A 57671-nucleotide genomic window follows, 5' to 3' on the forward strand; every position below is an offset into this window, starting at 1 on the left:
CGAGCCGCTCCTGAAGGGCATTCCCTTCAAGGACGGCACTCCGGTGATTGAAAGCACACCGGCTCCTCAAGCGCTGGCCGCCTGATCATGCCGCCTGACCCGCGTACACCACTCTTGACGATTGCTCCTCTCCGACACGGGGCGCCTCTTATGAAGAAAACGACAGTCAAACAGGCGATCAACGGAGAGCCCATCGCCGGCTTCCGCACGCCGGCACTGCCATCACATGTCGACGACCGAGGCTCCGTTCACCTTCCCGTCGATGATGTCCTTTCCCTGCTGCCGGGCGGCACGCCTTGCCACACCAAAATCGGAGAATGCTTGTGACTGGTCCAGCCGGAAAACGCGGCTCGCCGCAGAACCTGCGATCGCGGCCGGACGACATATCCGAACTGCGATGTCATACCCTTCAGCGAAACGGGAATGTCCGTCAAAACGATTGAACGTGCGGGGGAATACGAGAGGATGAAGTTCGTACCCCTTGTAGAGAAGAATCGGGTGTGTCGACATGTCAGTCACTCCACAGGGGAAAGCCCACTATACCCTGAAACAGGGAGCGCAGGACGGTGCAGATGTTTTCAGAATTGAATTGACCCGTGGTACCGGTGCGCGTATGGTGAATCATGAAGTCCGCAAAGCGGATCTTCGCCCACGCTGTCATCCATCTTCTTTCTGATGGCCCGATGAGGATCATCGACCTCCCCTCTCCACCACTGTATGTGGCGGACTCCATGAGAACTTCACGGCAACCAGGCTTGCTTGCCGCGCGATGAAACCGATGACGGATATTGACCTCATTGGACGAGCAACGGACGTCGTCCCGACGATGTGCTGAACACAACGTAAACGGTCAGCAATGCGCTTTTGATTTCAGGTGGTTCGGATAGAGCGATCTAACAACGGTACATCGAATGCTGGCCGACGTAGCGCCCCCCCGATGGAGGCGTGACGTTCACTGCCGGCGCAAAGCCACCCGAACCATTGTCTAGCCGAGTGGCACCCTTCCCGGCGGGAAGGTCCGCATGGGCGATTTCGACTCGTTGATATGGTTCGTCGGGCGCTTCGGGCGTACCCCGGCCAGCCCCACACAACGATCAAAAACCGGCTGCGTGCTGCGGCCAAAAAAGGAGTGATCTAATGAGCACCATTCGCCATTATCGAGGTCTCGATATTTCCCTGCTCGTGTATCCCCACCGCGCGACCCAGGCAGGATTTGGCCACAACTACGACGAAGGATTCGATGCGTCGATCCGTATCAGCGAACCTGATTCCGGACTGGCCATTGCCCGGAGCAGGCTGTTCCGCGTGCCCGGCAAGCGTCCTTTCGTGAATACCGGCGACGCAAGGCGTGCGTCCCTCGTCTACGCCGAAATGTTGATTGACGGTCGCGCGTCCGACCGGCCGATCTGGGACGCCGCCTGAACGGTCCGGCCACGTCAGGCCAGTTGCGAACTACAGTACGGCCATTCCCCGCTTGCCTCGGCGCCATCGCGATTCAACCCTCATAAGAGGACTGACCGACCGCCGATGCGCCCGCCGGGTACCGACCGCGGTCAAATCTGAACTCGCTTCCACCCGCAGGTCGCCTTGCATCTCGCTGGAGCAATTCCTCGTTCCGTCCTACGCCGAGGCATCACCCTCAAGGGGCAGCGAAGGCAATCCCGCGACGTATGCAACGGTGAAGCTGGTTTCACGTTCTGCTGACGCAACGGCTATCGTTGCGTGATGTGCCGTGATAATGCAGCGGCAGATGTAAAGACCAGGGCCAATGCCCGCAGTGCTCCGGCTCCGGTCAGGTTAATTCGCCCTCGTGAGGGGAGGGTAAACAGCGTGGGGAGCGCTTTCTCGGGGGTCGGGTTTCCTTCGTTGCAGACGACAGTGGTCACGTGTTCCTCCCGGTCATCGGCTTCGACGCCCCCTATAGGCGCGCGCGTTGCTGCCTATTGCGCGTCACGGTTGATGCGTTCTCCTGAGCGACGCGGCTGTGTCGCTCCAGGACACGCGCTTGCCCATATCTGATTCCCGCATATGCCGACGTTCGTGACTTCTGCGCGATGGAGCCTGCGCAGATTGCCCGCCAATCCTGCGCCTCGCCAACGCCGGCTTCTCGTCGTGGACGATGAGCGTGCGGGCGGCGAGGCGGCAGCGGCGTCGCTCGCGACGGCGGGATATGTACGCGCATTTCGCTGCTGATGGAGCAACCGCGCTACAGATGGCTGCGACGTGGAGGCCCGAGATCGCCGTGCTGGATATCAACATGCCGATCATGGATGGGTACGAGCTTGCGCAACGTCTGACGCAGGATGAGCTGACCCAGCACACCCTTCTCGTTGCTTTCGCCGCTCTCGACGAACCGGTCGCCCGTTCCTCCGGCATTGCGTCGAGGTTTGACGTCTATTGCCAGAAAGGCGGTTGTCCCGGCGTTCTACTGACACTGCTCCGGTCATTAGCTCAATAGGGGCCGTGCATCCCGGCTACTGGTCGGAAGACGAAGCGGGGCCTTTATCCCCGCCGGACGGCCGATTACGGGGGCGGAGCCGACGGCTCAATGTTCACGTAAGGGCCTTGACGAGCGGCAGGAAATGGCCGGCTGGCGCTCGCCGACAGAGCGCGACGATCGCCGTGGATGCGGCAGAACGCGACGCTCATTTCAGCCGTGCAGGGCACGCAAGAGGCATGAGCCACCTCGCAGGCGACCTACCGATTTCTCGAAAGTAAACGCCCTGTTAGTCAAGGTCGTAAGTTCCTGGCCGCCCAAGCATGATGCATGCGTCGCGCGAGAAATCGCGGGCCCTCAAAGCCGGGCGGATAGCCGTGATTATCCTTAAATAAGGTCGCGTTACTCTCGATGGTGGGGAACAGGGTTCCAGGGAGCAACGCGTCGTGATCTTGTTGTCAACGACGGCGTGAGGAGGCGCGCTCGGCGCGACGCTCGGACGTTTCTGCGTCGTCACGGGCGCCGATCGAATTTGGAATTGGGCCCGCTGGCAACCGCTTCCAGCCTTCCGGACGTCATTTTTAGAACGTCTTGGTTTGCCGCCGGACACTTCCGAATTTTTCTGGCGGAGAGGTTGGGGATTTCCCGGGGGTGTCCAGCTTGCACGCTGCGCGGATCGATTCAGTGCTTTGGAAGAGCGAAGCGCATCTTCTTGAAACGGCGGCCGCATGGGACGCGCGAGAGTCGACTTAAGTGTATGTTTTAAATAGGAAATTCGACGTTCTGCGCACGGCGTGCGGCGATGACCAGTTCCAGCTTAAGTGAACGAAGTTCCAAATTGAGTGCATCTCGGCGCCACACCCGTCCCCCGTTCTTGAATTTGTCACCACCCGTCCATATAATTAGCACTCACCGCACGAGAGTGCTAACAACATCTCCGGCCTGGCTCTGCCAGGCCGGGTTTCTTGAGTGTCCTTCAAGTCTCGAAGAGAGGAGTTTGTATGAACCTTCGTCCTTTGCATGATCGCGTGATCGTCAAGCGTCTGGATCAGGAAACCAAGACCGCCTCGGGTATCGTGATTCCCGAAGCAGCTGCTGAAAAGCCGGATCAAGGCGAGATTCTGGCGATCGGCCCGGGCAAGCGCGATGACAAGGGCGCCCAGATCGCGCTCGACGTGAAGGTCGGCGATCGCGTCCTGTTCGGCAAGTACGCTGGCCAGACCGTCAAGGTGGACGGCCAGGAACTGCTCGTGATGCGCGAAGAAGACATCATGGCCGTGGTCAACAAGTAAGCCTGCACGGTCCATATTCACCAAAGAGATTCAAGGAGTTACAAGATGGCAGCTAAAGACGTCGTGTTCGGCGATTCCGCCCGTTCGAAGATGGTCGAAGGCGTGAACATTCTCGCCAATGCAGTGAAGGTCACGCTGGGTCCGAAGGGCCGCAACGTGGTGCTCGAGCGCAGCTTCGGCGGCCCGACGGTCACCAAGGACGGTGTGTCGGTCGCGAAGGAAATCGAGCTGAAGGACAAGCTGCAGAACATGGGCGCCCAGATGGTCAAGGAAGTGGCTTCCAAGACCAGCGACAACGCAGGTGACGGCACGACGACCGCTACCGTGCTAGCTCAGTCCATCGTTCGCGAAGGCATGAAGTACGTCGCATCGGGCATGAACCCGATGGACCTGAAGCGCGGCATCGACAAGGCCGTCGCGGCAGCTGTCGAAGAGCTGCGCAAGATCAGCAAGCCCTGCACGACCAGCAAGGAAATCGCTCAGGTCGGCGCGATCTCGGCTAACAGCGACACGTCGATCGGCGACCGCATCGCGGAAGCCATGGACAAGGTCGGCAAGGAAGGCGTGATCACGGTGGAAGACGGCAAGTCGCTCGCCGACGAGCTGGAAGTCGTGGAAGGTATGCAGTTCGACCGCGGCTACCTGTCGCCGTACTTCATCAACAACCCGGACAAGCAGGTCGCCGTCCTGGAAAGCCCGTTCGTGCTGCTGCACGACAAGAAGGTCTCGAACATCCGTGACCTGCTGCCGGTGCTGGAACAGGTTGCCAAGGCTGGCCGTCCGCTGCTGATCATCGCTGAAGACATCGAAGGCGAAGCGCTCGCAACGCTCGTGGTCAACAACATCCGCGGCATCCTGAAGACGGTGGCTGTCAAGGCTCCGGGCTTCGGCGACCGTCGCAAGGCGATGCTGGAAGACATCGCGATCCTGACCGGCGGCCAGGTGATCGCGGAAGAAACGGGTCTGTCGCTCGAGAAGGCAACGCTGGCCGAGCTGGGTCAGGCAAAGCGCATCGAAGTGGGCAAGGAAAACACGACGATCATCGACGGCGCTGGCGAAGCCCGCAACATCGAAGCGCGCGTCAAGCAGATCCGCACGCAGATCGAGGAAGCCACCTCGGACTACGACCGCGAGAAGCTGCAAGAGCGCGTCGCGAAGCTGGCTGGCGGCGTGGCCGTGATCAAGGTGGGTGCCGCGACCGAAGTCGAAATGAAGGAAAAGAAGGCACGCGTGGAAGACGCGCTGCACGCAACCCGCGCTGCCGTTGAAGAAGGCATCGTCCCCGGCGGCGGCGTTGCGCTGATCCGTGCACGTGCTGCGATCACCGCCCTGAAGGGTGTGAACCCCGACCAGGAAGCGGGCATCAAGATCGTGCTGCGCGCCATGGAAGAGCCGCTGCGTCAGATCGTCACGAACGGCGGCGAAGAAGCGAGCGTGGTGGTGGCAGCCGTGGCGCAAGGCCAGGGCAACTACGGCTACAACGCAGCGACCGGCGAGTACGGCGACCTGGTTGAAGCCGGCGTGGTCGATCCGACCAAGGTGACGCGCACCGCGCTGCAGAACGCCGCATCGGTTGCCGGCCTCCTGCTGACGACGGACGCAGCTGTTGCCGAACTGCCGAAGGAAGACGCTCCGATGGCCGGTGGCGGCATGCCCGGCGGCATGGGCGGCATGGGCATGGACATGTAATAACGGCGCAAGCCCGCATTACATGGAAGTGCCGGGGAGCCTCGGCTCCCCGCGGTCTCAAGACGAAACCCGCTTCGGCGGGTTTCGTCGTTTCTGACGCCTGCCAGCGTATCCGTTTGAGAAATATTCTGTAATGGTCATATTTTTGGAGCGGCGACGGAAAACGTCTGCGCAAACGTTAAAGTACGGATGTAATACAACCGTAGGGTCTGCCGTGAATACGAACGATGATGGCTTGACAGCAGCCGCACCCCGGCCGGTCGTCTGGATGACAGGTCTGCCAGGCGCCGGGAAGACGACGATTGCACAGGCGTTGTTCGAGACGCTGCAGAACCTCAACGCGAAGGCTATCGTGCTCGACGGCGATACGCTGCGCGCAGGCATCTGCTCGGACCTCGGCTTTTCGGAAGCCGATCGCATCGAAAACATTCGCCGCATCGCGCATCTCGCGAAGCTCTTCCAGCGGGAAGGCTACGTCGTGATCGTGGCCACGATTTCGCCATTCGCCCAGCAGCGCGCGCTGGCGCGCTCCATCGTCGGTGACGGTTTCATCGAAACGTTCATCTCCGCACCGCCACAGCTTTGCGCCGAACGAGATCCGAAGGGGATGTACGCTCAGGCGCGCGAGGGCCGGATCCAGCAGTTCACCGGGGTGTCGTCGCCTTACGAGCCGCCGGTCGAGCCGGAACTCGTGATCGACACATCGGCGTGCCGCGTCGAAGGCGCGGTCGCCACGATCGTTCTTCGGCTGGGTAAGGGGGTGCGGGGTCGCCGCGAAGCAAAACGGGCCGCGTGCGACGCCTGATTTTCTCCCGCGGCGCAAAAGCGCCGACTGCGACTGCAGCAGTCAGTCAGCACTCGCTCAAAACCGCTCCGAACGCCGCAAAACCGGTCTCAATGATGATGCCTGGCTTCGCCTGACGAGCCCGAGCCGGCCGCGTCGCCGGCCTTGGGCGTCTCTTCGTCGTCATTGCTGCGCGCCCAGAAGAAGCGATCGGGCAGATACGCACCCATTCCCGGCCGGAACGCACTGCGCGTGCTCTGATAGAGATACTCCTGAGCCTCGCGCACGGCTTCGGGCGGTTCCTGGCCGTTCGCAAGCAGCGCGGCGACGGCCGCGCCCAACGTGTCCGTGAGCCCCATGATGCGCTGCGGACCGCGGTCCCAGGTGTCCTGGCGCAACTGCCCGTCTTCGCTGAAGAGCGTATTGACGAGCCGGTGCGAGCCCGTTTCCATCGAGAGAATGTACTCGCAGCCTTGCGAGAGCAGATGCGAGATCGCCGCGTCGAGACTCGGTGCCTCTGCGTCGCCGTCCGGCTGTGCGAGCGCGAGCAGCGTGGCGCTGTCCGCGATCAGCAGCGTAGTCTGCGGCGCAAGCAGGTCGGCAATGGCTTCGCGCAGTTCGTCCGCGGCGAGCACGTGTTCGTCGTCAAGCGTGAAGTCAGGCGCGAGGATGAGCGGAACGTCGTCGTAGTCGGCAACCACTTCCGCGATCGCGCTCACCACTTCGGCACGAGCCGCCGCGCCCACCTTGAATGCGGCGATCGGCATGTCTTCGAGCAGCATCCTCGCCTGGGTTGCGACCGTGTCCGGATCGAGCCCGGTCACCTCGTCACAACTGGCCGAGTCGCGCACCGTGTAGCCGGTCAACACTGTGACGCCGTGGCAACCCATGCTGGCGAGTGTCATCAGGTCCGCCTGGACGCCGGAGCCGCCAGTGGGATCGGAAAGGCCGAAGGTGAGGACGATCGGAGGGGTGTCGCTGGACATGAACGTAGGAGGGAAATGATTGGGGAGGGCGCAAGGTTCGCACGCCATGCGGGCGGGGCTTGCGAATGGCTCAATTATGCGTCCTGCGGCCGCATTGCGGCTGGGTTTTTGCCTCGTTGCACGAATGATCGGTGCCACCCGCGCTTGTGGGCAACCGCGCCGGTCTCGCCCGGCACGGTGAAAAAAGGTACCATCATGGCTCCCGTTTTTCCGGTTATTTTTGGACTTTTCGACGCGGCATAAGAATGGAATATAGAAGCTGGATGTGCCTGATCTGCGGCTGGATCTACGACGAAGAAGCCGGATTGCCAGAAGAAGGTATTGCACCGGGCACGCGCTGGGAGGATGTCCCGATCAATTGGACCTGTCCCGAGTGCGGCGCGCGCAAGGAAGACTTCGAGATGGTTCAGATCTGATCCGGGCCACGCCTGCGGCCCGATATCGCGCGCGCCGTCGGCGTGACGCGTGGGCCTGGGCGCCGGACCCGGCACCGGCACGCAACGCGTTTGCCGCATCGCAAAGGGAGTTCGTCATCGTACCTGCGCGAGCCGATCCGTACCGGGCCACGCATGCCCGATCTGCGACGTGCCGGCCACGGGCAGGGGCGCGTCTGCATGCGCTTGCGTGTAGTGGCAGGCACACGCCATCGTTTCGCTGCACTGCGTACGAATTCGTATCCGCGCGCGTTCCCGCCACCTTCTCATGACCTTCCAGCCGACCCTTCCCGCCACCTTCGACGCCTTGCCCAATCCGCGCGGTGGCGCCGTGCGTGCCGCTGAAACGGCGCTTGCCGACGCGCAGCGCGCCCTGGAGGCGGGAGGCGATTGCGCCGGCCCGCTCTTGCGCGCGGCGTATGCCTTGCGCGAAGCGGGCTGGCTGTCGGCTCACCGCTTCGTCGACACGCTGCTGCTCGTTTCGCCTCTGGCGCTGGCTGCGAACTCTGATGCCGCGAATCTCGACGAAGGCGGCGCGCACCGCGTCGCGTCGGCGGCGCTCGGTGATTTTCGTGCGGCGCTCGCGCGTCACAACCTGCGCGAACTGTCGTGTTCGCCGGCGCTCTACGGTCGTCTGCATGCGATGTGCCAGGTGCTCGCGCCGCATACGCCCGGTTTCACCATCTCGTTCGAGGACTACGCGCTTGTTGCCCGGCCCGTGCCGCCCTCGACGATGCGGCCGCAGCCGGCGCAACGCATTGCCCACATGCGGGCCCGTTACGAGGCTGCGCTGCTGCCCGCGTTAAAGACGCAGACGGCGGGCAGCCGTGCCGCGGCCGCGTGGGCGGATGCGGCGTTCAACGAGATGGACGCGTGCCTCGCCGAACTCGCCGGCCCCGATCCCTACGACTTCTGGCGTCTTGCCTCGGCGTGCGGGCGGGCCTTGCGTGCGAGCCGTCACGCGACGGGTGAAGCGGACGCGCGACGTTTCTATGCGCGCTGCAATCTCGCGCTGGCCGACCAGGCGCGCGGCGTGCAGCTTGCCCCGCGCTCGCTGGTAAGGTCCACGCTCGCACTGCTGTGGCGCGACTACGCGCTCTTCGGCGCTGCAGCTGAGGACGCCGACCACGTCGAACTGCTGCACGACTATGGCCTTACGGTGGACTGGCACGTGGCGGCAACCCAGGCGTCCGAAGCGCTGTGGGAAGAAGGGGCGTCCCAGCAGGCGGGTAGCGTGGCGGCACCGCGCGACGACAACCGGGAACTGGGGGTGCTCACCATCACTGGCCAGGCGTATGAAGATTTTCTGCAGACGGCCGATGCGTCGATGACGGCGCTCAACGAGTACGCCCGCACCGCGAGCCGTCCGGAGAAGGCCGATCCCGGCGCGGCACTCCAGGCGGGCGATGCGGCGTACCGCGTCGGCGCGGCGGCCTGTGCGCTCGGGCTCGGTCACGTCGCGCTCATGGCCGATGCGCTAGGTCTCGCCTGGCGGCGCACGGCGTATGCGGGCGTGGCCACGCCGGCGGTGCGCTCGCATGTGGTGGTCGAAGCGCCGGACGTCCGCGCTCTCGAACAAGGCTGCGAAGCCTTGCGTGCCATGCTGCTCAAGACCGCTGCAGGCGTCGCGCCGCCAGACAGCAGCAGTGCGCTCGCTGCTCTCGCCCGTGCGATCGAGCAGGGCGGCGGCTGAACGCATGGAATGCGCGCATCGTCCATGCGGCAAGCATCGAGCACGCATGCGACGGGCACACGCGGCGAAAGCAGACGCTGAAACGGCCTTTGCAGCCCTGCGCGGCACAAGCCTCGCGAAGGGCTGTGCCTTGCACATTGAAAGCACACGCGCGTGATACAGTGAGCGTTAGATATTCCGTAAAAAAGGATCATGCAGGCAGCGGAAAGTATCGCGGCCCCGGCCATCGCGTGAGGCCGCGCAAGGCCGCAGACTGCGGCCCGGCTGCCGCCATCCCGCATCGTCTTTGCTAAAATTCGAACCATGTCCAAGAGTAACGATCGCATCAATCTGACCAACCAGTTCCTGATCGCCATGCCCAACATGGCCGATCCCACGTTTTCAGGAACGGTGGTCTACCTTTGCGATCACAGCGAGCGCGGTGCGCTCGGCCTCGTCATCAATCGTCCCACTGACATCGACCTGCAAGCGCTCTTCTCGCGCATCGATCTCAAGCTCGAGATCGAGCCGCTGCTGCATGTGCCCGTCTACTTCGGCGGCCCCGTGCAGACCGAGCGCGGCTTCGTGTTGCACGAGCCGCTGGAGGGCAAGAACTACACGTCGACCATGCTGGTGCCGGGCGGTGGGTTGGAGATGACCACGTCCAAAGACGTGCTCGAGGCGGTCGCAAACGGCAAAGGTCCCGAGCGTTTTCTGCTCACGCTGGGTCATGCAGGCTGGGGCGCCGGCCAGCTCGAAGAGGAAATCTCGAAGAACGGCTGGCTCACGGTCGAGGCGGATCCGAAGATCGTCTTCGACGTGCCCGCCGAAGAGCGCTTCGAAGCAGCACTCGCGCTGCTCGGCATTTCTTCGACGATGCTTTCGGGCGAGGCGGGTCACGCATGAGCGTGGCGAGCGGCCGTGAGGCAACGCTGCTGGCGTTCGACTACGGCGAGAAGCGCATCGGCGTCGCGCTCGGCAACTCTCTTACGCGCAGTGCCAGGCCGCTCACGGTGGTTCCCAACCGCAACCGCGATTACCGCTTCGAGGCCATCGGCAAGCTGATCGCCGAGTGGAAGCCGGACGTCCTCGTGGTTGGTTTGCCCTCGCATCCGGACGGCACGCCGCACGCCATGACACAGCAGGCGAAGCGCTTCGGCAATCAGCTCAACGGTCGCTTCAATCTGCCTGTCGTGTGGGTGGACGAGCGATATACGTCGGTAGACGCCGAAGCGCAGATTCGCGAGCGCGGCGGCGACACCGGGCAGCTCGATGCCGAAGCGGCCTCCATCATCCTCCAGCAGTATCTGGACGAACTTTCCGATCATCCGCTATGAGTTCCATTGACGCCGAGGCGCTCTACCGCAGCGTCCTCGAACAGATTCGTGCCGCGTATGGCGATCAACTGGGCCGTGCCGACGGCGCCGTGCTGGCCGGCATCTACAGCGGCGGCGCGTGGCTTGCCGAGCGCCTCGCGCGCGACCTCGGCGTGGCCGAATGGGGCGTCGTGAACGTGGCACTGCATCGCGACGACTACGCCAAGAAGGGACTGCACACGCAGGCGAGCCCCACGTCGCTGCCGTTCGAAGTGGACGATCGCCGCATCGTGCTCGTCGACGACGTGCTGTACACCGGCCGCACCGTGCGCGCGGCCATCAACGAGTTGTACGACTACGGCCGGCCTGCGGCCATCGAACTCGCCGTGCTGGCCGATCGCGGTGGCCGTGAACTGCCCGTGGCCGCACGTTTCGTGGGCGGTGTGGTGGACGTGCCCGCCGACGCCACGCTCGTGCTCGCACATGGCGACGACGGCCGCTTCACGTTCCACACCGAACCGCGGCAGGCTTGAAGGCAACATGCGCATGCCGCCGTCGGCGTTCGCGCGCTTCATGATGCTCCGCGTGACGCACATCATGAACCGGGCGATCTGACGCCGCCCAGCGTGTACGTTTGCGCGCCGCGCGGGCAGGCATCTCGAAATACCCGTTTGAATCAGGCACATCATCCATGAACACCTCCACCGCGGCACCCGGAAATCCTGCGGACCCCAGCGGCTCGGACGCTGCCGGCGACCGTTTTCGCTACGGCTTCCTGAAGGGCAACCCGCAACTCACGAAGAACGGCGAACTCAAGCATCTGCTGACCATCGAAGGGCTGCCGCGCGCCATCGTCACGCATATTCTCGACACGGCCGCGCAGTTCGTGAGCGTGACCGACCGCGAGGTCAAGAAGGTGCCGCTGTTGCGCGGGAAGTCCGTGTTCAACCTGTTCTTCGAGAACTCCACGCGCACGCGCACCACGTTCGAGATCGCGGCCAAGCGCCTCTCCGCAGACGTCATCAATCTCAACATCAACGCGTCGTCCACGAGCAAGGGCGAGTCGCTGCTCGACACCATCAACAACCTCTCCGCGATGCACGCGGACATGTTCGTGGTGCGCCACGCATCGAGCGGCGCGCCGTACCTGATCGCCGAGCACTGCGCGCCGCACGTGCACGTGATCAACGCCGGCGACGGCCGGCACGCGCACCCCACGCAGGGCCTGCTCGACATGTACACGATTCGCCACTACAAGCGCGATTTCACGCAACTGCGCGTGGCGATCGTGGGCGACATCCTGCACTCGCGCGTGGCACGCTCGGACATCCACGCGCTCACCACGCTCGGCGTGCCGGAAGTGCGCGCCATCGGTCCGCGCACGCTGTTGCCGGGCAATCTGGAGCAGATGGGCGTGCGCGTGTTCCACAACCTCGACGAGGGGCTGAAGGACGTCGACGTCATCATCATGCTGCGGCTGCAGAACGAGCGCATGAGCGGGGCGCTGCTGCCTTCCGCGCAGGAGTACTTCAAGAGCTGGGGCCTCACGCCGGAGCGCCTTGCGCTGGCGCGGCCCGACGCCATCGTCATGCACCCCGGCCCGATGAATCGCGGCGTGGAAATCGATTCGCAGGTGGCCGACGGCCCGCAGTCGGTGATCCTCAACCAGGTGACGTTCGGCATCGCCGTGCGCATGGCGGTGATGGGCATCGTCGCGGGCAACAACGACTGAACTCCACACACGCATTTCGAGGCGACACCGCCACGATACAGCCAGGGCACGCATAACAAAGGCAGCGCATGAAGATTCATATTCAGGGCGGCACGGTCATCGATCCGGCAGCCGGCACCGAACAGCAGCAGGACGTATTCATCGCGGCGGGCAAGGTCGTCGCGCTCGGCAACGCGCCCGCCGACTTCCACGCGGCGAAGACCATCGACGCACGCGGCCTCGTGGTGGCCCCGGGTCTCGTCGATCTCTCGGCGCGTCTGCGCGAGCCCGGCTACGAGCACAAGGCCACGCTCGAATCGGAAATGGCGGCTGCGCTCGCAGGCGGCGTGACGAGCCTCGTGTGTCCGCCCGACACCGACCCGGTGCTCGACGAACCGGGCCTCGTGGAGATGCTCAAGTTCCGCGCGCGCAACCTCAACCAGGCGCACGTGTATCCGCTGGGTGCGCTCACAGTGGGCCTCAAGGGGCAGGTGATCACCGAGATGGTGGAACTCACCGAGTCCGGCTGCGTGGCGTTCTCGCAGGCCGACCAGCCTATCGTCGATACGCAGGTCATGTTGCGCGCGCTGCAGTACGCGAGCACGTACGGCTACACCGCGTGGCTGCGTCCGCTTGACGCGTATCTCGCGAAGGGTGGCGTGGCGGCCAGCGGCGCGGTGGCGTCGCGGCTCGGTCTCTCGGGCGTGCCGGTGTCCGCCGAGACCATCGCGCTGCACACCATTTTCGAACTCGTGCGCGTGACGGGCGCGCGCGTGCATCTGGCGCATATCTCGTCGGCGGCGGGCGTGAGCCTGATGCGCGCGGCCAAGGCCGAAGGGTTGCCCGTGACCTGCGACGTCACGATCAATCACGTGCATCTGATCGACATGGACATCGGCTACTTCGATTCGCAATTCCGGCTCGACCCGCCGCTGCGCCAGCAGCGCGATCGCGACGCGATTCGCGCGGGGCTGATCGACGGCACCATCGACGCGATTTGCTCCGACCACACGCCCGTGGACGACGACGAAAAGCTGCTGCCGTTCGCCGAAGCGACGCCCGGCTCGACAGGCCTCGAACTGTTGCTCTCGCTCACCGTGAAGTGGGCGAGCGAGGCCGGCGTGCCGCTCGCGAAGGCGCTCGACCGCATCACGGCTGGCGCCGCGGACGTGCTGAAACTGCCGGCCGGACGTATCGCCGTGGGCGACGTGGCCGACGTGTGCGTGTTCGATCCCGACACGCACTGGCGCGTGGACCCGCGCACGCTCAAGAGCCAGGGACACAACTCGCCGTTCCTCGGCTACGAGCTGCCGGCGCGCGTGCGCGCGACGATCGTCTCGGGGCACGTGGCGTTCGAGCAGCAACGCTGACCCGGCAGAATCGATTCGACGGCACTGAACATGAAGATCGCGTTTCGCAAGATCAGCATTGTGCTTCACCTCCTGCACGGCATGTGGACCGTCGCGACGCGCTTTTCGCGCGCCTCGGCCGAAACGCGCACGCAGCTGACGCGCGCATGGTCGCTCAAGCTGCTGCGCCTCGCCGGCGTGCGGCTCGTCGTGCACAACGACGCCGCGCGGCTCGACGAAGGCGTGCTGGTGGTGAGCAACCACGTGTCGTGGATCGACATCTACGTGATCAACGCCTGGCGGCCTACGCCGTTCGTGTCCAAGGCGGAGATCCGCAACTGGCCGGTGGTGGGGTGGCTCGCGCACAAGCTCGACACGGTGTTCATCCACCGCGAGAAGCGCAGCGACGCGAAGCGCATCATGCACGAGCTGGCGTCGCGGCTCGACAGCGGCGCGCGCATGTGCGTCTTTCCCGAAGGCACGACGTCGGACGGCCGCGGCGTGCTGCCGTTTCACTCGAACCTGTTCCAGGCGCCGGTATCGGCGTCGCGGCCGGTGCAGCCCGTCTGTCTGATGTATGAGGAGGCGAACGGACGGCAGTCCGTGGCGCCTGCTTACATTGACGACGTGTCGCTTGGCCAGTCGCTCGATGCGTTGCTGCGCGCGGGTCCGCTCACCGCGCACGTCTATATCGGCGAGGCGCTCGCGCCGGGCGCGGACCGGCGTGCGCTTGCGGCCGAAGCGGAGGCCGCGGTGAAGCGGGCGCTGGAGGCACTGCAGGGTGGAGAGAGAGGGGACGCGGCGCGCGAACAAGCGACCGAGGCGCCCGACTCCGGGCAGGCTGCGCACGAGAGCGGGCCAGGCAGCGATACGTTGGCCGCGGGATGAGGCGGCGCGGGCCAATCGCGCCGCGTGCTGCAACTGATGAACAGGTATCTGGGAGTAGAGAAATTGGGCTTTCCTTCTGAGCAAACGGGCAGGCGCGTACTGATTACCGGGGCTCGCGGCTTCACCGGCGCGTATGTTCGCGACGAGTTGCAGCGTGCCGGGTATGAGGTGGTTGGCGCGGTCGGCCACACGCATACCGCCGAGGCGAACGAGCATGTGCTCGACATCACGTCGCTGGAGGCGTGCCGCCGCGTGATCGGCGAAGTGCGCCCCACGCACATCGTGCATCTGGCGGCGATCAGCTTTGTTGCACACGACGACGCGCTTGACATGTATCGCGTCAACGTGCTGGGCACGCTGAATCTCTTGCAGGCCTGTGTCGACGTGGGCGTGCAGCCCCAAAAGATTCTGGTGGCAAGCAGCGCGAACGTGTACGGAAACGCGGCGGGCGTGGTCGATGAGAACGTGATGCCCGCGCCCGTGAACCACTACGCTGCAAGCAAGCTCGCGATGGAGCATCTCGTGCGCACGTGGTTCGACCGGCTGCCGATCGTCATGACCCGGCCCTTCAACTACACGGGCCGCGGCCAGGAAAGCCGCTTCCTTGTGCCGAAGATCGTCTCGCACTTCGTGCAGCGCAAGCCCTTCATCGAACTGGGCAATCTCGACGTGGCGCGCGACTTCTCCGATGTGCGCGTGGTGGCCGCGACTTACCGTGCGCTGCTCGAATCCGAGGCGGCGTGCGGGCAGACGGTCAACGTCTGTAGCGAACACGCGCGTACGTTGCACGAGGTTATCGACATGGTGCGCGAAGCCTCGGGTCACGATCTCGAGGTGCGCGTCAATCCGGCGTTCGTGAGGGCGAACGAGGTGAAGGTGCTCGTCGGGTCCGCGGCCCGGTTGCGCAGCCTCGTGCCCGACGTGAAGCCCATCGACTTCGCCGAAACGATCAAGTGGATGGTCGGCCCGGCGTAAGGGTGGGGTGGCTGGAGTGGGGCCAGCGCGCGGTCACTCGAACTCGGCGCGGCACCCCGAGCATTCCACCTGCACGACCGTCCTTGCGCCGGGTTCGTTCGTGAGACGTACCGCGGACAACTGGTTGCCCCAGACGCACCCGGTGTCGAGGCCGATCAGATTGTCCCGCATGGTGAGGCCCAGGGCGGCCCAATGACCGAAGACGACGGTCGTGTTGGCCGTCTTGCGGCCGGGAACGTCGAACCAGGGCAGGCATCCGGGCGGCGCGGCATCGAGCGGACCACTCGAGGTGAAATCCATCGCGCCATCTGCCGTGCAAAAGCGTAGACGGGTCAGCGCGGCGCAGGTGATGCGCAGGCGGTCTATCCCTTTCAGGTCGGACGACCACCGGCTCGGCTTGTTGCCGTAAAGGCCGGCGAGCGTTTCCTTCCAGTCCGGAGCGCGCAGCGCGCGCTGCAGGTCGTCGGCCAGTTCCAGCGTCAGGTCGACGTCCCATTGCGGCAGCGCGCCTGCATGAACGAGCAACATGCCGTTCTCATAATGGGCGATGGGGCGATGGCGTATCCAGTGAAGCAGGTCCGCCGCATCCGGCGCGGCGAGAATTTCCGCGATCGTGTCGCCCTTCTTGATGTTGCGGATGCCCGCCGATACCGACAGCAGATGCAGATCGTGATTGCCGAGCACGGTAGTCGCGCGATCGCCCAGTTCGATGACGTCACGCAGCGTGGCAAGCGATTCGCGGCCGCGGTTGATGATGTCGCCGGCGAACCAGAGGGGCGTGTCCGGCGAAGGGGCAACCTTCTCGAGCAATTGCCGGAACTGGCTGCGGCAGCCTTGCAGATCACCGAAGGCGATGGGGCTGGGCGGCGGGGTGAGGTGAGAAGTCATTGGCCAGGGGAATTGAGCGGAAACGCACAAATACGGTCCGAAAAGGCACGCAGAATGCAGTCTGAGCGAGCGCTGGAGCGGGCCGGCAGCGTGACATAATAGCTTCTCCAGCGCAGTACCGTGGTTTCGCTGCCGCCCTGTACCGTCGGACAGGCGAGGCAGTATCGATTCAGAGGAAATGGAATGATTCTGGTGACAGGCGGCGCGGGCTTCATTGGCGCCAATTTCGTGCTCGACTGGCTGCGCGATGGCAACGAGCCGGTCGTAAACGTCGACAAACTGACCTACGCGGGCAACGCCGAAACGCTTGCGCCGCTGTCGTCGGATGAACGGCACGTGTTCGTGCGCGAAGACATCTGCGACCGTGCGGCAATGGATGCGCTCTTTTCGACGTACAAGCCACGCGCCGTCGTTCACTTCGCTGCCGAAAGCCACGTGGACCGCTCCATTCACGGCCCGGGCGAATTCGTTCAGACCAACGTGGTGGGAACGTTCACGCTGCTCGAAGCGGCACGTGCCTACTGGGGCGGCCTCAGCGACGGCGAAAGGGATTCGTTCCGTTTTCTGCACGTGTCCACGGACGAAGTATTCGGCTCCCTCGCTCCTGCCGATGCGGCGTTCAGCGAAGTCACTGCATACGCGCCCAATAGCCCGTACTCGGCGAGCAAGGCGGCCTCCGACCATTTCGTGCGGGCCTACCACCACACCTATGGCTTGCCGACGCTGACCACCAACTGTTCCAACAACTACGGCCCTTACCAGTTTCCCGAAAAGCTCATTCCGCTCACTATCATCAACGCGCTGGCGGGCAAACGCCTGCCGGTTTATGGCGACGGCTCCAACGTGCGCGACTGGCTTTATGTCGGCGACCATTGCGCGGCCATCCGTACGGTGCTTGCACGGGGAACGCCGGGCGAGACGTACAACATCGGCGGATGGAACGAGAAGAAGAACATCGAGGTCGTGCGCACGATCTGCGGTTTGCTCGACGAGTTGCGGCCGGCGGGCGAAGGCGCCCGATACGAATCACAGATCGAGTTCGTCAAGGACCGACCCGGCCATGACCAGCGCTACGCCATCGATGCCACGAAGATCGAACGGGAACTCGGCTGGCGGCCGGCGGAAACGTTCGAGACCGGATTGAGGAAGACCGTTCAGTGGTACCTCGATCATGCCGCGTGGGTGCAGGGCGTGACGAGCGGCAGCTATCGCCACTGGATCGAACAGCACTACGCGCCGCAAAGCTGAGGGGGCGGTCATGTCACGTAAGGGCATTATCCTGGCCGGCGGTTCCGGCACCCGGCTCTACCCCATCACGCACGCGGTGTCGAAGCAGTTGCTGCCGGTGTACGACAAGCCGATGGTCTACTACCCGCTCTCCACGCTCATGCTGGCCGGCATTCGCGACGTGCTGGTCATCTCGACGCCGGCGGACACGCCTCGCTTCCAGTCGATGCTGGGCGACGGCAGCCAGTGGGGAATGAATCTTCAATACGCCGTGCAGCCGTCGCCCGATGGGCTCGCGCAGGCGTTCATCATCGGACGCGATTTCGTGGGCGGCGATCCCTCGGCGTTGATTCTGGGCGACAACATCTTCTACGGTCACGATCTGGCGCGGCAACTCGACGCGGCGAACACGCGGGACGTGGGCGCAACGGTCTTTGCCTACCATGTAACCGACCCGGAGCGCTATGGCGTCGTGGAGTTCGACGATCAGTTCCGTGCGTGCTCCATCGAAGAGAAACCTTCGCGCCCGCGCTCCAACTACGCGGTCACGGGGCTGTACTTCTACGACAACGACGTGTGCGACATCGCAGCGGACATCAAACCGTCCGCGCGCGGCGAGCTTGAAATCACCGACGTCAACTCCCGATACCTCGAAGCAGCCAGGCTGCACGTCGAAATCATGGGACGCGGTTACGCCTGGCTCGACACGGGAACACACGATTCGCTGATCGAAGCAGCCACGTTCATTGCCACACTCCAGAAACGGCAGGGCTTGATGGTGGCGTGCCCCGAAGAGATCGCCTTCAGAAACCGCTGGATCGACGCCGCGCAAGTGGAGCGCCTTGCTGCACCGCTTGCGAAGAATGGTTACGGCGCCTACCTGCTCAAGCTACTTTCGGAACCCATCGCATGAAAATAACCGTTACGCCTACCACGCTGCCTGAGGTGAAAATTATCGAACCGAAGGTCTTCGCGGACGCGCGCGGCTTTTTCTTCGAAAGCTTCAATGCGCAGGAGTTTGCCGAAGCCGTGGGCGAAGAAGCCTGCTTCGTGCAGGACAACCATTCGAGGTCGGCGAAGAACGTTTTGCGCGGCCTGCACTACCAGGTCGAGCGACCGCAGGGCAAGCTCGTGCGCGTGATCGCCGGCGAGGTTTTCGACGTTGCGGTGGATATCCGCAAGAACTCGCCGAACTTCGGCAAATGGGCCGGCGTTCGGCTGAGCGCCGACAACAAGCGGCAACTCTGGATTCCGGGCGGCTTCGCGCATGGCTTCCTTGTGCTGTCCGAGTCCGCGGAGTTCCTGTACAAGACGACCGACTACTGGTTCCCCGAGCATGAGCGGTGTCTGCTGTGGAACGATGCGGACGTCGGCGTGGCGTGGCCGCTCGAAGGCGAGCCGCTGCTGGCAGCGAAGGACGCCGCAGGCAAGCGGCTCGTTGAGGCGGAGGTGTACGCATGAGCGTCGCTCGCGGCTTCGGGCGTACTGAGAAGGTCGTCCGTCATGTTACGGGCGCGTCTATTCGTTGGGCGGTGTTGATCCGTTGATCATCTGGCCCGTATTTCATATATCGCGTCTTGATGTGGTCGGCCTCGAAGGCGACATCGAGTTCGCATGCTTCTGATGTCACTTCTCCATGTCCTATCTAAATGAACGCGTCATCCTTGTAACCGGTGCATCCGGTCAAGTGGGCTTCGAACTGGTGCGCAGCTTTCAGGGGTTGGGGCGTGTCGTCGCGCCTGGTCGCGATACTCTGGATCTGGCGAGCGGCCGCCAAATTGAAGAATTGATACGTGAAGTGAGACCTTCACTGATCGTCAACCCAGCTGCGTATACAGCGGTTGACCACGCAGAAACCGAAATCGATCTCGCAAACAGCATCAATGCGGTGGCGCCCGGCATCCTCGCGTCTGAGGCGCGGCGGCTTCGCATTCCGCTGATTCACTACTCGACCGATTACGTCTTTGACGGCACGGGGGACGGAGCATATTCCGAAGGCGATCGAGTAGGGCCGCTAAACGTTTACGGCAAAAGCAAACTGGACGGGGAGCTAGCAATCGCCGAGGCTGGGGCGAGCCATCTCGTCCTCCGTACCAGTTGGGTCTATGGCGCCCACGGCCGAAATTTCGTGCAAACGATGCTGCGCCTCGCAGCACAGCACACGGAATTGCGAGTTGTGGATGACCAGGTGGGAGCGCCCACATGGGCGCGCACTATTGCAGAATTGACCGCCCATATTGTTGCGCAGGCGTTTGCCGTACAAGAGAAGGATCGGCAGGAGTGGTGGGCGCAGCGTTCAGGTATTTATCATTTGACGGCATCGGGCTATACCTCATGGGCCGGTTTTGCCGAAGCGATTTTTGATATCGCTGCAATGCCGGTAAGGCCGCGGATTGTGCCTATTACATCAGACGAATATCCCACGCCTGCCCAACGGCCACGTAATTCTCGTCTGTCCGGTGCCAAGCTTTCTGCGACATTCGGCCTGCGCCCTCCAGACTGGCGCGACGCGCTGCATCTCTGCCTCGCTGAGCGCGAGGCATGAGACGTCAGCTTTGATCTCAAATGCTCGGCCGACGGTCGGCCGCTGCTCATGGTTGCCTTTTCAACGATGGATGGCCGACAATATCGGGCGATTATCGTCTTGGCACGGGGGCCGGCCATTTGCCTTAAGAGTCTGTATGGCGCCGGACATGGATATTGAGGAAACAAGTTGAGTGCATTGCTAAGTGCCCTGGTCCGGTACCGCGGTTTCGTGTTCGGCAGCGTCAAGCGGGAATTTCAGACGCGTTACCGGACGAGCATGTTGGGCGCGTTGTGGCTGATTCTGCAGCCGCTCGCCATGATCGCGGTTTACACCGTCATTTTTTCCGAAGTTATGAGATCGCGGATGCCTGGCGTGGAAAATACGTTCGGCTATAGCATCTATCTATGCGCCGGGGTGCTGACATGGGGCCTGTTCGCTGAGATCATCTCTCGCGCACAGAGCGTGTTTGTGGACAACGCAAATCTCCTCAAGAAGATCAGCTTTCCACGCATAGCGTTGCCGGCCATCGTCACATGCTCGGCGCTGCTTAACTTCGCCATCATCTTCTCGCTGTTTCTTGTTTTTCTGGTCGCGACGGGAAACTTCCCAGGTATGGCGTTCTTTGGATTGGTCCCGCTGCTGCTGGTTCAGGTCGTCTTCAGTATTGGCCTCGGCATTACGCTAGGGGTACTGAACGTATTTTTCCGGGACGTCGGACAGTTTACCGGTATTCTTTTGCAGTTCTGGTTCTGGTTTACTCCGGTTGTGTACCCTTGGCATGTGCTGCCCGAGGGAGTCAGGCCGTTGATCAGGTTGAACCCCATGGCGTCGTTGATCCAGGGGTACCAGACGATCCTGGTTAATCATGCATGGCCAGACTGGACGACTGTTTGGCCAGTGCTCGTCGTTGGAGTGCTAGCGTGCATGCTGGGACTCTACCTGTTCCGGAGGCATGCTGCGGAAATGGTCGACGAGCTCTAGTGGAATGAGGGGGCACAGGCAGTGCTGACGGTAAGTATCTTCCGCTCGGCTATAATCTGCCGCACTTTTTTTGTTGTGTTCATTACTTCGCAGAGCGGCTGCGGAGGCGTGGCTTCTCAAGGAGATGGAATTGACAAGCGCAGTTGTAACAGGCATCACAGGGCAGGACGGGGCATATCTCACGCAGCTGTTGCTGGCGCGTGGCTACGAAGTGTACGGTACGTATCGGCGCACGAGTTCGGTGAACTTCTGGCGGATGGACGAGCTCGGAGTCCTGAACGATCCTCGCTTGCATCTTGTCGAACACGACCTGACCGACCTTGGCGCGACCATCCGTCTGATCGAGAAGGCGAAGCCTCGGGAAGTGTACAACCTGGCGGCGCAGAGCTTCGTTGGGGTGTCGTTCGAGCAGCCTGTTACCACCGCGGAAATTACTGGTGTTGGCGCACTACATGTGCTCGAAGCGATCCGTATTCTGGACCAGTCCATTCGCTTTTACCAGGCGTCAACGTCTGAAATGTTCGGCAAGGTCCAGGCCGTGCCACAGAAGGAGGACACGCCGTTCTACCCTCGTAGCCCCTATGGCGTCGCAAAACTCTACGCGCACTGGATTACGGTGAACTATCGCGAGTCATACGGCATCTTTGGTTCCAGCGGTATTCTCTTCAACCACGAATCGCCGTTGCGCGGGCGTGAATTCGTGACGCGCAAGATTACCGACTCGGTCGCGAAGATTTCTCTCGGCAAGCTGGATATGTTGGAGCTCGGGAATCTCGACGCAAAACGAGACTGGGGCTTCGCGAAGGAATATGTCGAAGGTATGTGGCGCATGCTGCAGGTCGACGAGGCCGATACGTTTGTCCTTGCGACGAATCGGACTGAAACGGTTCGGGACTTCGTATCGATGGCTTTCAAGGCTGTCGGCACGGAGATCGAGTGGCGAGGCCAGGCCGAGCAGGAGACGGGTGTAGACGCATCGAGTGGTAAGATTGTCGTGCGCGTCAACCCGAAGTTCTACCGCCCGGCGGAAGTCGATCTGTTGATTGGCGACGCTTCGAAGGCGAAAAGCAAGCTCGGGTGGGAACCGACAACGACACTCGAATCACTTTGCAAGATGATGGTTGAGGCGGACCTGCGTCGGAACAAGACCGGTTTGTCGTTCTGAGTTCGTCCTGAACGCCGACGTAGACACCGGCATTCGCGGCTTGCCAACGTTTAGATGGAGCGCGAGCCACGGGATACCGGGCGTTTATGGGAATGGACGCTGGTATCTTACGAGCCAATCGCCGCCACCTAGCCAAGTTTGCATGGGCTCGCAGGCAGCAGCGTTAATCTTGCGAAGTTCGGCGTCGGCAACACAGCTTGTTTTCCATCGCGCCGCGTCTGCAGATTGCGGCGGTGCGTCTTTTCGGGATGGGCTAATCCCGCCTAAAGATCGATTGGGTCGAACTCATCATCCCTGTGCGCAAGGTACTGCGCGGCATGTCAGTGCGAGCCGAATCACGACTCTCAGTGGCACCATGGGCTGATGTCGGCGATGGTCTCTCTTCCGTATCGATCGCTCTCTAGGGTGCTGATGGATGCCACGGTCTACCGAGGCAGTGAACAAGCTCTCATCGGCGTGCTCCTCGCAATTGGTGCAGCATGCCAGTCCTGTTGGGGCGTCCGCGATCAAAACGCCGGGTAACAGACGCACGCCGCAACGTGCAATATGGAAACGCTCACTACAATTTACACAATGTAGCACTGGATCAAACCCTATGGGCAGCATATCCGTAAAAAGTGTCGGCAAAGCTTACAGGCAGTATCCGTCCCGTTTTGGTCGGTTGCTGGAATGGATGTCGCCGAGCCGCATCGTTCGCCATGATCTTAGATGGGTGCTTCGAGACATCAGCTTCGAGGTCAAACAAGGTGAGGCTGTTGGAATTGTGGGCATTAACGGTGCGGGAAAAAGCACGCTGCTCAAGATGATCACCGGTACGACGCAGCCGACCACAGGCAGTATTGCTGTCAGTGGCCGTGTTGCTGCCATGCTCGAACTTGGGATGGGCTTCCACCCCGATTTTACGGGGCGGCAGAACGTCATCATGGCGGGGCAGCTGCTTGGTTATAGCGCGGACGAAATAAACGCGAGCATGGAACGGATCGAAGACTTCGCCGAAATAGGTGAGGCAATCGACAAGCCGGTTCGCATTTATTCAAGCGGTATGCAGATGCGACTGGCGTTCAGTGTTGCAACGTTTCAGCGCCCCGACATTCTGATCGTAGACGAAGCGTTGTCCGTAGGCGACGCCTACTTTCAGCACAAGAGTTTCGACCGAATTCGATCGTACCGCGAACTGGGAACGACGTTGCTCATTGTTTCTCACGACAAAACAGCCATTCAGGCCATTTGTGATCGGGCCATTTTGCTGAATGAGGGCCGGCTCGATAAAGAGGGGTCGCCCGAATCAATTTTTGATTACTACAACGCGTTACTTGCAGATAAAGAAGGGAAGTCGGTCAAACAGATTCCGAGCAACGATAAGGCGACTCAGACAATTTCGGGGTCGGGAGAGGCCTCTATCAGCAATATTCGACTGTTAGGCCCAAATGGCTTCGCGGTCGAGGCTGTCGACGTAGGAAGTACTCTGCGCCTTGAGGTCGACGTGCTGATTAACCAAGATATCGCCGAACTCGTGATCGGTTACATGATCAAGGATCGATTGGGTCAGCCGGTTTTTGGAACCAACAGCCATCACTTGGAACATTCCAGGCAGGCGTTGGTGCGGGATGATCGCATTAAATATAGCTTTACGTTTCCCGCCAACCTCGGCGAGGGAACTTACTCGATCGCCATTGCACTGCACGCTGGCGACACGCATATCATTAAGAATTACGAGTGGCGGGATCTTGCCGTGGTGTTCCAGGTGATCAACATGTCGAAGAGAAAGTTTGTCGGATGTGCCTGGATTGAGCCCACATTAACTATTGAAAACTATTAAGTCGAGAGAAGAGGCGGAGATTTATGCTGACGGACGATTTCTATCGAGCGCTGGAAGACCGTTTTCGCGGTAGCCGGGCTACGATCAAGGCACGTCAGCGCGTCTACATGCCTATCGTTGAAGCGCTCAATGCCAGGACTGGCAAGAAGGTGCTGGATGTAGGCTGCGGACGTGCCGAATGGTTGGAATTACTTACGGAACATGGCATTGTTGCCGAGGGTCTTGATCTCAACGAGGAGTTTGTCGCAGGTGCTCGCTCTGCGGGACTATCGGCCATCAAGGCTGATGCGCTTGAGTTTTTGAAGGTGCAACCTGCTGGCGTATATGGCTTGGTCAGCGCGTTTCACGTGGTCGAGCACTTGGGGTTTGACAATCTTCTTGCCTTCATGAAGGAAGCTCATCGCGTGATCGACGAGCAAGGCGCGATTCTTCTTGAAACCCCCAATCCGGCTAATCTCGTAGTTGGGGCATGCAATTTCTACTTAGACCCCACACATGAACGACCCATTCCATCAGTTCTGCTTAGCTTTGCCGCAGAATATTGCGGATTCGAAAGCGTTGCGATTGTGCCTGTCAATCGGAACTTCATTCAGAACGATCTGGAACTTATGCCGGAGCAATTGCCCGGTGCGAGCGTGATCAATAAAGTCGTCACTGCGCTTGACCTCAATCTGATGCAGGCGCCAGACTACGCGATCGTCGCGTTTAAGAAGCGCGACGCAGTTCTAGTAGAAATCGCTGAGTCGCTGGCCAGCGCTTCATCACTTGCCGTATCAGCCAGAGAAGAAAAGGATGTGAATGAGTTGATAGCTAGAATTGTTAAAGCAGAACGGGAGGCGGTGGAATGGCGAGAGAAATCGCGCCAATTTGAGATTCGCCTAAAGGACACCGAGACAAGAGCTCGGGCGGCGCATGCGGAGGCTCAAAGAATCGAACTTGATGTGCGCGAGGCGCGGGCACGTGCTGCGACGGCGGAAGCTGAGACACGTGAGGCTCAGGGACGTGCCGCTACAGCCGAAGTGGAGGCGACCCTATTGCAGCAGCACGTGAGCGAACTTCTGAACAGTCGAAGCTGGCGCATAACGACCCCCCTACGTGCGGCAAGTGCGGTTCTCAAAAGCGCTGGCGTATCAAGGAGCGGTGGAAAGCGCATCGCAAAACTCGCGCTGTTGCGCACCGCTGGCTACGTTCGGTCGCGCCCGTTCCTTAAATCGAGAGTCTCGAAGATTCTCTCACGGTTTCCCGGACTCCGTAGTCGTCTCGTGGGTTCCGTTGGTCTCGACATTTTGCGCGGAGTTACGACAGAGTCCTCCACGCTTCCTATCGAATCGTTCGAGCTATTGACCGCGCGTGGGCGCAAGATCTACGGCGATTTGCTCAAGGCAAAGAAAGCCGATACCCAATAATCATCGACCGTACAAACATGCGCATTGTTTTGGATCTCCAGGGTTGCCAATCAGCCAGCAGATTGCGGGGTATTGGCCGATACAGCCTGGCATTGGCGAAGTCGATTGTTCGCAACGCGGGTGATCACGAAATATGGATTTTGTTGAACGATTTGTTCCCCGAAGCTGTGGAGCCCGTTCGGGCCGCATTTTCCGGGTTGCTTCCGTCCGACCGTATAGCGACCTTCTCAGTGCCTGCGTTGACGCCCTACCAAGCGGCGCACGACTGGCGTACCCGTGCAGCAGAACTGATCCGCGAGTATGCAATTGCGGAGCTTGAACCAGACGTCCTGCATATCAGCAGCCTATTCGAGGGATACGTCGATAACTCGCTGACGTCCGTGAAAGCCTTCGATGCGCAAACCATAACGGCAGTCACGCTCTATGACTTGATTCCATACCTGAATCCGGCCAGATACTTAACGGATGCTGGTTTCAAGCAGCACTACTACAGGAAGATCGACGCTCTCAAGCGTGCCGACGTGCTGCTTGCGATCTCAGCTTACTGCGGCGACGAGGCGACGCGGGAGCTCGACATATCGCGCGAACGCATCACCAACATTTCGTCTGCCGTGTCGGAGTCCTTCCGACGGATTTCGCTGTCCGAGGGCGACATTCGCGATCTGCTTGGACGCTATTCCATTGCACGCCCTTTTGTAATGACGACAGGTATCGTTGAGCCGCGAAAAAACCTGGAAGGTCTCATCGTCGCGTACTCAAAGCTGCCGATCGAAATGCGCAGGCAACACCAGCTGTTTATGGTGTGCCAGGCGACAGAGTCTAATTCGGCAAAGTTGCGCGAGCTTGCTAGTTTGAACGGGCTCGAGCCCGACGAACTCGTTCTGGCGGGCTACGTTTCGGATCATGATCTTGTGTCGCTTTACAATTTGTGTCAATTATTTGTGTTCCCGTCTTTTCACGAGGGATTTGGTCTGCCGGCACTTGAGGCAATGGCGTGCGGCGCGCCGGTCATAGGCGCGAACGCCACGAGCATTCCGGAAGTCATCGGGCGTGAGGATGCATTATTTGATCCCCACGACATATCAGCGATGAAGTCGATGCTGTATCGGGCACTCACGGATATCGAATTTTCGAATTCGTTGCGTGAATATGCGCACACACGCGTCCAAAGATTTTCTTGGGATGAGACTGGTCGTCGCGCAGTGCAGGCTTTTGAGGCTGCAGTACAGCGAAGAGAGGCGAGTGGTGCGTCCGATAATGCAGCGCACGGGACTGATGCGATGCGTGCAACGGAATCAGCGGACGCGCGCTATCACCGACTCATTGAAGCGTTGGCCAGACTGGACCCGCCTGCGTCGGACGCCGATTATCTTGCCAGTGCGCACGCGGTTGCCGCAAATCAGCGGGTTGGGTGCACGCCGCAAATTTTTGTCGATGTATCTGTGCTTTGCGAGATCGACGCAAAGTCTGGGATCCAGCGGGTGACTCGCTCGATACTACGCCAGTTGCTTGCGGCTCCGCCGGCGGGTTGGCAAGTTAGGCCTGTGAGGCTGGATCGTTCGGTGATGGCTTATCGTTACGCAAACCGATTCTGGCGCGAATTCAACATTGACATAGAGACAATTGAAAGCGAAGACGAGTGGTTGGAGACGCAATCGGGCGATATTTTTCTCGGTCTTGATTTGGTCGCCGATTGTGTGCCGCTTGCGCAACAGTGGTTTGCAACGCAACGGCGGCGTGGGGTGAAGATTTATTTCGTCGTCTATGATCTTCTACCCATTATGCGACCAGAGTGGTTCCCGGAGGTAATTGCCCAGTGCTTCCCGCTATGGTTTAAGACGATCTCGACGGTGTCTGATGGCTTGGTAGGTATTTCACGCGCTGTAGCAGACGACATCCGGAGCTGGCTTGACGCGACACAAATTCTGCGGCTGCGGGATTTGCAACTTGGTTACTTCCACCTTGGCGCCGATATCGACAGTAGTCAACCGTCCAAAGGTGTACCGGACAACGCGCCGGAAGTGCTCGGGTCGTTGAGCGCCCGACCAACTATCCTGATGGTTGGGACAGTGGAACCTCGCAAAGGTCACGTGCAGGCTTTTGAGGCCTTCGAGAAACTATGGGCGGACGGCGTCGACGTAAACCTGGTGATCGTCGGCAAGGCTGGCTGGGGCCTGAATGGCTTCGATCAGTCACTAAAGAGTCATCCGAAACTGAATAGGCGTTTCTTTTGGCTGGAGGGTATCAGCGACGAGTACCTGGAAAAGGTCTATGACGTAGCAACGTGTCTCCTCGCCGCCTCCAAGGGTGAAGGGTTCGGTTTGCCGCTAATCGAAGCCGCTCAAAAGGGATTGCCAATCATTGCGCGGGATCTGCCCGTCTTCCGCGAAGTGGCCGGGGATCACGCGCTGTATTTCGAAGGCGATTCAGGCGAAGCGTTGGCGCGGACATTGCAAGATTGGTTGAATTTGCGCAATGCTGGGCGAGAGCCTTCTTCGGCGGCCATGTCATGGCTGACATGGGAGCAGAGCGCTGAGCAGTTGAAGAGGGTGATATTTGAAGACGCTTGGTATGGTGCTTGGCGGCCTATCGAAGAGGTCTAGCTTCAGCTCGGCTACGTTGCTTCATTCGGATTCGCGAAGCGTACTTGATAAATCTTGGTGCAACGTACGCTGAGTCAGTTTCTATCCGGCCCGGCTTGTTGAGCCGTGCCGGATGACAGCAGGCAGTCCATAGGACCATTTCAAGATTCTGTCTGCCTTACGAGCGAGTCGTATACCGCGACATACGATTCGACCATCCGCTCGGCGGTAAAGTGTGCCTCAAACCGCTTGCGTGCATTCGCCCCCAAGCGGGTCGCTAGGGCCTCGTCGGCCCACAGTGAGTCCATCGCGTTGCGCAACGACGCGGCATCGCTAGGCGGCACCACAATGCCGGTTTCGGAGTCGACGTTTACGTATGAGGTGCCAGTGCCAATTTCCGCGGAAATCAGCGCCTTGCCGAACATGGCGCCCTCGAGCAGCGAAATGCCGAACGCTTCGGAACGCAGATGGGACGGAAATACGAGCGCGCGGCACAGCGTCAGCAATGCGATTTTGTCGTCGTCGTCGACCGGCCCGACGAACTCGACCTGGCTCAGTCTTAGCCGGGTAGCCTGGTCGCGAAGCTCGCTTTCAATAGGCCCGGCACCCACGATAATCACGCGAAAATCAGTGCCACGCAGCGAGTCTAGGAGTATATGTAGTCCTTTGTAATACCGAAGGTTACCGACAAACAAAAAGAATTTCTCGCCTGCTCGGTCCTTCCAGTAACGTAGTCTTGCAGAGGAAGGGGCGGGGTAGGATGCTGGATCGAGTCCGATGGGAATAATTTCCACCTTGTCACGGTAGCGCTTAAGCACGGTGCTCGTTGCCACGTAGTTCGGCGAGGTGGCAACGATCTTGTCGACGCTTGCGAGAAAGCGATCTCTTAACGGTCGGTAGAGCTGCAGCAGCACCTTCTGCCTCACGATGTCTGAGTGATATGTCACTACCGTCGGCTTACGCAAATGGGTAGCAAAATGCACCACATCCGCAAACGGCCATGGAAAATGGTAATGAATCAGATCGGCGTCGCGCGCAAGTTCCGCGAAGCGCTTGAATGCTGCTATTGAAAACGCAGACGAAGCAATTTCTACATCGAGCTTCGCTCGATGATGGACGTGATCCCCGAAATCCACAGTCGTTGGGTTCCGGCTGACCGTTAAAACCTCGCTCGTAACGCCCCGCTTAGCGGCGCCGGAGCATATCTGGCCGATCAGTTCTTCAACGCCGCCCATGGAATCCGGTTTATATGTCTTATAGAAGTGAAGAACGCGCATGGGGTACGGCCAGGAATCTTACGTGGCGATTGACGTCTCAACTGCGGCAGTATTGTGTGGTCTCAATCGCAAGGTCGAGAGAATTGCCGAATTAGTCGGCTATGAGTTAGCTGGGTGTCGGCAAAGTCATGCGGCCGGTGCTCGTCCGTAAATGTCCTCGAACCGGACAATGTCGTCCTCGCCAAGATATTCGCCGCACTGTACTTCAATCAAGACGAGGTCAAGGACACCAGGGTTGATTAGCCGATGCTTGTGTCCAGCAGGAATGTACGTCGATTCGTTCGGCTGTAGGGAAATCACTTTGTCGCCATTTACGATGTCAGCGCAACCGCTGACGACGATCCAGTGTTCGCTACGATGGTGGTGCATCTGCAGGGATAGCGAAGCGCCCGGCTTGACGACGATGCGCTTCATCTTGAAGCGATCTCCCTCCTCGAGCACGGTATAGGTGCCCCACGGGCGATGTACGGTACGGTGCAGTCGATAGGACTGGTGGTTCGCGCGCTTCAGCTTGGCAACGATCTGCTTAACGTCCTGCGCACGGGACCGTTCTGCGATAAGCAACGCGTCGGGCGTGTCTACCACGATGAGATCGTGTACGCCCACCATACCAATCAGGCGCTCATCGCTGCGCACAAAGCAATTGCCGACATCGTAAAGCTCAGCCTCGCCGTGGATCCTGTTGCCTTCGGGGTCCGGTGCGGTCAGTTCGCTGATTGCGAGCCAGGATCCAATATCACTCCACCCTAGTTCACACGGCACGACGGCCACTTTGTCCGACCGTTCCATCACCGCATAGTCAATTGAGATGTCCTGCGCTTCGTTGAAACGGTCTGCGTTGAGCTCCACCGAGAAGCCGTCACTCGCCGTGCTTCGCCGTGCCTCTTCAACCGCGGCCAATGCCGGTTCCAGTACCCCGGGTGCATGGCACTGAAGCTCGGCCAACAGGGTTTCGGCCGTGAAGCAAAATATCCCGGCATTCCACAGGTGGTGTCCGTCCGCTACGAGTTCTTGCGCAACGCGCAGTTCAGGCTTTTCGATGAATCGGACGACTTTATGGACCGCGTCGGTTCCGGGCAAAGGATGGGCTTCGTACTCGATATAGCCGTAACCCGTTTCGGGGCAGGTGGGCCGGATGCCAAAGGTGACAAGCTGTCCTTCCCGCGCCGCGCGTGCAGCGTGTTCTATCGCGACACCGAATGCAGCCTCGTCCTCGATCAACTGGTCGGCCGGCATGACAAGCATAATGGCGTCTGCGCCGTGTTCTTCCCGCACTACTTGGGCAGCTACGCCAATCGCCGCCGCAGTGTTGCGCGCTGAAGGTTCGAGGACAAACCCCACTCGCGAGACGTCGGCTCGCACGTCGGCGCATTCGTCCTTTGTAAGGAAGAACGTTTCACGGTTCGTTACGACGAGAACTTCTTTTTCTGAAGCTACGCGCGTTGCCCGCAAAAACGTCTTCTGGAGGAGACTTTGCCCGTCGGCGAGTTTCAGTAGCGGTTTGGGGAAGGCTTCGCGGGACACCGGCCACAGGCGCGTACCTGCACCGCCGCAAATGATCACAGGAATGATGTTCATGAAACCGTGTGTAAGGACGTTCGATCCACTATGCAGGCGCCGATTCTAGCCGATTTCGCAACGTTGGTCGCCCGATTCCCTACATTTGGTTACCAATGTTGCGCGCTCGAACTCTTTTCCCTACCTTCGAACGCCGTCGAACGCGGTACCTTTGTGCGGTCGCGTTGCCCCAGTAAGGCGTTGTGTTGACAGGGAGCCCGGCCTCCGCTGGCACGCGCATAGTATTTGCTTCCTGGCGTTGGCATAATTGTTCTTTTTCGACGTAATCCGCTTACCAGCCTCCTTGCCAAGGAAAGTCGCCAGATGTCTCGTCTCAAATCGTCGTGGTTATCGCTCAGTGCTTTCGCCTTCGATGCGTGTGCGGTAGCAGGGGCATGGCTGGCGGCGTATGCGATCCGATTTAACGGGATCGTGCCGGATGATTTCTGGCGCGGCGCAGTCCACTCCCTGACGTGGGTCGTGCTGACCTACTCCCTCATGTTTCGCATCTTTGGCTTGTACCGCGGCATGTGGGTATTCGCGAGCTTGCCTGATCTCGTGCGCATTTCCAAGGCGATTGTCACCGGGGGGCTGCTTGTGATGATTGGCGCGGTGATGCTGCAGCCGTTTCCGATCATTCCTCGGTCAGTTTTGCTCGTCTCACCCATGTTGCTTTTTCTCGTCATGGGTGGCACACGCGCTCTATATCGAGCGACCAAGGAGTTTTACCTTTATGGCGGGCTCGTGGCCCAGGGAAAGCCCGTCCTCGTCCTCGGCGCAGGCGCGGCTGGGGCCAGTCTTGCACGGGAGCTATCGCGCTCTGCCGAGTGGCGGTTGGTGGGTCTTCTTGACGACGATCCGGTCAAGCGAGGCCGCGAGATATACGGTTACAAGGTCTTGGGGCCGATCGGAGAGCTGTCCCGGTTTGCTTCAGAGCTGAGAGCCGAGCATGCCATCATTGCCATCCCATCCGCCTCGGCCCAGGCCCAGCGTCGCGTTGCCACCATTTGCGTGCGGGCGGGTGTTAAGGCGATGGTGTTACCGGCGCTTACACCTGTTACGCAAGGCCAAGCATCCCTTTCGCGGGTGCGTCAAATTGACCTCGAGGATTTGCTCGGGCGCGACCCCGTGCATATCGACACGCCGCATGTCGAAGCACTCCTACGCGGGAGGGTCGTCATGGTTACCGGGGCTGGTGGTTCCATTGGCTCCGAGTTGTGTCGGCAGATTCTTCGCTTCGAACCTGCTCAGCTGGTTGCGTTCGATCTTTCTGAGTACGCGATGTATCGACTTACGGAAGAATTGGCGGAGCGCTTTCCCGCATCGTCCGTCGTTTCCGTCGTCGGCGACGCAAAAGATTCGCTGTTGCTTGACCAGGTGCTGAGTCGTTATGCGCCATTCATCGTTTACCACGCTGCCGCGTATAAGCATGTTCCTCTGATGGAGCAGTTGAATGCGTGGCAGGCGGTCCGCAACAATGTCCTCGGTACCTACCGCGTGGCGCGAGCGGCAATTCGGCATGGGGCGCGGCGCTTTGTTCTGATCTCCACCGACAAGGCAGTTAATCCGACAAACGTCATGGGTGCCAGCAAGCGGCTTGCCGAAATGGTGTGTCAGGCGCTACAGCAGACGAGTTCGCACACGCAATTCGAGACCGTGCGATTTGGCAACGTACTGGGAAGCGCGGGCAGTGTGATTCCAAAGTTCCAGCAGCAGATTGCGAAGGGCGGCCCGGTCACGGTCACCCATCCAGAAATCACGCGTTTTTTCATGACCATTCCCGAGGCCTCTCAACTTGTGCTGCAGGCGTCCAGCATGGGGCAGGGCGGCGAGATATTCATCCTCGATATGGGGCAACCGGTGAAGATCGTCGATCTGGCTCGTGACCTCATTCGCCTGTACGGATTTAGTGAGGAGCAAATCCGCATTATCTTTACAGGTCTTCGTCCTGGAGAAAAACTGTATGAAGAATTGTTGGCAGACGATGAAACGACCACACGCACCCCGCATCCCAAACTGAGAATCGCACGTGCACGCGAGGTGCCTGGTCACGTGCTTGATGAGCTCCTGCCTTGGCTGATGCAACATCGAGTGCCAAGCGATGATGAAGTGCGTCGCGACCTGCGCCGATGGATGCCCGAATATGAACCGACAGCCCTCCCCGCGCTACAAAGTCTGCCGTCTGTCCGGCAGGTGCCGGTGTCTGGCTGAGGCGCGCTGTACATCACCGACGTCCCATTCCGACTAGCCTTGTCGTACGATGGCGCCCTTCGCCGCGATGCTGTGCTCACGGTTGACCTACCACAAGCCATTCGGGTTTCGTTTGCATGAAGTTGTTATTCGATCTGAATTCGCTGCGTCCTCCAAGAAGCGGCGTCAGCTACTACACACAACATCTGCTGGAGGGATTGCTGCGTCAGCCTGACGTCGAGGACATTGCTGGGTGGGTTGGATCAACGGTCTTCCGGGAGGGCAGCCTGGACGCACTGCTGCGTGCCGAGGACGCTCTACAGAAGGCTGCACAGTTCAGTGTGGGATGGAAAGCATCGGTTTTGCGGGCAGCCCGGCATGTGCCGGGCGTCTACAACTCGCGTACCCTGGTGCGCGCCTTCGCGTCTGCAAAGCTACGCCGGGACTTCAGCCGGCGCGGCTACCTTTATCATGAGACGAACTTCGTTGCTTCCCGATACCACGGGCCCAACGTGGTGACCATTCATGATTTGTCGCATCGTCGGCACCCAGAATTTCACCCACGGGTAGCGGTCGGATATCTTGATAACGGGTTACCGCGTACGCTGAAGCAGGCACAAACGGTCATCGCAGTAAGTCGTTACACGAAGAACGAAATTCACGAGATCTACGGGTTGCCGGATGAAAAAGTGGTCGCCATTCCCTTAGGTGTGGAACCGGCCTTTCAGCCGTATGGTGAGGAGTTCTGTGCGACGGCACTTGCGCAACTGAATTTGCGATACCGGGGGTTCGTGCTCTCGGTTTGCACGCTGCAGCCTCGTAAGAATCTGGCGCGTCTCGTCGAGGCATTCGCTCGTCTTCCCCGGGTCCTGCGTCAGGCATTTCCTCTTGTGCTGATTGGTGCCGACGGCTGGATGAATTCGACCCTGATGGAACAGGCGGGCCCGCTCGCTCTGGCTGGCGAACTGATAACCCCAGGTTATGTGTCGCGGACGAATCTTCTGCGCTTTTTTGCTTCCGCGGCCGTATTTGCCTACCCATCGCTCTACGAGGGATTTGGCTTGCCGGTGGCGGAGGCGATGGCAAGCGGTGTGCCGGTGTTGACGTCCAACGTTACTTCGTTGCCGGAGGTCGTTGCGGGAGCGGCCCTCGAGATTGACCCCTACTCGGTCGACGAGATAACGGCCGGGCTGGAACGTTTGCTTGTTGATGAAGCGCTCCGCGAGGAACTCATCAAGAGGGGGCTGCGACGAGCGACCGAATTAAGTTGGGGCACGACGGTCGAGCAGACTTGCAACGTGTACCGTTCACTGGTTTCGTGAATCTGCCGCGGATAGCGCAAGAGGGAATACGGCATGCGGGATAACAGTGACGGGCGCAACGGGCTTGTCGGCCGAACGCTTTGCGCGGATTTGGGTGACGAGGGGGCATGATGTTGGGACGCTCGTGCGCAGGTTAGCTCAGGTCGAGTCATTGACCACCCAAGTCACCATTCCGGATGACAATTTCGCAAGTCTTGCGACGGGCGACCCCGACTCGGGTGGTTGCGATGTCGTAATCCGTCTTGCTGCGCGAGGGCATGTGATGCGGAACAAAAATGCGGAGCCGATTGTTGCATACTGGGCGTCGAACGAGGAAGGCTGTCCAGTTGAACGCTGATGGAGCCAATTTTTTGCGCCAGACTCCCTAACCGGGGAGCGCTCACAGTTTCAGCTTGAATGCATTGCGATCGTAATTGCGGCCCAAGGCCGGTTAGTTTGCTGGTGTTGGAAATGTTCCCCGAAGTCACGCCCCGTAGCAGCAACTCCGCTGATGTAACGAATTTTGACGTCGGTGCGATACCCCTGTCTGTGGGATAATTTACGGGTTTCCACTCTACTCGATCAGACTGTCTCGCCGGCCTTCTGCCCCGATCGCTAAGCTTCTTCTCTGACAATAGGTTCTTCGCGTGGATGATGACATCTATTATCTTCATATTCCGAAAACAGGCGGCAGTTCTTTTATTTCGTTCCTCGATGCCCAGTTCCGTGCGGCTGACGTTTGTCCTGCGCAGTTGCTCCCCCAGTTATTTGATATCCCGGGGTTGCAGCTTGCAGATTACCGGTTTTTTCGTGGCCATCTATGGTACGGGCTCAATACCTATCTGAAGCGGCCGCTTCGCTATATCACGCTACTGAGGGATCCGGTTCAAAGGACTATTTCGTGGTACTCGCACGTCAAGCGCGAAGTAGGGGCATATCGCCATCATGATCTGATAACCCGAAATTGGTCTCTACTCGATTTTGTTCGAGACGAGCAAACAAATTGGGACATGATCAACGCACAAACACTATTCCTTGCTGTCGATCTTGATTATTCTGCGCTTTCTCGCGACCCGGTTGGTTATGGTCAGGCCATAGTAAAGCAGTATGCTCATCGGGGTAACGATCAGAAATTGCTCAATATTGCAAAGAGGCGGCTCGAGCAGTGTGCATGCTTTGGTATAACCGAACGAATGGATGATTCAATCAATTTAATTTCATATGCCATGAATTTCTATCCGAATTTTTGGCCACAGAAATTAAACGTTGGGACTAATCGTCCCTCCGCGCGGGAGATATCATCCGAGGTGATTGCCGCTATCAACGAAATTACTGAGCTAGACCGTAAGCTGTACAACTGGGCTTGTGAGGTTTTCGACGATCGGTTTAGTTTGATGGTTAAATCACTACTTGATTCACATTACAGGTCTAGATGTGAGCATCCGAGGGGGGCATGGCGCGGTCCTTTGCCCGCGGACGAAAGGAAACGGTTTCAGGTTGGCTTAATTGAGGCACCATGTCATATCGCGGCGGCGGAGCGATTTGAGATCAAAGTGACGATCGCGAATCGCTCCTTCTGTGAAGCTGGCGATTCGAATGCGAACCCTGTCAATATCTCCTACCATTGGCGCAACGCGGCTGATGGCACGATGGTGGTGTTTGATGGCCAGCGCACCGCGATATCTCCCCCGTTGTTGGTCGGGGAGAAGAGGGATTTTAGGGTGATAATCGTGGCGCCGGTGCAGATCGGTAAATACATTTTGAGGCTCACTCTTGTACAAGAGGGGGTGGCTTGGTTCGATGAGGCGGAATCGTCGGTATTTGTGGACTGCGAGGTCGTGATTGGTTAGAACGTTCAGCGATCGCTGACAGTTGACATGGCGTCCATCGGCTGCATTTTGTCCACAGCCTGTCAAGAGCAGTCGTGAGGGCGTCTTGCCACGATGTCAACTGGCGAATGCACGCACCTGCGCTGCTATTCTGTGCTTTTTCAAATTATTTTGGTGACAGCCGGATCATGGTCCCAAGCGAGTTCGATCTTTCTATGCGGTATGACAGCAAGATGCTCAAAAGATCTACGCCAAACTCCGGGGCACTGCCGGCTTTGCCAACGAACACGCAGTTAAATGGCGCGCTTTCAATAGCGAAATCACAGCATCACGATCTCTTGCTCTGCACTGTACTCGACGATCGTTGCACCTGCGATAGTTTGCGCTCCAAGCGTCAACATTGCGATCCGCCCATGTCGGCGTCACTTCAGGCCGAAACCAGCCCGTTCTATGATCTGCTGGGTAGAAAGGCCGGACGGTAACGGAATGAAGTTGATACCATCATTCGTGAGATCGAAGAACATTTGTTGTCCGTTGTCACTGACGAGCTTCGGCGGTCGACCTAGTAATCGCCTTAGTTCGGCCTCAATGGCTTTCCCGTGATCGGGGTAGCCGCGCCGGTCTACATAAAGACCACTGAAGCCAATTCGGCGAGCAACGATGATTTGCTGTTCAAGCGGCTCAGCGGCCAAAGCGCGAAAGAACAGGTCGCCGGGACGTCCTTTGATGCCGCCGTAGCTCCATCCAAGCCATTTCGACTGTAAATATCCACGGATTTGATCGTAGCTTTGGAGTGCGTTGAGTGGTGGCACTTCCGGAAAAGCCATATATGGCAACTGATAGACCATTCCAGTTTTGGGGCTGGCCTTTTCAATCATCGCTACAAAACGTGCGTCACTTTCGTATTGTGCTTGATCCGCTTCAAGGCAACCCCTACAGGGAGGCGTTGTTTGATCCCAGACGGCTATGGCACAGAGTGCTACTGCTATAACGCTTAGCAGTGGCGCGCCACGGCGGTACATGCGTCTCCATTCGAGCAATTTTTGCACCAACAGCATTGACGAACAGATGCATGTGAATGCGATAAATACGCTAACACGGTTCCATGCACGAATCATCGGACTGACTAACACGCTGAATAGTGCGGAGCCGCCCCCTACCGTGCAAAATAATACAAGGACGAACGTGACAGCCGCCAAGAAGTGAGCGCGTTCGTCCCGATGGGAAGCCGTTTTTGGCGCAAGCAGGACCACGAGCAATGTCAGAAAACCAACACTGCCAACCAGTCCTAGCGATGATGTCACGTTTTCATTAACCAGCGGAGCAACAGTTGAATATTCGCTATTTAACTTGGCGAAGGGTGCAACACGATGTCCTGGGCGAGGTAGAAGGAGTTGGACGATCTTCAGACCATAAATTTCGGCCTCGGCAGGAGATCGTTGAGCAACCTCGGGATTTTGGCCGTGCTCAGCACGATCCATTAAATTTGGAGCTACGTTTGCCACGACGCCGCAGGTTATAATTGCTACCGCTAATGCACAAGGAATGGCTGACCGAACGGTGCGCTCCCTCACGCATCTCATAAACCCCGCGATTAAAAAAGTAAGGACGCCAAAGAACGAATAATAAACACCAAAGCATGAAAGCAATAGGAGCGCAACAGCGTTCAAGAGTTGCTTCGGTGTATTGTGATGGCTTGTGAAAAATCCAGTGTCTCCATCATATATTTTTTTTGCAAATAAAATGAATAATGGCGCCGTAAAATACCATGTATAAAAAAGATGGCCGATACGTAAAAAGTGAAAAGGTAAAAGCGTGAAAACAAAGCCAGCTGCGAAGCTGAGTGGGCGCGACACGCAAAAGGTTCTTGCGACAAAGTAGCCGGCCAGCGCATTCAACGGGAAACCTAGAAGGTAGTAAGCGTTAAGCGCTGCTCCTGCGCTTCCGGACACGAGGCCGAATACCTTGAGTGCGAGTAAGCTTCCCGAGTCTGGAATGGGATAATCGTAAAGAGACGACCCGAATGGTGCGCCCATCATGCCACTATGGAAAATCCATGGATTCTCCATCACGCGCTTGATAAATGCGAGGATAAGTAATCCATCGCCCGAATAGATCAATGGCACATGCAGGTCAAATCGGGATGTGCCGATGACAAGTAGCCAACCTACCAGAAATGAGAGCAAGCCGAGCAAGCACGGTATAATCCATGGCAGCTTCTTTGGCTGCATTTCGGTGGGGAAAGTATCTTTCGCTACGAAGTCTGTCACGAGATCGAGCCTTTTGTGGGTTGTGCCGAGGGCGTGAACAAGCTAACTTTGGTTCCGGGCATTGACGGTGTGAGCGTTGAATCAGCGGTGGAGTTGATCCGCTCCCTCTCTACCACCAACGGCCGCTTTTGCGCATACGTCAGAATCGCGCCAACGTACTCGCCCAGCAAGCCGATAAAAAACAGCTGAACAGACGAGAAGAAAAACAAACCGATGAGCATCGGTGCGCTGCCCATTGAAAAGCTGTTCCAGTACAGCAGCTTGAGCACCAGATAAATGAACGAAACGCAAAGGCTAACGCCCGAGAGGAAGAATCCGGCAATGGTCGCGAGGCGCAACGGCACCTTGGAATGCGACGTGATGCCGAGCATCGCAATATCGTACAGCGTGTAAAAATTGTTCTTCGAAATGCCGCGCTTGCGTCTGGGTTGCACGTAAGGCAACTGGATTACATCAAAGCCGATCTCGCAGACCAGGCCGCGGAAGTACGGATAGGGATCGTCGATCTGGCGCAGGATCTCAATCACCTTGCGGTCGTACAGACCGAACCCAGTGAAGTTCTGAATGAGCTTCACGTTCGCGATGCGCGTAACGAGGCGGTAGTACATGCGGCGCAGCGCGAAGAACAGCGCCGACTCTTTCGCCTCCGGCTTTACGCCGATCACGATCGGTGCGCCGGCAAGCCAGTTCTTGACGAACTCGCGCATCAACTCCGGCGGGTCCTGAAGATCGGCCACCAACAGAATGACCGCGTCGCCCTTCGCTTGCAGCAAACCATACATGGGCGAGCGAATATGCCCAAAATTTCGCGCATTCACGATGACGCTCACGTTCGGGTCCGCTGCCGCGATGCTGCGCAACTTGCTTACCGTCGTGTCGGTAGATGCGTTGTCGATGAAGAGATGGTCGTAGGTGACTTCAGGGATGGTCGAGAAGATGCGGCGCGTTTCGCTATACACCGCCTCCACGTTTTCCTCTTCGTTGAAACAGGGAGTGACGACCGTGATGTGCTTCATGGCAAATTGAAAACGAACCGGCGATTGAGAATAAAGGCTAGCAGGCTGAGGGGAACCAGCGTGATGGCATTGGCGACGTAAACGTTGGCACCCAGACTCAAAAGCAGGCGCACGCCTCCCAGGTTGACGAGGTAGATGACACAGTAGACACCTACGAAACGCCAGAAGCGCGACCGCGGCGCGCCGTCAAATACGAGTCGCCCTATGCTCTGGAAGTTGAACAGCACTCCACCAATGGTTGCGAGCCCGATCGCAACTGGGTACGTCAGACCTATAAACGTAAATACCGCGAAGAGCGAATAGCCGAAAACCGTGTTGAGGCCGCCTACCACGAGAAAGCGGATCAGCTGATAAACCGTCTTCACGGCCGGCTCACGGTCTGATGTTGTGCTGGCACCGGCGGGCGTTCCGTCTGCCATGTCGTTACCGCTCGTATTGGATGCTTGCATCGAGCGCGCGCTTGATCTGCTTTTCCACCGCCTCGGGTGCGAGGCCATGACTTTCCATCAGGAAAGGATAGTTGCCGCACAGCGTGCTGAATTGATCCGGAATGCCGACGCGAACGAAGGTTCCGACATACTGCCCCATGAGCGTTTCCGCGACTGCGCCGCCAAGGCCGCCGTAGATGGAGTGCTCTTCGAACGTGACGATTGCCTCACGTCCCTCGGCCAGCTTGCGCAGGGAGGCGGCAGGGAACGGTTTCAGGCATGGCACTGAAACCACGTCGGCATTCCCTATCGCGGCTGCGGCCTGTTGAGCCAGCTTGACGCCCGAGCCCGTGCCGACGAAGAGGTACGACGCACCAGTATTCGTTACCGGGATCAAATCGCCGCTCGCGCAGTCCGTCAAGGGGGCGCGATGGACATCGCCGAGATCGGCTTTGCCCATGCGGAGATAAGCGGGTCGCGAGTTCTCAAGGATGTGCTGCGCACAAGCGGTCAGCTCGAAGCGATCACATGGCGAGTAGATCGAAATCTGCGGTACGGCGCGCAGGGCAGCAATATCTTCCGTACTTTGGTGGCTCGTACCCAGTTGAGCGTAAACCACGCCGGCGCCGTCTCCGATGAAGGTGACGGGCAGATCCTCGTAGCACACGTCGATCTTGATCTGTTCGAGCACGCGAATGGGCACGAACGCGGCAAGGCCGTAGACGATCGGGCGGAAGCCCGCTTTCGCAAGCCCTGCTGCCACGCCAACCATGTTCTGCTCGGCAATGCCGCAATTCAGATATTGGTCCGGGCAGGCTTTCCGGAATGGATCGAACAGCGCGTAGCCATGGTCACCGGTGAGCAAAAGTACCTTGGGGTCTTTTTGCGCGGCAGCCACAAGGGCGTTCGAAAATGCGTCTCTCATGCCTTGCCTCCAAGTTCGGCAACGGCCGCCTCATACGTCTTGGGGTTGAGTCGCGTGTAGTGCCAGATGTTGTCGTGCTCCATGAACGACACGCCTTTCCCTTTCACGGTCTTCGCGATCAGCGCTTTGGGCCGCCCGTTCTTGCGGGTCTTCAGATCGCTGTATGCGCGGTCGATTGCTGACTCGTCGTGGCCGTCTATCGTGACCGCGTCGAAATCGAAGGCCGCAAACTTTGCAGCGATATCGCCGAGGCCCATGACCTCGTCAGTTGTTCCCATGGCCTGAAAACCGTTCGCGTCGACGATAACAATGAGGTTGTCGAGCTTGAACTGCGCAGCAAACAGGGCGGCTTCCCAGATGGTGCCCTCGTTCAGCTCGCCGTCGCCCACCAGGGCATAGCAGATCTGGTCAGTGTTATTCCGTTTGGCGGCAAGCGCGAGCCCTACGCCAACAGACAAGCCATGGCCAAGGGAGCCGGCGGTGACTTCCACGCCGGGCACGTGCGCATCCGCGAGCCCTTTCAGCCGCGTGCCGTTGCCGAAATAACGGGCGATCTCGTCGTCCGGCAACCAGCCAATCTCGTGGAGGCAGGCGTATTGCGCCATGACGCCGTGGCCTTTGCTGAGCACCATGTAGTCGCGCGTTGCGGACCGCGGATTAGTCTCGTCGAAGCGCAGATGATTGCGGTAGAGCACCGCAATCAGTTCTACAATTGAAAACGCGCAGCCGATATGAACCGTCGAGCCTGCAAACGCCATATCGAGAACCGTCTTGCGGATTCGGGACGCGTCGAACTTTCTCATGCTGTGACCGCCACGCGGCTCCAGTTGATCGTCTTTGACAGAGCGCATTCTAAGGAAGTGAATTCGTCGACACCGAGAGCGGTGCGCGCCTTCGTCGTGTCAGGTATGTATCGCGGCGGGGGGGCGTCCTTCGCCTGGGCCCGCGGCATCGCCGCGAGTGGCGAGCCGCACAGGCGTTCAACTGCGCGCGCGAGCTCGATAATCGAAATCTCGTGTTCGGAACCTACGTTGTACGCTTCGCCCCGTTCGCCGTGTTGCAGGATCCGCAATAGCCAGACACAGGCGTCCGCCATGTACAGATAGCTGCGCAGCGGTCGTCCGTCGCCATTGATGGCGATCTGCTGTCCTGCCAATGCGTCGCGAATGAAGTTGCCGGCTGCGAACGGACCGTCGAGCGGAATGGCGGGGCCCAAAAGCGCGTAGATGCGGGCAATCGAAACGTGCAGGTCGCCATGTTGACCGTACGCCGCCGCAAGCCATTCGGCGGCGCGTTTGCTCTGACCGTATGCCGTGTTGACGTCGAGAGGATCAGGCGCGCCGGAAAACGTCTCTGGCGTGCGAGCGAGCGTGGCGGGCTGTGTGCCATAGACGGCGCCGCTCGACGTCAACAGAAACCTGGAGGCACCGTTGGCCCGCGCAAGATCCAGCACACGCCGTGTGCCGATCACGCCCGTATCGAACACGCGCAACCGGTCGCCGGCCTTGGTGGTATCCGCGACGTCTGTTGCGGCATGAATGCACAGATCGATGGCGCCAACGTCGGCCTCAAAGTTCACGACGTCACCCGCGATGAGCGTCATGCCGGGGACATTGAAAAGATGCGGCGCCTGCGCGCGTGCCCGGTCCGGCTCGCGGCTTAGCGCAACAACCTCGATGCCGCAGCCTCTTACCCGGTTCGCATGCTGTATGACCTCGAGCAACCATGACCCGATGAAGCCCGTTGCACCGGTCATGAAAAGCCGCGCGCGGTCGAATGTGGACCACACGTCGGCGGTTTGCTCGACGATGAAGTCCAGATCTTCCTGTGGCAGCGGCTTTCGCATGTTTCGAGACTTTTAGAAGTTGACGCCCAGGAACGTTTCGATCTTTTCCACGATGAAGTCGAGCATTTCACGGCTAAGACCCGGATACACGCCAACCCAGAACGTCTGGTTCATGACGATATCTGTGTTCGTCAGCTCGCCGCTCACGCGGTATTCGCGGCCGATCATGTATGGCTGGCGCGTGAGATTGCCCGCGAACAGCAGACGTGTTCCGATCTTGTTCTGGTCGAGATAGGAGAGCAGATCGACACGCCGGAAATCGGCTTCCGGTTTCAGCGTGATCGGGAAACCAAACCACGACGGCACGGAGTTGGGCGTAGCGTGCGGCAGGATCAGGAATTCCTTGCAGCTCTGCAGCTTGTCGTGAAGATAGGCGAAGTTGTCGCGTCGGGCCTGAATGAAGCCTTCAAGCCGGTCCATCTGTGCAAGGGCACACGCCGCCTGCATGTCGGTGATCTTGAGGTTGTAGCCCAGGTGCGAATACGTGTACTTGTGATCGTAACCTTCGGGCAGGTTGCCGAGCTTCCAGCAAAAGCGCTTGCCGCAGGTGTTGTCCTTTCCGGGCGCGCAATAGCAGTCGCGGCCCCAGTCGCGGAACGATTCGGCGATCAGCTTGAGATCGGGATTGTTGGTGAATACCGCACCGCCTTCACCCATCGTGATGTGATGCGCGGGGTAGAAGCTGAGCGTGCCGATGTCGCCGAAGGTACCGACCAGCTTGCCGTCGTAGGTAGCCCCGAGAGCATCGCAGCAGTCTTCGATCAGCCACAGGTTGTGCTTCTTGCACAGCGCCGTGATGACTTCCAGGTTGTACGGATTGCCCAGCGTGTGCGCCAGCATGATCGCCTTCGTTTTCGGCGAAATGGCCGCTTCGATCTTGCTTGCGTCGATGTTGTACGTACCCAGTTCCACGTCCACGAAAACGGGCACCGCCCCGAACTGGAGAATCGGATTGACCGTAGTGGGGAAGCCTGCCGCGACGCCAATGACTTCATCGCCTTGACGGATGGCGCGATCGCCGAGTTTGGGCGATGTGAGCGTGGAGAAAGCGATCAGGTTGGCCGACGAACCGGAGTTCACCGTGATCAGATATTTGACGCCGAGAAATGCTGCGAGCTTCTTTTCGAATTCCTCATTGAAGCGCCCCGTGGTCAGCCACCCGTCGAGCGAGGCTTCGACCATCAGTTCCATCTCTTTCGCGCCAATCACCTTGCCGGACGGCGGAACGACGGTTTGTCCCGGCTCGAACGCGCGCGGTTGGGTGGCGAGCTCGCCGTATTGCTTGACGAGCTGGATGATCTGTTCGCGGATCTGATCTTTGTTCATGGGGGATAGCTTCAAGAATGAGTGTATTCGTCGATTTGGGCGAGCGTGACGGCCTTCATGTCTTCGTGACGAGCGGCAGCCTTGTACCACGCGACGATATTGTCCAGTGCGTGATCGAGATTCCATCTCGCCCGCCATCCGAGACGCGCGCGCGCTTTCGAACAATCTAGCTTCAGGTAGGTGGCTTCGTGCGGATGGTTACCGTCGTCCAGTTTCCATCGGGCACCTTCACCCCACTGGGAGGTGAGCCGCTCCACGATGGCTTGCACAGGCTGCGCATCGGAGTCGTTCGGGCCGAAGTTCCAGGCATCCGCGTATCGCGTACCTTCCGTGTAGAGCTTTTCAGCGAGGACGAGATAGCCGCTGAGCGGTTCGAGCACGTGTTGCCACGGACGAATGGCGTGCGGGCTGCGGATATGGACCGTCTCCCCGTTTGCGATTGCCCGCATGATGTCCGGAATGAGCCGGTCGGCCGCCCAGTCGCCTCCGCCAATCACATTGCCCGCTCGCGCGCTGGCCACCGCGACGCCATGCTGCTGATAGGCGGCCGGATTGAAGAAGGCGTTTCGATAAGCGGCCGTAACCAGTTCGGCGCAACCCTTGCTGCTGCTGTACGGGTCGTAGCCGCCCATCGCCTCGTTTTCGCGATAACCCCATTCCCACTCGCGGTTTTCGTAGCATTTGTCCGTGGTGACGATCACGACGGATTTCACGCCCGGCACGAGTCGAATGGCGTCGAGCAGATAGACGGTCCCGAGCACATTCGTTTCATAGGTTTCCACCGGCGTGACGTACGATTCGCGCACGAGCGGTTGTGCCGCCATATGAATGACGATTTCGGGCTGAGCGGCCCTGATTGCGTTGAGCAATCGCTCGCGGTCGCGGATATCGGCGATGACCGATTCGATCCCATCGCCGGCTTGCGCAAGCGTGTAGAGGTTCGGCGTGGTTTCCGGTGCGAGCGCGTAGCCCGTGACCTCGGCTCCCAGGGCTCGCAGCCAGAGCGTGAGCCAGCTACCCTTGAAACCCGTATGGCCGGTCAGGAAGACCTTCTTGCCGAGCCAGAACGAAGCGTCCTTCATCACCAAACCTTCCACGGTGCCTTGCCGGATTGCCAGAGGTCTTCCAGGAGCGTTTTGTCGCGCAGCGTGTCCATAGGCTGCCAGAAGCCTTCGTGTTCATAGGCCGAGAGTTGCCCCTGGGCGGCGAGTTGTTCGAGCGGTTCGCGTTCCCAGACGCATTCGTCGTCGGGAATGAGATCGATAACCTTGGGCGAAAGCACGAAGAATCCGCCGTTGATCATGCCGCCGTCGCCTTTCGGCTTCTCCTTGAACGAGCTGACCTTGCGATCTTCGATATGCAGCGCGCCGAATCGGCCCGGCGGGTAGGTCGCGGTGAGCGTTGCCTGATTGCCGTGTGCCCTGTGGTACTCGACGAGAGAAGAAATGTTGATGTTGCTGAGACCGTCGCCATACGTAAAGCAGAAGGCCTCTTCGTCCTTCACGAAGTCTCTCACGCGCCGCAGCCGCCCACCCGTCATGGTGGATTCGCCCGTATCCACCAGCGTCACCTTCCACGGTTCGGCATATTGCTGATGAACCTGCATTTCGTTGGTCCGCATGTCGAACGTGACATCGGACGTGTGCAGGAAATAGTTCGCGAAATATTCCTTGATTACGTAACCCTTGTAGCCGCAGCAGATGACAAAGTCATTGACGCCATATGCCGAGTAGATCTTCATGATGTGCCAGAGGATCGGCTTGCCGCCAATCTCGATCATCGGCTTGGGGCGATTGACGGTGTCTTCGGAAATTCGGGTCCCAAGTCCACCTGCGAGAATTACAGCTTTCATTGAAATCCTGTCTGGACGCAGTCGAAAATTCGGTGAGCAATGAGTGAACCGGAGGACGGTTTCGGGGCAAGTGCCCGCATTTGCCCGATGTGCCGCGAAGTCGCAGCCTGGGTCGTTCTGTTGGCTGCGCTGATGCCAGCGAATCGAATTACGGTAAAGATGTGACGAAATCTGACCGAATCCTACGATTTTAGCATGAGGGTCTCCGCGAACAATAGGGCGGCTTGACGCGCGCACTTGCGTGCCGACCGTTGCTCCGCGACCCGATCTCAACTCCTCGGGTTCTTGCCACTCCACGTCGCAACACGTGGGCAACGGGCGTCCTTGTCCTTATCTCCTTATCCATGGACACTCTCGCGCACAGGTTCGCTCTCACGCTGTGTTGGTCTCATGGCGGCATGTCTACAATACGGCTGGTCGCGCTTCTGCCCAGCGCCCTGCTTTGAAGGAGTCTTGATGCCGGATTCGTTGCCACGGTCGCTATTGAGGTGCACGGCGCTGCTCGTGCCCCGGCAGGCACATAGGGAGAGGGCGCATCTTTTCGATCTTCGCTGCGAGGACTTGTTTTGTTCGTCGCCACGCTGGAGGGCAGCGTGGCCAGCAGTGCATAGGTTATTGACTTGCCGGTCTCGAACGCGCTCATGACCCAACACATCGCCATCACCGGAGCGAACGGTTTCGTCGGCAAAGCACTGTCCCGTGTCTTGCTGGAACGAGGAGACGTCGTGACGGGCATCGTGCGCCACCCGCAGTCCACATACAGTGGCGTTCGCGAGTGGGTCTTCGGCGCAGACGATTTCGACGGCATCGAAGATGCGTGGCCGTCGACGCTGCATTGCGATGTTGTGGTCCATCTCGCCGCGCGTGTGCACGTCATGAAAGAGGCAGTATCCGAGCCGCTCGCGGCATACCGGGCGACCAACGTGACCGGCAGCTTGCGCGTCGCGCGGGCAGCGCGTCGTGCCGGTGTTCGCCGTTTGGTCTTCGTGAGCAGCATCAAGGCCGTAGCGGAAAGCAGCCAGGACCATCCGGTCACCGAAACGGACCGGCCCATGCCGACCGACCCATACGGCATTTCCAAGCTCGAGGCGGAGCGGGCGTTGCTTGAATTCGGCGCGCAATCGGGCATGGAGATCGTGATCGTGCGCCCGCCGCTGGTCTACGGCCCGGGTGTGCGAGCCAACTTTCTTCAATTGATGCGCGCCATAGCGAAGGGTGTTCCCTTGCCCTTGGGCGCCGTCACGGCGCGCCGCAGCATGGTGTTCGTCGACAACCTGGCGGACGCGCTTGTTCATTGCATCGTCGCGCCCGGTGCCGCGGGGCAGACGTTCCATGTCACCGACGGTCAGGATCTGACTGTGGCCGAGCTCGTAGAAGCGCTCGCGAGGCAACTTCACGTACCCACCCGGCTGATCCCCGTTCCCGTGCCGCTTCTGCGTCTTGCGGGCCGGTTGACCGGACGCTCTGCTGCCATCGACCGACTTGTGGGCGACTTGCGCGTGGATAGCGCACATATTCGCGAAGTGCTCGGCTGGTCGGCGCCATACACGGTCGAGCAAGGCCTGCTGGAGACCGCTTCCTGGTACGATTCAACGCGCTGACCTTACATGCAGATCGATTCTCTTCTTGCCCCTCCAGTGCTACGCGCGCTCTTTGGGGCTTTGCTTGCGTTAGCGCTGTGCGCGGCCGTTCTGTGGGCGTTGCTCAAGACCGGTCTTGCCTGGCGACTCGCGACCGATATTCCAAACGATCGTTCGTTGCACACGAAACCGACGCCACGCATCGGCGGTTGGGGCATCGTACCGGTCTCGGTCGTCACGATGGCTGTCTTTGCGCCCACCATGTGGTTGCCGGCGCTGCTGGCTGCGCTTCTTGCAGCGCTTTCGCAAATCGACGATCGCCGCGGCTTGCCGGCGCGAGTGCGCTTCGGCGGCCATGTCGCCGCCGTTATCGCGCTGGTAGCGTCCTATCCTGCGGATGCGCCTTGGTGGGTGTTGGCCGCTATCGCGTTTCTGCTCGTCTGGCTGGTCAACCTGTACAACTTCATGGACGGCGCGGACGGCCTGGCCGGTGGAATGGCCGTATTCGGCTTCAGTGGATATGCCGTGGGTGCATTGACGGCCGTGCATCCGGATCTCGAGCTGGCGATGGGGTCCATTCTCGTGGCTGGAGCGGCCGCGGGCTTCCTCTTGTTCAACTTCCACCCGGCACGAATTTTTCTGGGGGATGCCGGATCGATTCCGCTGGGTTTTCTCGCTGGAGCGTTGGGATACCTTGGCTGGCGCGGCGGCGTCTGGCCGCTCTGGTTTCCCGCGATGGCGTTTTCGCCCTTTATTGCCGACGCTTCCGTCACATTGCTCAAACGCATCGCCCGCGGAGAAAAGTTCTGGCAAGCGCATCGCGAGCACTACTATCAAAGAATGGTGCAGGCGGGGTTCGGGCACGCGTCCACCGCAAAGATCTGGTACTTGTTCATGGGTGCCGGCATAATAATTGCTCTGTTCTCCCGAGGCTTTGCTCCTCTTTTCCAATGGCTTGCCGTTGCGGCGTGGGCGGGCGTGCTGGTTCTGGCCGGCGCGTGGATTGATCGACGCTGGCGGCGTTTGCCGCTCTCCGGGCGAACGCGAGGTTCTGCATAGATGAAAAGATTCAAGGCTCGATGGCTTTCGCTCAGCGCATTTGCGTTTGACCTGTGTGCCGTATCGGCGGCGTGGCTGCTCGCCTATGTCATTCGCTTCAACGGCCCCGTACCGGCGGAGTTCTGGAACAGCGGCTTGCACGCGCTGTTTTGGGTGCTCGTCATCTATGGCCTCATGTTTCGCGGCTACGGGCTCTACCGCGGCATGTGGGTGTTCGCGAGCCTTCCCGATCTCGTGCGTATTGCCAAGGCCGTATGCGTTGGCGCACTGGCTGTCGTGATTGCTTCTGCGCTGTTGCAGCCGAAGCCTGTCGTGCCCCGTTCGGTGCTGCTCGTGTCGCCTATGCTGCTGTTTCTGGCAATGGGTGGATCACGGGCGTTATATCGTGCTGCGAAGGAGTTCTATCGCTACGGCGGACTCGTCGGGCAGGGCAAACCGGTATTGGTGCTCGGCGCGGGAACAGCGGGCGCGAATCTCGTACGGGAACTCAAGCGATCCGGCGAATGGCGCCTTGTCGGCCTGCTGGACGATGACCCCGTCAAACAAGGACGTGAGCTCTACGGCTACCGCGTGCTGGGGCCTATCGGCGATCTGCAGAAAATCAGTTCCGGTCTGAAAGTCGAGCACGTGATCATTGCGGTGCCGTCGGCGTCGGTTGAAGCGCACCGGCGCGTCGCGACACTGTGCGTTCGCGCCGGCGTGAAGGCGATGGTTTTGCCCGCGCTTACGCCGCTCACCCAAGGGCAGGCGTTTCTATCGAGAGTTCGGCAGATCGACCTGGAGGATCTGCTGGGGCGCGATCCGGTGATGATCGATACCGTGCACGTGCAAGCGCTTCTTCGAAACCGCGTCGTGATGGTGACGGGCGCTGGTGGATCGATCGGTTCCGAGCTGTGCAGGCAGATTCTGCGGTTCGGCCCCGCGCAGCTCGTTGCTTTCGACATTTCCGAGTTCGCCATTTACCGGCTCAACGAAGAGCTCCGCGACAGGTATCCCGAGGTTTCGCTCGTGCCCGTGATCGGCGATGCAAAAGACTCGCTGCTGCTCGACCAGGTCATGGCGCGCTACACACCCCACATCGTGTTCCATGCGGCCGCGTACAAACACGTGCCGCTGATGGAGGAAGTCAACGCGTGGCAGGCTGTGCGCAACAACGTCCTCGGCACGTACCGCGTGGCGCGCGCAGCTATCCGTCACGAGGTGAGGCACTTCGTGTTGATCTCGACCGACAAGGCCGTGAATCCGACGAACGTGATGGGTGCGAGCAAACGGCTTGCCGAAATGGCGTGTCAGGCGTTGCAGCAGATGAGTTCGCGCACCCAGTTCGAGACGGTGCGCTTCGGAAACGTGCTGGGCAGCGCGGGCAGCGTGATCCCCAAGTTTCAGCAGCAGATCGCGAAGGGTGGCCCCGTGACCGTGACTCACCCTGAGATCACGCGCTTCTTCATGACGATTCCAGAGGCTTCGCAGCTCGTGCTGCAGGCGTCGAGCATGGGGCAGGGTGGCGAGATTTTCATTCTCGACATGGGTGAGCCCGTGAAGATCGTCGATCTCGCCCGCGATCTGATCCGCCTGTATGGGTTCACGGAAGAGCAGATCCGCATTGCGTTCACGGGGCTGCGGCCGGGCGAGAAGCTTTACGAAGAACTGCTTGCGGACGACGAAACGACTACGCGCACACCGCACCCGAAGCTGCGTATCGCGAAGGCGCGCGAGGTGCCGGACAATCTGCTCGACGAGCTACTGCCGTGGTTGATGCAGCATCGCGTACCCGACGACGACGAAGTTCGTCGCGACCTGCGGCGCTGGGTGCACGAATATCAGCCCACGGCGATGCCGATGCTCGAAAGCGTCGCGACTGTCGCACAGGTGCAAGGGTTGCGTTAGCCTGGTGAAGCACGCGGAAACAGCGCGGGCAGCAGAACGATGGCGGGTTCAGCGCTCCGCGTGATCCTTCCTCACCACCAACCACCGCGGCGACTTGAACCTGACGATACTCACATAAAGCCACACGTAGGTCACCGCAAACACCACGACGAACGCAAACAGGTGAACGGTGTGCCGCCAGAACAGCGTGGCCGGAATCACGGCGATCAGGCAGAGCAGCCAGAGATAGGGTGAAGTCAGCGAGTTTCGCCGCGTCAGCTCGCGCGCCGTGCGTGCACCGACGGCCCAGCGCATCAACCGCTTGTACACGAGCATGTGCAGATGCACGCCGTCGGGAATCCCGGGCGACATGCCGCGGATGAACTTCTTCCGGTAGATCGAGAAGCACGTCTCGAAGATCGGATACATGAAGAGCAGCACCGGATACCACGCCGACACATCGCGGTTGCGCATCACCAGCATGATCGCGAGTTCGCCCAGCATGAAGCCGATGAAGTAAGCGCCACCGTCGCCCAGAAAGATCAGCCCGGCCGGGAAGTTCCAGATGAAGAACCCCATTACCGCGCCCATCATGATCAGCGACGCGGAGAGTACGACCGGATCGTGCACCTGAAACGCCACATACGCGAGCGAGGCGAACATCATGAACGCCACCATGGACGCGAGTCCGTTGAAGCCGTCGATGATGTTGATCGCATTCGCGAGCGCCGCCACGGCGAGCACGGTCACGGCGCCTGAAATCACGGCGTAGGTGAGCAGAAAGTCGAGCGGCGGCACGCTGATGCGCGTCACCGCGATGCCAAGCGCGAAGTACGCGAGCGCCGCCGCAGCCATGGTGCAGACCAGCCTCGCGAATGGCGATACGCGTTTGGTCAGATCCTCCACGAGGCCCGATGCGAAGGCAGGTAGCCCGCAGGCGATCAGCCCAAGAATCCCGCCGGACACGGCCGGATAGCTCACATGCAACTGCACTGCGGAGGCTACGAGCCCGATCAGGATTCCCGTGCCGCCAATGCGCGGCACGGGCCGCGCGTGGAATTTCTGGACGCCCGCCAGATCGCTGTCGGTGGAAAATTTCTCATGCAGATGCGCGTACCGCACGATCAGCAGCGTGATCAGAAACGAGACGATGAAGCCGAGCGCGAAACTAAGCATGAAAGCCAACCGGGGAGGGCAAAGGCGGAATTATACAAACCCTGCTTGTGCGGCCCGAAAGGGAATGACGGGCCGCCGCGCCCGTCCCGGAACAACGAACGTTTTCGGAGGCGCTCGCAGAGGCGCTCGCAGCCGGGCTCGGTATCATGCGCTATTCCCGCCCCTGTAAAGACGCGCGGTTCGCGGCGACGCGGCGCGCAAGAACGCTTTTCGGAAGGTAACAGCATGCTGATCAATTGCGTGGCCTATCAGGAGGGCCGAAGGCTCGGCACGATCGATATCGAGGACGTCAGCGAGTACGTCAAGAAGCCCGACTGTTTCGTCTGGGTGGCGCTCAAAGATGCCGAGCCCGAAGAACTCGACAAGATGAAGGAGGAGTTCGGCCTGCACGACCTCGCGGTGGAAGACGTGCGGCACCAGCATCAGTCGGCGAAGATCGAGGAGTACGGCGAGTCATTGTTCGCAGTCTTGCACACCGTGGAGATGGACGACGACGGCGAACTCGTGATTGGCGAAGTCGATGTATTCGTGGGTCCGAACTACGTGCTTTCCGTGCGCAGCCGCACGCGTCACGGTTTTCAGGCGGTGCGCGAGCGCTGCGAGCGTGAGCCCGAGTTGCTCAAGCTCGGTTCGGGCTTTGTGCTGTATGCGCTGATCGACCATATCGTCGACGGCTATTTCCCGGTACTCGAAGCCATGGGCCTTCAGCTCGAGGAAATCGAAGACCGCATCTTCGAGCGTCATGATCTGTCGGCGTCGCGCGGCATCATCGAAGACCTTTATTCGATGAAGCGGCGCCTGGTGGTGCTTCAGCATCACATCACGCCGCTGCTCGAAGCCGTGAGCAAGCTCACGGGTGGCCGTATTCCGCAGCTTTGCACCGGCATGCAGGCGTATTTCCGCGACGTGTACGACCACCTCGAACGCATCGTGCGCGCCATCGACGGCCGCCGCGAAATGACTGTCACGGCGATCCAGGTGAACCTCGGCATGATCTCGCTTGCCGAGAACGAGGTGACCAAGCGGCTCGGTTCCGTGGCCGCGCTCTTCGCCGTGCCCACGATGATCGCGGGCATCTACGGCATGAACTTCCAGAGCATTCCGGAGCTGCACTACAAGTACGGCTATCCCATCTGCCTCGCCGTCATGGCGGCCATCGACGTCGTGTTGTGGCTGCGGTTTCGCAAGGCAGGGTGGTTATAACGCCGGGGCGGCGCCCTTGCCGCCGTCTCGTCTTGCGCCCGTGTGGGGAACGGAAATCTCCAGCAAGACGGCGTAACCCATGATTTAACGTTCTTCGGCAGCATACCGGTCCAGTGCAATTCGACTGGACCGATGCCATGACTTCCGGACCCGCTCGCCCGGAGAGTTCGCTCCCTGCCTGCCGTACTTTCGGCGCTGCCGTGCCTGCGCCCGCACATGTGCGACCCGCCGCCGCATTCGTGATGTCGCCGGCACTGGGCGACACGCTGAACCTGCTCGTAGTCGCACACAACCTCGCGTGCGCTGGCTGGCGCGTGCAGGTCTACGGCGATCATGCGCACGCGCTGGCGCACTGCTTCCCCCGTCTTCCCATTTCGCCCGCGCTCGCGCCGGGCGCAGCCGTGCGGGCGCTCGAATCGTTTCAGGTCATCGTGCAGATGCATCGCGACCGGCCGCTCGCCGATGCCGGCGCCTGGCACAAGGGTTTCATTCATCTGCATGAGGCCGAGTACGCGGACAACGACGATTGCATGGCGAAACGCTTTGCGGGCTTCGCCGCCGCGACGTTCGGGCTGCCGCGCGCCGTTGCGACCAACGGCATGCAGGCACCGCCCGGACGCGTGTTTCGCCGCCATGCGAGGCGCGTGGCGATTCACCCGGAGGCGAGCAGCGCCGACAAGCGCTGGCTACCCGCGCGGTTCATCGCACTGGCACGGCGCCTGGAAAGGGCGGGGTTCGAGCCCGTGTTCGTCATGCACGAACGCGAACGTTCGCGCTGGCCGCAGACCGGCGTCCCGATGCCGGCCTTGCGCTCGTTCGACACCACCACGGCGCTTGCAGACTGGCTCTACGAGTGCGGCTGGTTCATCGGCAACGACTCGGGCGTAGGACATCTCGCGTCGTCGCTCGGCGTGCCCACGCTCTCCGTGTTCCGGCGTAAGCGCGTCGCGCACCGCTGGCGGCCAGGCTTCGCACCGGGAGCGATCGTCTACCCGCCGTGGTGGCTGCCCACGGCGGCACTGAAGGAACGGTGGTGGCGCGAGTCCATTTCCGTCGCGCGTCTTTTCGCCGCTTTTTGCATGCTCCGCACGCACGCGGTGGCCATGAACGGCTGCGGTGCGCCCGCGGGCGCAGGGCAGGAGGTCGGCACATGAAAGCGGCGCTTGCGCGCGCATCGTCGATTGCCGTCGTGATGTCGCCTGCCATCGGCGACACGCTGTTGACGATGGTGCTGGTCAACAACCTGGTCCGCAACGGTCATCGGCCCGTGGTGTTCAGCTGGGTGGTGAGCGATCTTGCCGAGTGGTTCCCCGAGGTGGAGATACGACACAAGGGCGCATGCCGCGAGGCATTCGACCTCGTGATCGAACTGCACGCGACACCGTTCGGCGCGTCGCTTGTGAGCACGGGTGGCCGGCATTGCGAGCTGGCACGTCTCGAGGCGTTCCGCACACGCCGGCACATGATCGACATGTTTCTCGCGGTGGCGCGCGACGGCTTTGGCCTTGCGCGCATTACGCGGGAAAACGGCATCGCGGTGCCCCATCACGTGCGATTTCGCGTGAACGAGCGGCGTGTGGCGATCCATCCCACCGGCAGTCACATCGAGAAGATCTGGCCGCAGCGCAAGTTCGTGGCGCTCGCGAAAAAGCTCGTGCAGCGCGGCTACGAGCCCACCTTTCTCGTTGCGCCGGCCGAACGCGAAGCATGGCAGCACGATCATGAGGCATCGCGCAGTCTGCGCTCGTTCGAGCGTCTTGCCGACGTGGCCGCGTGGATTGCCGAGTCGGGCTGGTTCATCGGCAACGATTCGGGGCTCGGGCATCTCGCTTCGGCGCTCGGTGTGCCGACGCTCACGCTCTTCATGCGCCGGGGCATTGCACGGACCTGGCAGCCGAAGTGGGGGCGTGGCGCCATCGTGCTGCCACGCAATCTCGTGGTGGGCGTGTTGAAGGAGCGCTACTGGACGTTCGCGTTGAGTGCGCGCCGCGTGCTGCATTCTTTCGAACAGCTCACGCGCGGCGATCCACACGGCCCACGCAAAAACACCCTCGCCACCCTCGCTGATCCCACATAGTGAGGCCGCGCGCCACTGCGGCCTCACCGCATCATGGATAGTCCCTATGCGCGGCCCTTTTCGCCGCGTCGTTATCCCGGACGGGAAGGTTTGCGTACCTTCGGAAACCGCAGACCGCCCACAGGAAGAAACAATGCTCCGGGGGACTTCATGCTGAACAACATCACCATTCGCGGTGGCCTGACGTTGGTCATCGGTGTCTTTGTCGCGTTTCTGCTGACCGTGATCGGCGTCGGCTTCGGTGCACTCAAGCTCGCGAACAACGGCATCGAAGATGCACAACGCAGCGCCGCAGCGCTGTCGAGCCTGCGCACGAGTTCGGAGAAGCTGCTGCGCGTGCGTCTTGCGCTCGGCAGCTACGAGACGCTCTTTAGCGTCGGCAAGCAGACCGACACGCTGTTGCCCGCTGCGCACAAGGTGCTCGAAGACTCGACGCGCGAATTCCAGCGCTACGCTGCAGGTCCGTTTTCGAGCGACGAGGAACAGCGTCTCGCGCAGACCGTGGCCAAGGCGCGCGCGGCGCTCGTGAACGATGCGATCGAGCCGGAATTCAAGGCGCTCAACGACTACGACTTCACGACCTTCCGCAAGATCCAGGGCGAGACAGCCGACGGCTACTATGCGGCCTACGCGAAAGCCATCGACGCACTCGACCGCGTGCAGGCCGACAAGGGCCAGCACGAAGCGCAGGCTGCCGCCACGCGTTTTCACCTGCTGACGCTCTTGTTCGGCGCGATCGGCGCCGTGGGCGTCGCGATCGGGCTGATGGCGCGTGTCGGTCTTTCGTCGGCAGTCATCAAGCCGGTGAATCGCACCATCGACCACTTCCGCAGCATCGCCGCCGGCGACCTGACCGTGAGCGTGCATTCGAAATCGCGTAACGAGATGGGGCAGTTGCTGGCCGCGCTTGCGCAGATGCGCGACGGACTCGTGGACACCGTCTCGAAAGTGCGCGGCACCACGAGCGCGATCACGCACGGCGCGAACGAAATTTCAGCGGGCAACGCGGACCTCTCGCAGCGCACCGAGCAACAGGCCGCCGCGCTGCAGGAAACGGCCGCGAGCATGGAAGAGCTGTCCGCCACGGTAAAGCAGAACACCGACAACGCGCGTCAGGCGAGCCGTCTCGCGCAAACCGCGCTCGATACGGTGGTGCGCAGCGGCGATGTGGTCACGCGTGTGACGGAAACGATGGACGGCATCACCGACTCGTCGCGCAAGATGGCCGAGATCATCGGCATGATCGAAGGCATCGCGTTCCAGACCAACATCCTGGCGCTCAATGCGGCCGTTGAAGCGGCTCGCGCGGGGGAGCAGGGCCGCGGCTTCGCGGTGGTCGCCGCCGAAGTGCGCAGCCTCGCGCAGCGCTCGGGCACCGCGGCCAAAGAGATCAAGGAACTGATCGGCGAATCTACGGCGAAGGTGGAGCAGGGCGCGACGCTCGTGGGCGACGCGCGCCGCACCATGCAGGACGCGATGGAATCCGTCACGCGCGTGACGAGCATCATGAGCGAGATCGAAGCGGCGGCGCTGGAGCAGAGCGACGGCATCGAGCAGATCAACAAGGCCATCGCGCAGATCGACGAGGTGACGCAGCACAACGCGGCGCTCGTGGAGGAAGCCGCGGCGGCCGCGAAGTCGCTCGAATCGCAGGCCGACGTGCTGCGCGATGCGGTGGCCGTGTTCCGTCTTGCAGAGGGCGAACGGCCGGTTCGTGCCGCTGCTTCCGTGCGGCCGGAACGCAGCGAGCGTGCACAACTCACGCACGTGCCTGCTGCTGCCGCTTAGGCTTCTCCGGCACTGGGACTGGGCGTCAGTGTGCAACCCGTGCAACTGCCCCGGGGCGGATCGCCCGCCTAGATCTGCTCCCGCCCGAAAGCGGCCAGTTGTGCGAGGTCGAGCACGGTGATCTGGTTATAGGCAAGCTGCACGACGCCGATGCGCTCGAGCGTCTGCAGCGCCTGGTTGATGCGCTGGCGCGACACGCCGACGAGCAGCCCCAGCTCTTCCTGTGAAATCGCGAGCGTGGGGCCGGTATCCGGATAGAGGTCCGGATTGAACAGCTGCGCGAGAGCCTGCGCCACGCGCGCGTCCACGTCGAGCAGCCGGCTGTTCTGGATCGACGCGATGAATTCGCCCATGCGATTGTTCAACTGGCGGATCACGAAGCCGTTGAACGGCAGGCTCGTATTGAGCAGCGTGTGAAACGTGGCTGAGGGCACGAACATCACGAGCGAGCGCTGGATCGTCACCACGTCGTACTTGCGCAGCTCCTGCTTGATCACGCTGCCCTCCCCGAACCAGCCGCCCGACGGCACGCCCGAGAGCGTGCAGCTGCGCCCGTCCGGGTTGCAGATGGCGAGCTTCAAGAGCCCCGTATGCACGCCGATCCAGTAGGCCGAGGGTTCGAGCCGGCGCGCGACCCATTCGCCCGCCTCGTGATACCGCGCCTCGCCCGTCTCCACCACCAACGCCTGATGCTCCGGCGCGAGCGCCCGGAACCACGCACTGCGCGCAAAGAGCGCCGCGCGCTGCTCCAATGCGGTCAGCGGCTCAGCCGGGGCCGGATCGGGCACGGGCGCAACCCACGCTTCTTTCATGGCGTCCGGGGCGGGCGCCGCCGGCTTGCAGGTCGTAGCCTCGGAACGGTCAGAAGAAAGCCGTTCTTGCGGCAGATCATGATCCAGGTGGTTCAAAACGGCACTCATGGAGGGGCGGTCCGTCAATCTGTGTGGGCGCGGCCGGAAGGGTCGCGCCCGATGGGC

Annotated in this window: 49 protein-coding genes; 33 read left to right on the top strand and 16 right to left on the bottom strand. The window is 60.4% G+C overall.

Annotated features, from left to right (window positions below):
- Nucleotides 1-222 precede the first annotated feature (222 nt).
- Nucleotides 223-510, bottom strand: a complete 288-nt coding sequence (locus PKKP23_RS16680; RefSeq protein WP_017773017.1) for a hypothetical protein — start codon at nucleotides 508-510, stop codon at nucleotides 223-225.
- A gap of 627 nt (nucleotides 511-1137) precedes the next feature.
- On the opposite strand from PKKP23_RS16680, the gene PKKP23_RS16685 reads away from it, so the two are divergent.
- The 5 genes from PKKP23_RS16685 to cysC all read left to right on the top strand — a co-directional run bounded on the left by PKKP23_RS16685 (nucleotide 1138) and on the right by cysC (nucleotide 6223).
- A complete protein-coding gene (locus PKKP23_RS16685; protein ID WP_017773019.1) occupies nucleotides 1138-1422 on the top strand; it encodes a hypothetical protein in 285 nt (94 codons plus the stop codon).
- Between the two features lie 748 nt (nucleotides 1423-2170).
- Nucleotides 2171-2458 carry a response regulator gene (locus PKKP23_RS16690; RefSeq protein WP_161978111.1) on the top strand — a complete coding sequence of 96 codons (288 nt, stop codon included), beginning with the start codon at nucleotides 2171-2173 and terminating at the stop codon, nucleotides 2456-2458.
- Nucleotides 2459-3438: 980 nt separating this feature from the next.
- A complete protein-coding gene (gene groES / locus PKKP23_RS16695; protein WP_017773021.1) occupies nucleotides 3439-3729 on the top strand; it encodes a co-chaperone GroES in 291 nt (96 codons plus the stop codon).
- Between the two features lie 45 nt (nucleotides 3730-3774).
- A complete protein-coding gene (groL, locus tag PKKP23_RS16700; RefSeq protein WP_017773022.1) occupies nucleotides 3775-5418 on the top strand; it encodes a chaperonin GroEL in 1644 nt (547 codons plus the stop codon).
- Nucleotides 5419-5653: 235 nt separating this feature from the next.
- A complete protein-coding gene (cysC, locus tag PKKP23_RS16705) occupies nucleotides 5654-6223 on the top strand; it encodes an adenylyl-sulfate kinase (protein ID WP_338120160.1) in 570 nt (189 codons plus the stop codon).
- An 89-nt stretch (nucleotides 6224-6312) separates the two neighbouring features.
- Here cysC and PKKP23_RS16710 read toward each other — a convergent pair whose 3' ends face one another.
- Complete coding sequence (locus PKKP23_RS16710) at nucleotides 6313-7188, bottom strand: hydroxymethylpyrimidine/phosphomethylpyrimidine kinase (protein WP_017773024.1); 876 nt, start codon at nucleotides 7186-7188, stop codon at nucleotides 6313-6315.
- Nucleotides 7189-7433: 245 nt separating this feature from the next.
- Between PKKP23_RS16710 and PKKP23_RS16715 the strand changes: the two genes are divergently transcribed.
- The 9 genes from PKKP23_RS16715 to PKKP23_RS16755 all read left to right on the top strand — a co-directional run bounded on the left by PKKP23_RS16715 (nucleotide 7434) and on the right by PKKP23_RS16755 (nucleotide 15533).
- On the top strand, nucleotides 7434-7604 hold the full coding sequence (locus PKKP23_RS16715; protein ID WP_025527884.1) for a rubredoxin: 171 nt from the start codon (nucleotides 7434-7436) through the stop codon (nucleotides 7602-7604).
- A gap of 286 nt (nucleotides 7605-7890) precedes the next feature.
- Complete coding sequence (locus tag PKKP23_RS16720) at nucleotides 7891-9315, top strand: hypothetical protein (protein WP_126877726.1); 1425 nt, start codon at nucleotides 7891-7893, stop codon at nucleotides 9313-9315.
- 303 nt (nucleotides 9316-9618) lie between these two features.
- Complete coding sequence (locus PKKP23_RS16725; RefSeq protein ID WP_017773027.1) at nucleotides 9619-10200, top strand: YqgE/AlgH family protein; 582 nt, start codon at nucleotides 9619-9621, stop codon at nucleotides 10198-10200.
- Nucleotides 10197-10631 (top strand): Holliday junction resolvase RuvX, encoded by a 435-nt coding sequence (gene ruvX, locus PKKP23_RS16730; protein WP_126877727.1) that lies wholly within the window; start codon nucleotides 10197-10199, stop codon nucleotides 10629-10631. Before PKKP23_RS16725 ends, ruvX begins: the two co-directional genes overlap by 4 nt.
- A complete protein-coding gene (gene pyrR / locus PKKP23_RS16735) occupies nucleotides 10628-11143 on the top strand; it encodes a bifunctional pyr operon transcriptional regulator/uracil phosphoribosyltransferase PyrR (protein WP_017773029.1) in 516 nt (171 codons plus the stop codon). Before ruvX ends, pyrR begins: the two co-directional genes overlap by 4 nt.
- A gap of 158 nt (nucleotides 11144-11301) precedes the next feature.
- Nucleotides 11302-12342, top strand: coding sequence for an aspartate carbamoyltransferase catalytic subunit (locus tag PKKP23_RS16740; protein ID WP_126877728.1), 1041 nt, complete (start codon nucleotides 11302-11304; stop codon nucleotides 12340-12342).
- Between the two features lie 68 nt (nucleotides 12343-12410).
- Nucleotides 12411-13691 (top strand): dihydroorotase, encoded by a 1281-nt coding sequence (locus PKKP23_RS16745; protein ID WP_017773031.1) that lies wholly within the window; start codon nucleotides 12411-12413, stop codon nucleotides 13689-13691.
- Nucleotides 13692-13721: 30 nt separating this feature from the next.
- Nucleotides 13722-14558, top strand: a complete 837-nt coding sequence (locus PKKP23_RS16750; RefSeq protein ID WP_126877729.1) for a lysophospholipid acyltransferase family protein — start codon at nucleotides 13722-13724, stop codon at nucleotides 14556-14558.
- Nucleotides 14559-14594: 36 nt separating this feature from the next.
- Nucleotides 14595-15533, top strand: coding sequence for an NAD-dependent epimerase/dehydratase family protein (locus PKKP23_RS16755; RefSeq protein WP_126877730.1), 939 nt, complete (start codon nucleotides 14595-14597; stop codon nucleotides 15531-15533).
- Between the two features lie 33 nt (nucleotides 15534-15566).
- Here the strand turns inward: PKKP23_RS16755 and PKKP23_RS16760 are convergent, their stop codons facing one another.
- On the bottom strand, nucleotides 15567-16421 hold the full coding sequence (locus tag PKKP23_RS16760) for a symmetrical bis(5'-nucleosyl)-tetraphosphatase (protein WP_126877731.1): 855 nt from the start codon (nucleotides 16419-16421) through the stop codon (nucleotides 15567-15569).
- Nucleotides 16422-16604: 183 nt separating this feature from the next.
- Between PKKP23_RS16760 and rfbB the strand changes: the two genes are divergently transcribed.
- The 9 genes from rfbB to PKKP23_RS16805 all read left to right on the top strand — a co-directional run bounded on the left by rfbB (nucleotide 16605) and on the right by PKKP23_RS16805 (nucleotide 28149).
- Nucleotides 16605-17669 (top strand): dTDP-glucose 4,6-dehydratase, encoded by a 1065-nt coding sequence (gene rfbB, locus PKKP23_RS16765; protein ID WP_126877732.1) that lies wholly within the window; start codon nucleotides 16605-16607, stop codon nucleotides 17667-17669.
- 10 nt (nucleotides 17670-17679) lie between these two features.
- A complete protein-coding gene (gene rfbA, locus PKKP23_RS16770; protein WP_126877733.1) occupies nucleotides 17680-18561 on the top strand; it encodes a glucose-1-phosphate thymidylyltransferase RfbA in 882 nt (293 codons plus the stop codon).
- Nucleotides 18558-19109, top strand: a complete 552-nt coding sequence (gene rfbC, locus PKKP23_RS16775; protein WP_126877734.1) for a dTDP-4-dehydrorhamnose 3,5-epimerase — start codon at nucleotides 18558-18560, stop codon at nucleotides 19107-19109. Before rfbA ends, rfbC begins: the two co-directional genes overlap by 4 nt.
- Nucleotides 19110-19284: 175 nt before the next feature.
- Nucleotides 19285-20193, top strand: a complete 909-nt coding sequence (rfbD, locus tag PKKP23_RS16780; protein WP_126877735.1) for a dTDP-4-dehydrorhamnose reductase — start codon at nucleotides 19285-19287, stop codon at nucleotides 20191-20193.
- A gap of 168 nt (nucleotides 20194-20361) precedes the next feature.
- Nucleotides 20362-21156, top strand: coding sequence for an ABC transporter permease (locus PKKP23_RS16785; RefSeq protein ID WP_126877736.1), 795 nt, complete (start codon nucleotides 20362-20364; stop codon nucleotides 21154-21156).
- A gap of 124 nt (nucleotides 21157-21280) precedes the next feature.
- Nucleotides 21281-22321, top strand: a complete 1041-nt coding sequence (gene gmd / locus PKKP23_RS16790) for a GDP-mannose 4,6-dehydratase (RefSeq protein WP_126877737.1) — start codon at nucleotides 21281-21283, stop codon at nucleotides 22319-22321.
- Nucleotides 22322-22916: 595 nt separating this feature from the next.
- Complete coding sequence (locus tag PKKP23_RS16795) at nucleotides 22917-24140, top strand: ABC transporter ATP-binding protein (RefSeq protein ID WP_126877738.1); 1224 nt, start codon at nucleotides 22917-22919, stop codon at nucleotides 24138-24140.
- Between the two features lie 23 nt (nucleotides 24141-24163).
- A complete protein-coding gene (locus tag PKKP23_RS16800; protein ID WP_126877739.1) occupies nucleotides 24164-25546 on the top strand; it encodes a class I SAM-dependent methyltransferase in 1383 nt (460 codons plus the stop codon).
- Between the two features lie 17 nt (nucleotides 25547-25563).
- The gene (locus PKKP23_RS16805; protein WP_126877740.1) at nucleotides 25564-28149 is read left to right on the top strand and encodes a glycosyltransferase family 4 protein; all 2586 of its coding nucleotides are present in this window, start codon (nucleotides 25564-25566) and stop codon (nucleotides 28147-28149) included.
- A gap of 140 nt (nucleotides 28150-28289) precedes the next feature.
- Here PKKP23_RS16805 and PKKP23_RS16810 read toward each other — a convergent pair whose 3' ends face one another.
- Both PKKP23_RS16810 and PKKP23_RS16815 read right to left on the bottom strand, forming a co-directional pair.
- Nucleotides 28290-29363 carry a glycosyltransferase family 4 protein gene (locus tag PKKP23_RS16810; protein WP_338120161.1) on the bottom strand — a complete coding sequence of 358 codons (1074 nt, stop codon included), beginning with the start codon at nucleotides 29361-29363 and terminating at the stop codon, nucleotides 28290-28292.
- A 168-nt stretch (nucleotides 29364-29531) separates the two neighbouring features.
- Nucleotides 29532-30983, bottom strand: a complete 1452-nt coding sequence (locus PKKP23_RS16815; RefSeq protein WP_126877742.1) for a mannose-1-phosphate guanylyltransferase/mannose-6-phosphate isomerase — start codon at nucleotides 30981-30983, stop codon at nucleotides 29532-29534.
- Nucleotides 30984-31286: 303 nt separating this feature from the next.
- On the opposite strand from PKKP23_RS16815, the gene PKKP23_RS16820 reads away from it, so the two are divergent.
- The 3 genes from PKKP23_RS16820 to PKKP23_RS16830 all read left to right on the top strand — a co-directional run bounded on the left by PKKP23_RS16820 (nucleotide 31287) and on the right by PKKP23_RS16830 (nucleotide 36303).
- On the top strand, nucleotides 31287-33173 hold the full coding sequence (locus tag PKKP23_RS16820) for a nucleoside-diphosphate sugar epimerase/dehydratase (RefSeq protein ID WP_126877743.1): 1887 nt from the start codon (nucleotides 31287-31289) through the stop codon (nucleotides 33171-33173).
- A 116-nt stretch (nucleotides 33174-33289) separates the two neighbouring features.
- On the top strand, nucleotides 33290-34474 hold the full coding sequence (locus PKKP23_RS16825) for a glycosyltransferase family 4 protein (RefSeq protein WP_126877744.1): 1185 nt from the start codon (nucleotides 33290-33292) through the stop codon (nucleotides 34472-34474).
- A gap of 626 nt (nucleotides 34475-35100) precedes the next feature.
- Nucleotides 35101-36303: a sulfotransferase family protein gene (locus tag PKKP23_RS16830; protein WP_126877745.1), complete on the top strand. Its 1203-nt coding sequence runs from the start codon at nucleotides 35101-35103 to the stop codon at nucleotides 36301-36303.
- Between the two features lie 401 nt (nucleotides 36304-36704).
- Here the strand turns inward: PKKP23_RS16830 and PKKP23_RS16835 are convergent, their stop codons facing one another.
- Genes PKKP23_RS16835 through rfbF form a run of 9 tightly spaced genes read right to left on the bottom strand, consistent with a single transcriptional unit; the run spans nucleotide 36705 to nucleotide 45945 of the window.
- On the bottom strand, nucleotides 36705-38552 hold the full coding sequence (locus PKKP23_RS16835; protein ID WP_240659037.1) for a sugar translocase: 1848 nt from the start codon (nucleotides 38550-38552) through the stop codon (nucleotides 36705-36707).
- Nucleotides 38549-39568, bottom strand: coding sequence for a glycosyltransferase family 2 protein (locus PKKP23_RS16840; RefSeq protein ID WP_126877746.1), 1020 nt, complete (start codon nucleotides 39566-39568; stop codon nucleotides 38549-38551). The genes PKKP23_RS16835 and PKKP23_RS16840 overlap by 4 nt, the downstream gene beginning before the upstream one ends.
- A complete protein-coding gene (locus PKKP23_RS16845) occupies nucleotides 39565-39987 on the bottom strand; it encodes a GtrA family protein (protein ID WP_126877747.1) in 423 nt (140 codons plus the stop codon). Before PKKP23_RS16845 ends, PKKP23_RS16840 begins: the two co-directional genes overlap by 4 nt.
- A 4-nt stretch (nucleotides 39988-39991) precedes the next feature.
- Nucleotides 39992-40921: a transketolase family protein gene (locus PKKP23_RS16850; protein ID WP_126877748.1), complete on the bottom strand. Its 930-nt coding sequence runs from the start codon at nucleotides 40919-40921 to the stop codon at nucleotides 39992-39994.
- The gene (locus tag PKKP23_RS16855) at nucleotides 40918-41724 is read right to left on the bottom strand and encodes a transketolase (protein WP_126877749.1); all 807 of its coding nucleotides are present in this window, start codon (nucleotides 41722-41724) and stop codon (nucleotides 40918-40920) included. The genes PKKP23_RS16850 and PKKP23_RS16855 overlap by 4 nt, the downstream gene beginning before the upstream one ends.
- Nucleotides 41721-42767, bottom strand: coding sequence for an NAD-dependent epimerase/dehydratase family protein (locus tag PKKP23_RS16860; protein WP_126877750.1), 1047 nt, complete (start codon nucleotides 42765-42767; stop codon nucleotides 41721-41723). Before PKKP23_RS16860 ends, PKKP23_RS16855 begins: the two co-directional genes overlap by 4 nt.
- A gap of 12 nt (nucleotides 42768-42779) precedes the next feature.
- Complete coding sequence (gene rfbH / locus PKKP23_RS16865; protein ID WP_126877751.1) at nucleotides 42780-44093, bottom strand: lipopolysaccharide biosynthesis protein RfbH; 1314 nt, start codon at nucleotides 44091-44093, stop codon at nucleotides 42780-42782.
- Between the two features lie 11 nt (nucleotides 44094-44104).
- Nucleotides 44105-45175 carry a CDP-glucose 4,6-dehydratase gene (gene rfbG, locus PKKP23_RS16870; RefSeq protein WP_126877752.1) on the bottom strand — a complete coding sequence of 357 codons (1071 nt, stop codon included), beginning with the start codon at nucleotides 45173-45175 and terminating at the stop codon, nucleotides 44105-44107.
- On the bottom strand, nucleotides 45175-45945 hold the full coding sequence (gene rfbF, locus PKKP23_RS16875) for a glucose-1-phosphate cytidylyltransferase (protein WP_114808999.1): 771 nt from the start codon (nucleotides 45943-45945) through the stop codon (nucleotides 45175-45177). The genes rfbG and rfbF overlap by 1 nt, the downstream gene beginning before the upstream one ends.
- Nucleotides 45946-46586: 641 nt before the next feature.
- Between rfbF and PKKP23_RS16880 the strand changes: the two genes are divergently transcribed.
- From PKKP23_RS16880 to PKKP23_RS16890, 3 genes are read left to right on the top strand one after another with little or no spacing between them, the layout of a single operon-like run.
- The gene (locus tag PKKP23_RS16880; RefSeq protein WP_114808998.1) at nucleotides 46587-47546 is read left to right on the top strand and encodes a UDP-glucose 4-epimerase family protein; all 960 of its coding nucleotides are present in this window, start codon (nucleotides 46587-46589) and stop codon (nucleotides 47544-47546) included.
- Between the two features lie 6 nt (nucleotides 47547-47552).
- Nucleotides 47553-48584 (top strand): MraY family glycosyltransferase, encoded by a 1032-nt coding sequence (locus PKKP23_RS16885; RefSeq protein WP_126877753.1) that lies wholly within the window; start codon nucleotides 47553-47555, stop codon nucleotides 48582-48584.
- Nucleotides 48585-50471, top strand: coding sequence for a polysaccharide biosynthesis protein (locus tag PKKP23_RS16890; RefSeq protein WP_126877754.1), 1887 nt, complete (start codon nucleotides 48585-48587; stop codon nucleotides 50469-50471).
- Nucleotides 50472-50519: 48 nt separating this feature from the next.
- Here the strand turns inward: PKKP23_RS16890 and PKKP23_RS16895 are convergent, their stop codons facing one another.
- Nucleotides 50520-51626, bottom strand: coding sequence for an MraY family glycosyltransferase (locus PKKP23_RS16895; protein ID WP_026121101.1), 1107 nt, complete (start codon nucleotides 51624-51626; stop codon nucleotides 50520-50522).
- 225 nt (nucleotides 51627-51851) lie between these two features.
- Between PKKP23_RS16895 and corA the strand changes: the two genes are divergently transcribed.
- From corA to PKKP23_RS16915, 4 genes are all read left to right on the top strand, one after another.
- Nucleotides 51852-52829, top strand: coding sequence for a magnesium/cobalt transporter CorA (gene corA, locus PKKP23_RS16900; protein WP_126877755.1), 978 nt, complete (start codon nucleotides 51852-51854; stop codon nucleotides 52827-52829).
- A 137-nt stretch (nucleotides 52830-52966) separates the two neighbouring features.
- The gene (locus PKKP23_RS16905; protein WP_240659038.1) at nucleotides 52967-53983 is read left to right on the top strand and encodes a glycosyltransferase family 9 protein; all 1017 of its coding nucleotides are present in this window, start codon (nucleotides 52967-52969) and stop codon (nucleotides 53981-53983) included.
- Nucleotides 53980-54906 carry a glycosyltransferase family 9 protein gene (locus PKKP23_RS16910; protein WP_126877756.1) on the top strand — a complete coding sequence of 309 codons (927 nt, stop codon included), beginning with the start codon at nucleotides 53980-53982 and terminating at the stop codon, nucleotides 54904-54906. Before PKKP23_RS16905 ends, PKKP23_RS16910 begins: the two co-directional genes overlap by 4 nt.
- 150 nt (nucleotides 54907-55056) lie before the next feature.
- The gene (locus tag PKKP23_RS16915) at nucleotides 55057-56694 is read left to right on the top strand and encodes a methyl-accepting chemotaxis protein (protein ID WP_017773072.1); all 1638 of its coding nucleotides are present in this window, start codon (nucleotides 55057-55059) and stop codon (nucleotides 56692-56694) included.
- A gap of 68 nt (nucleotides 56695-56762) precedes the next feature.
- Here the strand turns inward: PKKP23_RS16915 and PKKP23_RS16920 are convergent, their stop codons facing one another.
- Entirely contained in the window at nucleotides 56763-57614 is an 852-nt protein-coding gene (locus PKKP23_RS16920) for a Crp/Fnr family transcriptional regulator (protein WP_240659039.1), read from the bottom strand.
- Nucleotides 57615-57671 lie beyond the last annotated feature (57 nt).

Source organism: Paraburkholderia kururiensis JCM 10599 = LMG 19447 (assembly GCF_003986935.1).
Lineage (GTDB): Bacteria > Pseudomonadota > Gammaproteobacteria > Burkholderiales > Burkholderiaceae > Paraburkholderia > Paraburkholderia kururiensis.

Bases quoted from the DNA above. Each gene is read 5' to 3' on its own strand.
- rfbF (WP_114808999.1), bottom strand. From the start codon at position 45,945: ATGAAAGCTGTAATTCTCGCAGGTGGACTTGGGACCCGAATTTCCGAA.
- PKKP23_RS16760 (WP_126877731.1), bottom strand. From the start codon at position 16,421: ATGACTTCTCACCTCACCCCGCCGCCCAGCCCCATCGCCTTCGGTGAT.
- PKKP23_RS16710 (WP_017773024.1), bottom strand. From the start codon at position 7,188: ATGTCCAGCGACACCCCTCCGATCGTCCTCACCTTCGGCCTTTCCGAT.
- groL (WP_017773022.1), top strand. From the start codon at position 3,775: ATGGCAGCTAAAGACGTCGTGTTCGGCGATTCCGCCCGTTCGAAGATG.
- PKKP23_RS16885 (WP_126877753.1), top strand. From the start codon at position 47,553: ATGCAGATCGATTCTCTTCTTGCCCCTCCAGTGCTACGCGCGCTCTTT.
- PKKP23_RS16750 (WP_126877729.1), top strand. From the start codon at position 13,722: ATGAAGATCGCGTTTCGCAAGATCAGCATTGTGCTTCACCTCCTGCAC.
- rfbB (WP_126877732.1), top strand. From the start codon at position 16,605: ATGATTCTGGTGACAGGCGGCGCGGGCTTCATTGGCGCCAATTTCGTG.
- PKKP23_RS16795 (WP_126877738.1), top strand. From the start codon at position 22,917: ATGGGCAGCATATCCGTAAAAAGTGTCGGCAAAGCTTACAGGCAGTAT.
- corA (WP_126877755.1), top strand. From the start codon at position 51,852: ATGCTGATCAATTGCGTGGCCTATCAGGAGGGCCGAAGGCTCGGCACG.
- PKKP23_RS16880 (WP_114808998.1), top strand. From the start codon at position 46,587: ATGACCCAACACATCGCCATCACCGGAGCGAACGGTTTCGTCGGCAAA.
- PKKP23_RS16810 (WP_338120161.1), bottom strand. From the start codon at position 29,363: ATGGGCGGCGTTGAAGAACTGATCGGCCAGATATGCTCCGGCGCCGCT.
- PKKP23_RS16920 (WP_240659039.1), bottom strand. From the start codon at position 57,614: ATGAGTGCCGTTTTGAACCACCTGGATCATGATCTGCCGCAAGAACGG.
- PKKP23_RS16905 (WP_240659038.1), top strand. From the start codon at position 52,967: ATGACTTCCGGACCCGCTCGCCCGGAGAGTTCGCTCCCTGCCTGCCGT.
- PKKP23_RS16850 (WP_126877748.1), bottom strand. From the start codon at position 40,921: ATGAGAGACGCATTTTCGAACGCCCTTGTGGCTGCCGCGCAAAAAGAC.
- PKKP23_RS16820 (WP_126877743.1), top strand. From the start codon at position 31,287: ATGTCTCGTCTCAAATCGTCGTGGTTATCGCTCAGTGCTTTCGCCTTC.
- PKKP23_RS16825 (WP_126877744.1), top strand. From the start codon at position 33,290: ATGAAGTTGTTATTCGATCTGAATTCGCTGCGTCCTCCAAGAAGCGGC.
- PKKP23_RS16800 (WP_126877739.1), top strand. From the start codon at position 24,164: ATGCTGACGGACGATTTCTATCGAGCGCTGGAAGACCGTTTTCGCGGT.
- ruvX (WP_126877727.1), top strand. From the start codon at position 10,197: ATGAGCGTGGCGAGCGGCCGTGAGGCAACGCTGCTGGCGTTCGACTAC.
- groES (WP_017773021.1), top strand. From the start codon at position 3,439: ATGAACCTTCGTCCTTTGCATGATCGCGTGATCGTCAAGCGTCTGGAT.
- PKKP23_RS16805 (WP_126877740.1), top strand. From the start codon at position 25,564: ATGCGCATTGTTTTGGATCTCCAGGGTTGCCAATCAGCCAGCAGATTG.
- rfbC (WP_126877734.1), top strand. From the start codon at position 18,558: ATGAAAATAACCGTTACGCCTACCACGCTGCCTGAGGTGAAAATTATC.
- PKKP23_RS16720 (WP_126877726.1), top strand. From the start codon at position 7,891: ATGACCTTCCAGCCGACCCTTCCCGCCACCTTCGACGCCTTGCCCAAT.
- rfbD (WP_126877735.1), top strand. From the start codon at position 19,285: ATGTCCTATCTAAATGAACGCGTCATCCTTGTAACCGGTGCATCCGGT.
- gmd (WP_126877737.1), top strand. From the start codon at position 21,281: ATGGAATTGACAAGCGCAGTTGTAACAGGCATCACAGGGCAGGACGGG.
- PKKP23_RS16915 (WP_017773072.1), top strand. From the start codon at position 55,057: ATGCTGAACAACATCACCATTCGCGGTGGCCTGACGTTGGTCATCGGT.
- PKKP23_RS16895 (WP_026121101.1), bottom strand. From the start codon at position 51,626: ATGCTTAGTTTCGCGCTCGGCTTCATCGTCTCGTTTCTGATCACGCTG.
- rfbH (WP_126877751.1), bottom strand. From the start codon at position 44,093: ATGAACAAAGATCAGATCCGCGAACAGATCATCCAGCTCGTCAAGCAA.
- PKKP23_RS16890 (WP_126877754.1), top strand. From the start codon at position 48,585: ATGAAAAGATTCAAGGCTCGATGGCTTTCGCTCAGCGCATTTGCGTTT.
- PKKP23_RS16715 (WP_025527884.1), top strand. From the start codon at position 7,434: ATGGAATATAGAAGCTGGATGTGCCTGATCTGCGGCTGGATCTACGAC.
- PKKP23_RS16845 (WP_126877747.1), bottom strand. From the start codon at position 39,987: ATGGCAGACGGAACGCCCGCCGGTGCCAGCACAACATCAGACCGTGAG.
- PKKP23_RS16755 (WP_126877730.1), top strand. From the start codon at position 14,595: ATGAACAGGTATCTGGGAGTAGAGAAATTGGGCTTTCCTTCTGAGCAA.
- PKKP23_RS16860 (WP_126877750.1), bottom strand. From the start codon at position 42,767: ATGCGAAAGCCGCTGCCACAGGAAGATCTGGACTTCATCGTCGAGCAA.
- PKKP23_RS16745 (WP_017773031.1), top strand. From the start codon at position 12,411: ATGAAGATTCATATTCAGGGCGGCACGGTCATCGATCCGGCAGCCGGC.
- PKKP23_RS16725 (WP_017773027.1), top strand. From the start codon at position 9,619: ATGTCCAAGAGTAACGATCGCATCAATCTGACCAACCAGTTCCTGATC.
- PKKP23_RS16815 (WP_126877742.1), bottom strand. From the start codon at position 30,983: ATGAACATCATTCCTGTGATCATTTGCGGCGGTGCAGGTACGCGCCTG.
- PKKP23_RS16690 (WP_161978111.1), top strand. From the start codon at position 2,171: ATGTACGCGCATTTCGCTGCTGATGGAGCAACCGCGCTACAGATGGCT.
- PKKP23_RS16840 (WP_126877746.1), bottom strand. From the start codon at position 39,568: ATGAAGCACATCACGGTCGTCACTCCCTGTTTCAACGAAGAGGAAAAC.
- PKKP23_RS16685 (WP_017773019.1), top strand. From the start codon at position 1,138: ATGAGCACCATTCGCCATTATCGAGGTCTCGATATTTCCCTGCTCGTG.
- pyrR (WP_017773029.1), top strand. From the start codon at position 10,628: ATGAGTTCCATTGACGCCGAGGCGCTCTACCGCAGCGTCCTCGAACAG.
- rfbG (WP_126877752.1), bottom strand. From the start codon at position 45,175: ATGAAGGACGCTTCGTTCTGGCTCGGCAAGAAGGTCTTCCTGACCGGC.
- PKKP23_RS16740 (WP_126877728.1), top strand. From the start codon at position 11,302: ATGAACACCTCCACCGCGGCACCCGGAAATCCTGCGGACCCCAGCGGC.
- PKKP23_RS16855 (WP_126877749.1), bottom strand. From the start codon at position 41,724: ATGAGAAAGTTCGACGCGTCCCGAATCCGCAAGACGGTTCTCGATATG.
- PKKP23_RS16910 (WP_126877756.1), top strand. From the start codon at position 53,980: ATGAAAGCGGCGCTTGCGCGCGCATCGTCGATTGCCGTCGTGATGTCG.
- rfbA (WP_126877733.1), top strand. From the start codon at position 17,680: ATGTCACGTAAGGGCATTATCCTGGCCGGCGGTTCCGGCACCCGGCTC.
- PKKP23_RS16680 (WP_017773017.1), bottom strand. From the start codon at position 510: ATGTCGACACACCCGATTCTTCTCTACAAGGGGTACGAACTTCATCCT.